Source organism: Myxococcales bacterium (assembly GCA_022563535.1).
Classification (GTDB): domain Bacteria; phylum Myxococcota_A; class UBA9160; order UBA9160; family UBA4427; genus DUBZ01.
The window spans coordinates 1-52,091 of record JADFNE010000031.1 but is presented as its reverse complement, the minus strand read 5'-3'; the positions used below and the strand labels follow the sequence as shown (position 1 = coordinate 52,091).

The following is a 52,091-nucleotide window of genomic DNA, read 5'->3' as shown; positions in this document are numbered from 1 at the left end:
CACCGAAGACGGCTCTTGTAGCCTAGACGCGTGACAGATTTCGACGTAGTGATCGTAGGCGCTGGTGTCGCCGGGATGTCGGCAGCTCGGGCCCTGCAGGACAACGGCCTTAGCGTGCAGATTCTCGAGTCCAAAGACAGAATCGGCGGCCGCGCCTATACCGACAGCCACACCTTCGCGGTGCCCTTCGATCATGGTTGTGCCTGGATGTCCGGCGGGCCCTACAACCCGCTCGTCCAGATCGCCGACAAGTGCGGCTTCGAAAGCGTCGAGCGGTTCTTCCCACGGCTCGAGCACAAGACGTTCGTTGGCACGGCGGCTGGCGGCTGGGTGAACGACGACGAAGCGCGAGCGCGAGACCGCTACGTCCAGGACTGCTACAGCGCGATCGATGCGGCCGCCCTGCAAGGCGGCGACGTCTCGATCGCGGATGTCATCGACACGACGTCGGTTTGGGCCCCCCACCTGGAAAACTATCTCAGAGCGCTTCAGGGCGGAGACCTCGCTGAAATTTCCGCACTGGACTTCGCGAAGGACGAGGCGGACGGCGACGAGCTTTATCTTCCCCGCGGATACGGAGCCCTCATTCACGAGTTCGGCAAGGATCTACCCGTTGACCTCGGCGCAGCGGTGAAGAGCATCGCCTGGAGCGGCGACGGAGTGGAGAGCCGGACTTCCAAGGGAACCATTTCGAGCAAGGTCGCGATCGTTACGGTGTCGACCGGTGTTCTCGCCGCCAATCGCATTCGCTTCGAACCCGGCTTGCCCGACACAACTCGCGCGGCCATTGCCGCGTTGCCCATGGGGAGACTCGCCAAGGTCGCAATTCAATTCGACCGGAACATCTATGGGTCGTACACCGACGACTGTTTCGTTTATTACGACAGCCCGCATGCGTCGATGTGCATCATCACGGGTTACGGAGATTCCACCATGGCGGTCGCATATGCTGGGGGCCCACTGGCCGATGAACTCGAAGCGCTCGGTGTGGAGGGTGCTGCGGACTACCTGCTCGACCGACTCGAGAAGGTATTCGACTCGAAACTACGGCAATACGTTACCGCGACGGATTGCACGCAGTGGGGAAGCGATCCCAACGTCGGTGGAAGTTATACGATTGCGCTCGTGGGGCACGCCGGGGCCCGAGTCGCACTCGCAGAGCCCATCGAGAATCGGTTGTTCTTCGCGGGCGAGGCCACCTCGGAACACCATTATGGGTATGCCCACGGAGCATTTCTCGAGGGTCGAGCGGCTGCTGAAAAAGTCGTTGCGCTACTGCGTTGATGCGCGGGACCGGTCCTACGGCACAGCGCTCTGCGCGCGCCGCAACATCAACTCCACACTGCGGCGCTCCTCTCCGTACGACAGCTCGAGCGCTCGCTCGAGTGGCGCGATGGCCCCGGCAGCATCTCCCGAGGTGAGCCTCACCTTGCCGAGTTCATGGAGCGCAGTGCGGTGATCGGGTTCAATCGCGATCGCCTGGGTGAGCGCCTCCTCGGCGCTTGCCCACTCCCTCTGTCGCGATCGCACCTGGCCAAGTGCAGTCCATGCCAGCGCCGAAGGTCGCAAATCGATGCTCCTCTCCAGCGCGGCAGCGGCCTCGGAGAGTTCACCGGCCTGCGCGAGGGCGATGCCGAGTCTCGCGCTCACCATCGGACTCGGCAGGCGGACCTGCGCGAGGCGTCGCTCGGCCGTACCAAGGCGTTTGGCATCGTCGCCAGCGCGAATGACTCCGAACTCCTTCTCCTCCGTGTTCACGACGAACTGGACCATGTAGAGGCTGGCGACAACCACCACCGCGATGCGTCGCCAGGGCAGCCCGCTGCGCTCCGGGACCACTCGATTAGACGGCTCGACGGGGCGCAGCAGAATCCGGGCAATGGCGCCGTCGCGCAGCTTCCAGATTGCGCCGTCGAGGATGAAGTGGTGGAGATTGACGGCCGTGTTGACGAGCAGGAACAGGCCGGCGTCGTGAGGCACAGGAGAAAGACCCGTACACGTAAAGAGCAGCACCGGCAGGCCGAAGACGGCAAAGCCCGCGAATGTCGCGCGGGTGAAGTAGTGGTGACCAGCACCGCCGGAGCGGGCAAAGTAACGGGTCACCCAGAGGTACTGGACCGAGTGTGCGAAGGCGATCCACCAAAAGGAGTACTGCGCATCGACCAGGTTGAAGGCGACGGTGTCGATGCCAATGCCTTCGCTCCTGGCAATGATCGGGACGGTGAACCACAGCGCCTGGGAGAGGACCAGCAGCGCCGTCGGCGTAATGTCCGCGAGGGACGCGCGGCGGAGCAAGCCTACGGCGGCCACGCCGAGGCAAGCGACGTACATGACCAGGACTAGCCCGGCGACCCTGCCCGCCACCGCCGCGGGGAGGCCGAGCGCGTAGAAGTGGAAGTCGCCGAAGGCGCTCATGGGAGTCGGGGCATAGGTCGCCCCGGTCGAATCGCCGATGTGCATCGCCAGGAACGAGAGCGCGAAGGAGAGCAAGAAGGAGGCGCGCAGCGCGCGCCTTGTCCAGGGCGTGATCTCGATGCCGCGCCGGCGCAGGAACATCGAGGCGAGTCCGTAGTTCTGGCCCGCGTAATGCCACGGGCTCCATGTGAGGTAGACCGTGTACATCGCGGAACCCACGGTCGGTTGAAATAGACCCACCGTGAAGAGGCCCCAGACGAGGATCGTCAGATGGACCGTGAAGAAGCTGTATTTCTGGCGGTCTTCCCGCCGCTCGTAAACCCGGAGCAAGGTGGCGCCGTAGTGGGGAATGGAAAGCACGATGCTGCCGAACGGCAGCAGACCGAGGGGAATGAGGGCCTGCAGTTGGGGACCGGCGAGCACCAGCATGATCAGGACGGGGAAGTAGGCCAACCCGCAGCCCCAGAGCAGATCCGACACCGGGCCCGCCAGCCAGCGGCGATCGACGTTCGACATGAATTCGATCCTAGCCCATCGCGAATTGGTTGTTCTTCACGGGTGCTGCCGCCTCGGGACACCATTATGGGCATGTGCATGGACCCCTCGAGGGGCGAGGGATCGCGGCAAGAGTCGTCGCGCTGCTTCATCGACCCGGTTGAGAAAAATTACGTCCGATGTGGGTATTAGAGAATTAGCTGCATACGCAACGCAGCCCATTCCTGGCAGTCTCTGCACTTCACTCGGCGCCTCGAGATCTGCTTGCCAACCCAAACTGCTCGCATTTTGATAATTCTTCTAAAAGGGAGCAATTATGTCGTATTGTGCCGGAATAAGGAGAAGCGCTCGAGTCACACTCCCGTGCCTATGTAGAATCTCTCCACCAGGTTGTTGCTGCTATGGATGCTCCCAGGTACCGCGCTTCGCGGCGTCGCTGCGCTGTTGAATCTCTTCAGAAGTCTCTTGCGATCGGATTGCTGCTCGCGCTGACCTCGCTCCCCACACCTTCGAGCGCAGGCCAACACAGCGAGTCCGCACCCACGGTCACCCGTAGCAACGGTCTCGTCGAAATCTCGGGGGGCAAGATCGGGTTCCGCCAGGTTGGGCGTCAAGACGCCGGACACCGCAATCAAAACTCGCAAGGGAGCACCCCGTCCAGCACCGACACCGGCGGGACGGTGTTCGCGCAGGGCGGTGGACCCGTAACGTCGACGGATCACGATGTCGTGATCGTCGGAGCCGGAGCGGCGGGCCTTTACGCCGCAGTCGTGCTTGACGGTCTCGGCTACGACGTGTTGGTCGTGGAGGCGAGCGATCGACACGGGGGTCGCGTCTGGTCCGACACCATGGGCGATATAGGGATCGAACTGGGTGCAGAGGAACTCTATGGCACCAATAACAACTTCATCTTCAACGACATCAAGGCAATGTACGGCAACGGTGCCCAAATCGAGATCTTCAGGGAAAACAACTCCCAGGATACACTGATATCAATGGATGGAGGAAACACCTGCTGGGTGGTCACCGGCAACTGCCAAGACGACCCCGATATCTACGACTACTGGGACTTCTACTACGACTATGGCAGCCACGCCAACGACCCCACTGACATTACGGTTGCCGAACACATGGATACCGTGCTCGGTGTCGACTCGAGCCACCGAGCCTATCACCTGTACGAGGCCCTCACTCCGGCCGGCGAGTATGGGACTACCGTCGAGCGACTCGGTCTGCGAAGCCTCTCGCGCCAGGGCGCCTTATGGACCCTGTCGTCGAAGGTCTACGGTCTCGCTCCCACCGGCTACCTGGACGCACTGAACGCCCTCTACTTCGACCCGATCCTGGGCAAGGTGACGCTCAACAGCCCCGTGACGAAGATCGACACGAGTGGTGTCAAGCCGGTCGCCATCGACGCGAATGACGTCTACCACTATGCCGACGCCATCATCGTCACGGTATCCCTCGGTGTTCTTCAGGCCGGACTGATCGAATTCGTGCCGGCCCTTCCCGTCGCCAAGCAGAACGCCATCGACACCCTCGGTATGGGCAAGGGGATGAAGATCAGCCTGCGTTTCACGAGCCAGTTCTGGGAAGACAAGATGATGGACGCGATCACCGAGGGCCCTACCGCAGAGTGCTGGGCCCCCAAGAAATATCAGCCCGGGGCGGCGGATCATGTGCTGACGTGCTTCATCATGGGCATAAACGGGGAGATCATGAGCGCTCTCCCGGACGACACCGCCCGCATCAATCAGGCCCTGAGCGATCTGGATGAGATGTTCAGCAACGCAGCAACTCCGGCTTATATGTCTGCCGTGGTCCAGGACTGGTCGAATGAGCCTTATGTCCTCGGGAGCTACTCGTATCCGACTGTGGGCTCCTTTCCCGGTGGTACCAGCATGCGCGAGGTGTTGGCGCAGCCGGTGGGAACCACGCTGTTCTTTGCCGGCGAAGCCACCAACAACGGCAATTCGGCCACCGTTCCCGGAGCCATGCATACGGGTGAGCGAGCCGCGAGTGAACACCATACAGCGATCGGCGGCCCTCCCGCCCCGGGCACTCCGACGGCGGACTTCTCGGCATTGGTGACCTCCGGCCCAGCGCCTCTCGATGTTTCGTTCACTGACCTCTCGAACCAGCTACCGACGGGATGGTCGTGGAACTTCGGCGACTCCGGCAGCTCGAGCGTGCAGCATCCCAATCACCTGTACACAACACCTGGGGACTACACCGTCAGCCTCACGGCGACGAACCCCAACGGCTCCCACACCCGAGTCATGCCTTTGATGATCTCGGTTCCAGAGCCCTCCGTTAGCGCTACCCTGGTGAGTGGGGTCTTCATGTTGATGCTAATGCAATCGCGAAGAAGGCAGCTGGCTACGCGGCGGAGGTGAGATCACACGCATCTCGCTTCTTCCCTGTCTGGCTTGTCGTCTATCTGCTCCTGCTCGGGCTTTTTTTAAGCTTCAGCTGTGAGCAGAACAGCGGAAATGATGAGGGGCCTGCTCCATCGATCGGCTCCACTCTGGCAGAGGCGAGCGAAGCCGAACTGATCGAGCAGTTGAGCGCCATCGGTTATCTCGCGGCTACCAAGCAAGCGGGCGATGTCCAGGGCATCACGGTGCACGATCCCCAGCGAACCGCGCCGGGGCTGAACTTGATCACTTCGGGCCACGGCCCCGTTGCCCTGTTGATGGGTATGGACGGCGAGGTCCTTCACGAGTGGCGGGCTGAGTTCGCGCAGGTGTTCTCCGATCACCCGAGGCTTTCGGGCGCGGAGGAACCTCGCCGGAACTTCTGGCGCGACGCGCTGCTATTCCCGAATGGCGACCTTCTCGTCATTTGGGAATTGTTCGGGCTCTTCAAGCTAGACCGCAATTCAAAGCTGCTTTGGGCCGTGTCGGAGCCCGCCCATCACGATCTTCAGCTCAACGAAGCGGGAGAAATCGTGCACCTCCAGGCAAAGCGGATGATGATTTCGGGAATCTCCGAAAAACTCGCAATCGAAGATTTCATCGTGACGCGCGACAGCGGCGGAAAGGAACTGCGGAGACTCGCGATCTCTGACGCACTGCGCAATGTCAACTGGCTTCGATTGCGCAAGGCGTTCTGGACTCGCGGCAAAGAACGCGGCTACAGACTCAACGTGACGAATATCTTCGACCCCTTTCACACCAATTCTCTTTGGTTGCTGACTACCGCCGAGGCGGCTCTACTGGGAAGCCCGTTTCGGGCCGGAGACGCACTGGTTTCGATGGCCATGCTCGACACGGTCGCAATCATCGACATGGAGAAAGGAGTGACTCGCTGGTCCCAGCAGGGCCCCTTCGGCATGCAGCATTCTCCACGTATTGCACCCGACGGCGGCATCGTCGTTTTCAACAATTTCCTCACGGCCGATCGATCGAGCGTCCTTACGCTGGATCCCCGGGCGCGTCGCGTGATGCGGGAGTTCACCGGGTCGAAGTCCGAGCCGCTATATTCGAGACGATCGGGCCGCATCCAGGTGCTGCCGAACGGGAACACATTGGTGGTCGAGACCGAGGGCGGGCGGGCAATGGAACTGACGCAAGACGGCGAAGTCGTCTGGGAGTTCCGCAGCCCCTATCGGGTGGGCGATAGGGGAGACAAGATCGCGAATCTCTATTCGCTGAAACGGGTAGACGCAAGGCAGACGTCCTGGTTGACCACCACGAAGCACAGCGTCTCTCAGCAATAATCGGGAAACGGAATCGGTGAATAGACCTTCAGACTTCTACGTTGTGGCAAAGGAACCCGGAGCCGAACACCCGGCCCTGCCCACCTGGGCCAATGAAAACGCAAATCCGGTCGGGTTGGACGAAGACGCCCGAGCCGAGCTTTCACGGGTCGAAGTAGCGGGTGTCCCCGGAACCTTTCAACTGCTGAACGTATTGTCCCGCGACGAGTGCGCTCGCTTCATCGAACTCACCGATGCCCTGGGCTATCTCCCGGACGCGGCAGTCTCACTCCCGAGGAGCGTGCGCCACAACTACAACGTCACCTGGGTCGTGGACGAACAGACCGACGGCATCATCTGGCAGCGCTGCGCAGACTTCACCTCCGACGATCAGGGCATCTTTGGCGGCAAGAAGACTCTGGGGCTCAACGCCAGGTTTCGCTTCTATCGCTACCAAGCAGGCGACTTCTTCAAGCCCCACACGGACGGCGCCTGGCCGGGTAGCCGCGTGATCGAGAGACAGCTCGTGCCCAACGCCTATCCGGACCGATTCAGCCAGATGTCGGTCTTGTTCTTCTTGAGCGACGACTTCGAAGGCGGCGAGACGCAGTTCTGTGTGAACAAGGACGATGCATCTCTACCCGCGCGCAACCAGGACGAAGTGGGGTGGGTCAATGTAAAGACACCGGCGGGTGGCGCGCTCTGCTTCCCACACGGAGCCCATCCCCTGCACTGCCTGCACAGCTCCGAAGAAGTCGTTTCGGGCCTGAAGTACATCATCCGAACCGACCTGCTCTTCGAGTTGTAACCGGCACAGCAACCACACTCGTAACTGCCACAGCGAGCAGACCCAAAGACAGCAGGCCGCGCAGCGGCCCCTTAGCCCATGATCTCCTGCGCTTCCGTGATGGCCTGGCGGAGGATGCGCACAATCTCTTTGAACTCTTCGGGGCCCGCAACCAGGGGAGGGGCGAGCTGAATGACGGGCTCGGCCTTGTCCTCGGTTCGGCAGATCAGACCCAACTCGAAGGTCCGGGGCGAGAGGATCTCGCCGAGCAGCCGCTTGCACTCCGCATCCGAGAAGTGTTGCTGCGTTGCGGAATCCTTGACGAGTTCGATGCCGTAGAAGTAGCCAGCGCCGCGGATGTCACCGACGAACTTCAGGTCGTAGAGCGTCTCGAGTTCGCGCCGGAACTCGTCCTCGTACTGAAGCACCCAGCCGGTCAGGTCATCGCGTTCTATCAATTCGATGTTCGCCAGCGCGACCGCGCAGCTGACGGGATGGCCTCCGTAAGTAATTCCGTGCATGAAGGTTTCGTTCGAATCCACGAACGGCTCGGCGAGACGATCACTCACGATCGTGGCGCCGAGCGGTGCGTATCCCGACGTCAAGCCCTTGGCACAGGTGATGATGTCCGGCTGATAGTCGTAGCGGTTGCAGGCGAACATGTGACCGAGTCGACCGAAGGCGCAGATGGTCTCGTCGGATACGAGCAATACGCCATAGCGGTCGCAGATCTCCCGCACGCGCTGGAAATACGTGGGCGGGGGCACCAAGCAACCGCCCGCGTTCTGGATCGGCTCGAGAAAAACGGCCGCGACGGTTTCCGGTCCTTCCTGCAAGATGATGCGCTCGATGTCGTTGGCACAGGCTTCGGCCAACTCCTCGCCTTGTTCCTTTTCCAGGTACGCATGGGTGTTGCGGGCGTGGAAGGTGCCGGGAACCAGCGGCTTGTAGGGATCGCGGATCTCGGGAACACCAGTGATGGAGAGCGCGCCGAGGGTTGTTCCGTGGTAGGCGATGTTGCGGGCGATGACCTTGTAGCGGTCGGGTTGGCCCTTCACGCGGAAGTACTGTTTGATGAGCTTCCACGCGGTTTCGACCGCATCGCCACCGCCGCTGCCAAAGAAGACGCGATTGAGATCGCCGGGAGCCAGGGATGCGAGCTTCGCCGCCAGCTGAATGGCTGCGGGATGCATGAAGGTCCAGAGCGGAAAGAAATGAAGCTTGTTCGCCTGCTCGAAAGCGGCGTCGGCGAGTTCCGTGCGGCCGTGTCCGACGTTTGTCAGAAAGAGACCGGCCAGGCCGTCGAGGTATCGCTTGCCGTCGTCGTCGAAGACATAGCAGCCCTCTCCACGCACGATGAGCGGGAGGTTGTCCGTCTCGCTGAGGGGTGTAAAGCACGGCCACAGGTGCCTGCGCGCAAGTTGTTCGAGTTCTGCTTTGGAAATCTGCTCTGCCATTTCGTTCCTCATCATCGTTTTGCGCGCGCCGTCATTGCGCGGGCATTCAGAATCGCGGGAGTTTACCGGGGATGCGCGATCTGTCAGCCGACGGGCCGAACCCTCGGCCATTGCGGTCGAGCTTCTGCCGGTCAGATGCACCTGTCATCGGAAATTGACTCCAAAAACGGGATCAAAAAACGTCCAACCGCCCGAAAGCCCGGATTCGACGCCATCCGGGGGGATTTGGTCGGGCGATTCCAGGACTTTGTGGTTCTCGCACGGCCCCTGTGCTTCTCTATCCGCCCACGATGTTGGATCCAAAAACCCTGACGGAGCGCCGCGACGAGATCGCGGAGAGCTGTCGCAAACGCGGACTGGTCGTCGATCTCGACGCGATCCTCGCCGCCCAGCATGACTACAATGCCCTGCTGACCCAGTTGGGCGAGACGAATCGCCTACGCAACGAGCACCAGAAGTCCGGCAAACGCAAGCTGGATCCCGCAGAGCGAGAGGCCCACAATGCCGCCGGGCGCGGCTTCAAGGAACAGGTTTCGGAGATCGAAGATCGATTGCGTGATTCTGAGGCCGACTTGATCGTGGCGATGCGCGAGTTGCCCAACTTCGTGCATCCTGAAAGTCCGGTGGGGGGTGAAGACAAGTTTCGCCAGATCAGTACCTCCGGTGAAATTCCAAAGTTCGACTTCGAACCCAAGGACCATCTTCAATTGTGCGACGAACTGGATCTGGTCGATTTTGAAAGTGCGGCCACCGTCGCGGGTTCGAAGTGGTACTACCTCAAAAACGAAGCTTGCCTGCTCGAACTGGCGCTGCAGAGATTCGCGCTCGACATCGTCATGGACGAGGGCTTCACCCCGATCACGACCCCGGACGTCGCACGACCCGATATCATCGAAGCGCTCGGCTTCAGTCCACGCGGCGAGGAGAGCCAGATCTATTCGATCGAAGGGCACGACCTGTGCCTGATCGGGACCGCGGAGATCACCATCGGGGGAATGTACGCGGACACGATCTTCGATGAAGCCGATCTCCCGCTGAAGGTTGCGGGGGTCTCCCATTGTTTCCGCACCGAGGCGGGTGCCGCGGGTAGAGAGAGCAAGGGGCTGTACCGGGTTCATCAGTTTTCAAAAACCGAGATGTTCGTATTCACGACCCCCGAAGATTCCGAAGCCCAACATCAAGAGTTGTTGCGGATCGAACAACGCATCTTCGATGCTCTCGAGATCCCGTACCGAGTGATCGAAATCGCAACGGGCGATCTCGGCGCCCCGGCCTATCGCAAGTTCGACCTCGAGGCCTGGATGCCCGGCCGCGGGGATGGTGGCGACTGGGGAGAGATCACGAGCACCTCGAACTGCACAGACTTTCAGTCGCGCAGACTCAAGATTCGCTTCCGACGACAGGGCGCCAAAAAGAACGAGATGGTCCACACCCTGAACGGGACGGCAATCTCGAATGCCCGGGCGATCCTCGCCCTGCTCGAAATTCATCAGCGCTCGGACGGCAGCGTTGCAATCCCCAAGGTTCTGCGACCCTACATGGGGCGAGATTCCATTGGGCCGCGCTGACGAGGAGCGCGATCCATCGCAGCCTGCGTCGCTGGTGCTCGGGACTGCAGGCCACATTGATCATGGCAAGACCAGCCTGGTTCGCGCACTCACCGGTGTGGACACCGACCGACTTCCCGAAGAAAAAGCGCGCGGGATCACCATCGAACTCGGCTTCGCGCTCCTCGAGCTCGACCACGGACTCAAGGTCGCTGTCGTGGACGTCCCGGGCCATGAGAAGCTCGTACGCACCATGGTGTCGGGCGCGGCCGGCATCGACCTCGTCTTGCTGGTGGTGGCCGCCGACGAGGGCGTAATGCCCCAGACCCGGGAACACGTGGCGATTTGTGATCTGCTCGCGATCAAAAGCGGCGTCGTTGCCCTCACCAAGAGCGATCTCGCCGATGAAGAAGTGATCGAACTCGCGAGCGAAGAGGTGCGGGACCTGCTCGCTCCGACGGCACTTGCCCGAGCACCCATCGTCCCCGTCTCTTCTGAAACAGGCGCCGGACTCGACGAATTGCGCAGCACCCTCGCATCATTGATTCGCAGCACACCTCCCCGCACCCCCCGCGTGGGGCCGAGCCGCCTTTCGGTCGACCGCGCATTCGCGATGAAGGGTTTCGGAACCGTGGTCACGGGAACCTTGCAGGGTGGCTCCTTCCACACCGGCGATACGATGGAGATTCATCCAAAGGGAACCAAGGCGCGCATTCGAGGCTTGCAGAGCCACGGTCAAGCGCGAGACAGCGTAGGGCCGGGTGCGCGTTGCGCGGTGAACCTCCAGAACATCGAAGTTTCGGAGCTGTCCCGGGGCGACATGATCGCCAAGTCCGGCGCGATCATCTCCACCCAGACTGCAGACGTTCAAATCGGTTGGCTCTCGAGTGCGCCCGAAACAGAAGGAACGCTGTCGATCGAATTTCTCTCGGGTACCGCTGAGCGCCGGGCACGGTTGTCACCCATCGGCTGCGAGGGCTTTGCGCCGGGAGAGAATGCGTTCGCCCGCCTCCACATCGACGGCGATCCGGTACCCCTGGTGCTGGGAGATCGCTTCATCGCCCGGGGTTTTGCACGTAGCGAAGGAACCGGAGGAACCCTGGGCGGAGGCGTAATACTCGATGTCGCACCACCCCATCGCCGACGCAGCGATCCGAATCTCGCGCGCGAGCTCGAGATTTTCGCCGAAGGGAACACCGATGCGGGGATCCGCGAGCGTATTTTGCGAACAGGAATGACCGGAGCGGTCGAGCCCGAGCTGGCCGTCGAAATGGGGTTGTCCCCGAGTGATCTCAGCGATCGCCTCGCGAAGCTCGAAGCCGATGGCACCCTCGTACGTGCGGGAGGAAAGCGCTGGATCGGAAGCGAGATCATCGCGCGCATGGAGCAGCGGTTGATCGAGGTACTCGAGGCCTACCATCGAGCGGAACCCCTGCGCCCGGGCATGAGCCGCGGAACCCTGCGCGGACAGTTGCCCGAAAACGTGCGGCCGGAAGCGGCAGAGCTAGCCCTCAATCGACTCGAGGAACGCGCCGAGATCTGTATCGGTGGAGAGTTTGCCTGGCGGCGGGGCTACACCCCGACCCTCGATGCGGAGGCCGAGGTTGCCATCGCAAAGATTCGCGAAGACTCAAAGAGCGCGGGCCTCGAACCCGTCTCGGTAAAGGATTGGTCGGTGCGATTGGCAATTAGCCAAGATCTCTTTCGGGACCTCGTCGCATTCCTCGAGCGGAACGAAGAAATCGTACGTGCGCCCGGCGACTTGTTCTTCGATCGGAGCGCAATCGACGCGCTAAAGGAAAGGGTCGTCCAATACCTCACCGAGCATCAAGAGATCGACACCAAAACCTACAAGGAAGTCATCGGCACCAGTCGGCGGACCGCGATGCCGCTGATGGAACTACTCGACGACCTTCACGTCACCCGGCGCATGGGCGACGTGCGGGTGCTTCGCGGCAGCTGAGTTTCGCTTACTTGAGCAACGTGGTGATGTATCGATACAGGCCCGAGCTCGTCACCGGATCTCTGTTGCAAACAATTTGAACGTCGATCGCAGCTGCGGTGCTGCCGACGAACCCCGACAGATCGACCGGGAGACCAGCGCCCACGCACAGGGACGCCAGGGCCAAGAACGCATCCCCAGCACCGATCCGATCCACCACCTTGGTTGAAAGCGCCGGAACGTGGACGTGTTCACCCGTTTGCCGGTCGAAAATTCGCATGCCCGCGGTTCCCATCGTGACCGCGACCGCTTTGGCGTCGACACGTTCTCCGATGATCTCGGCCAGGTGATCGACGGAGTTGACCCGGTCGTGCGCCGCCAGGCGCAACTCCGGTTCGTTGAGCGAAACCAGGTCGGCCCGTCGGTAGCGGTTGATCACGTGAAAGCCGCGATTGCCGCTGTTGATCTGGGTATTGACCGCAAGAAAGCGCGCCTGCTCGCACAGAGTCTCGACCATGTTCTCCGAGATGAATCCGTTGCCAAAATCCGGAACCACCACGATATCGAACTGCGATAGTTGCAACCCGAGCCAGCGATTGGCAGCGGCGCCCACTTCGGGGTCGTAGTCTTCACCCTCGCGCAGATAGATTTCGAACAACCGATCGAAGTCTGCGGAGACGAAGCGTCGCTTGATCAGCGTCGTCGACTCTGCGGAACGAAAGAAGACAGGCTCTACGGTCTTGACCAGGTGCGAACGAATGAAATGCTCGCTGCCATCTCCCTGCCCGATTCCGGTCGCGAGAGTGACGTCGTCACAGAATTCTCCGAGATGGTTTGCAACTGCGATCGCGCCCCCAGCAAACTGTTCGGCGGATTCGAACGAAACCGCCAATCCCCCGCCCTTGCCCGGTCGCCCCAGCGGTGTGGTGTAGTGATACTCATCGATGATCGCATCTCCGACGACCAGGATCTTGAGCCCACGCAGAGAGCGCAGGGTCGCGATGATGAGGCGATCGGAATAGCGCTGTCTAAATTCTCGCAGGTACTTTCGGACGGCCTCCGGAAAAACGTCGAAGTGTTCGTTGAGCAGGCTCGAGGAACTGAAGGTGATCTCTTCTGTGAAGTAGACACGTCCCCCGAGTGACTCGACCGCAGAGTACTCGGGCTTTTTGATCGACACCCCTCCTGTTTCGAGTGATGCGGGGTTGAGTCCCTCTACGTATACGTCCGGCTTGATCGCCTTGATGACATCGACACCCGTCGAACCCTCATATATTGCGACACCATCAACGCAGGCCAGCGCCGCGAGAGCCTCGGCCCGCAAGTCCTCGCCGAACACGGGACGATCGGGTCCCTTGTTGACGAAGCGGTCGGCCGTCACCGTTACATAGAGCAAGTCCGCTTGACGCCGGGCGCGCTGGAGATGTCGAATGTGTCCCATGTGGAGGAGATCGAAGGCGCCGTGACACAACGCGATGGTCTTGCCTTGCGAACGTTTTCGATTCGCTGAGGCGGCGAGTTGTTCGAGACCGATGATCGGCTGGCCGTTCATCTCCTGCTCCCTGACTTCTTTCCCGGCTACCGAGGGATTCGTGTGGAGTGGCAACGCTACTCGCAACTCTTCGGAATATTCCGTTCATACTTGAGCAAGGAAACTCGCAACTGCGCGGCGCAGTGGTGAGATTCGAATCGCTCGCGATATAAGCTTTGACTCTCGCGAAGGTCGGCTACGAGAATCCCATGCGATCTCGCAACGAACGGAAGCGGACATGTTGCGATTGGGAAGCGAGGAAAATATTCAATTCCAGCCCCCTGAGTTCCGCTCTAGTTGCTCAAGCATTTGCGAATTTTTCCGATTAGCTGCGAACCCCCAGTGCATCGCGGAACTTGGAGAAGGCATGACTTTGACGGCGCGCTATTGGGATTTCTACGATCGCTACGTGGTGTGCGTCCGGCGCGATCCCGAGTACCCGATCAATCGCTATTACGCGCATCTCGTCGACCCCTTCTTTACCAAATGGGCCTACGACCTCAAGCTATCCCCAAACGCGGTGACGACCCTGGCGCTGATCTCCGGCGTCGCCACTGGACTGTGTCTGCTCACAGGGGCAAACCTGAGCGCAGCGATCTTGCTGCAACTCCACCACTTTCTCGATGGTGCCGACGGAAACCTGGCCCGCCTGACCGATCGCTGTACTCCCGGCGGCGCTCGATACGACCAGATCAGTGACCGGCTCGTGCGCGTTGTCGTGTTCTCGTCGGTTGCATGGATGGCCGATGTCGCGTGGGGTTGGCGCATTGCCTTTCTAGGAGTATTGATTCTCGATCACCTGGTGGTGCAGAACTACATTGTCCCGCTGATGGCGCGGGTGGAACTCGACCGGGCGCGCTGGAAGGCCTGGTTTCTGGAACGCGGGATCATTCCGGGTTTCGATCACTTCACACTCTTCTTTCTCATCAGCGTGTGTGCGGCCTTGGGACGACTCGACGCGCTCATCTACGTCGGAACCACACTCAAGCTGCTCGACCTCGGCTATCGCCTCTGGGAATGTGCAAAGTCTCAACCGATCTTTTCGGACCTGGACGAGATCGAGGGCGTGGCAAAGCAAGTCGACTTCTGGACAGTGGCTTTCGATTACTGGTTCTCGCTGCGCATCGTTTCGTACTTACGACACCGACGCGTGAGTCCAGACCAGATCACGTTCGCCTCGTTTGGTAGCGCGATTGCGGGCGCAGGCGTGATCGCTGGATTTCCAGGACAGTGGCCAGCGATGATCGCCGCAGCCCTGTTGTTCCAACTGTCGTACATCTTCGACTGCGCCGATGGGCAACTGGCTCGTATCCGCAGCCAGTATTCTCGCCACGGTTGGCGCCTCGATCTATACAGCGACCGATTGACCGAAACCATCATCCTCGTCAGTGTCACTTATTCACTGGCTGCACAGACGGCATCACCCACGGCTGCGTACTGGTTGCTCGGAATGAGTGTGCTCGGCGCAACCACGCTCTTGCAATACAGCCGTGTCCACGAACTGCTCCACGCCGCGACGTTTGCATCCCAACCCGCCGGGCGATTGGCGGATGAAAGCGAGAACCGACAGTTCGTCGTCCTGCGCCGTGCGATCCTTCGCTTCGAAAACGTGCGCCGAAAACACCGACTGGGGTTCATGAATGTCGGAAACTTCTATTTTTTGAACTTCGTCTTTCTCGTAGCGGGTCGAGCGGATCTGTTTCTCTGGTCCGTGCTCGTGATCGCGATCGCCGCGACGGCCTTCCACGTCGGCCACAGTGCGATCAAGCAAGCGGACACCGAAGCAGGGCTGCAGCGCGTCGTCATGGACGGCAAGAAGGCGGTCTTGTTTGGCGCCGGAGAGGGTGCGGCTCAATTCGTGGCCGGGTTTCGCAAGCGCGAAATCGAGATCGCTTATGTTTGCGACAACAACTCGGATCGCTGGGGCACGAGGTTCCACGGCGCTGCGATCGTCGACCCGAAGATGATCGCGGACGACGTCGAAGGCGTTGTCGTGTTCATCGCCTCGGAGTGGGCTTCAGAAATTCATACGCAGCTCACAGGATACGGTCTGCCGGCCGATCGCATCGTGTCGCTCTATTGATACGCAACATCTGCGAACGAGGGCCGAGTCGACTCCGCCGGAGCCTTCAACGCGCGAAGATAGCTGCGGTACTCCGCTTCGAGCTGGGTGGTGCTCAGCTGATCGAGAATGGTAAAACGCGGACCGCGAATCGTTCGAGCCGCGTCGATCAACGCCCCAAAAGACTGTCGCTTCCCCGCTAGTTTGAGGAAGTCGAGTTCGAATCCGACCGATCGTGCAAGCGGGAGCAGGGTTCGATCCGATCGCTGGTGCAGCCAGACGATGTAGGGCGCAATCGATCCGACGAGAAAGCCATGGCCAAAGCTCGCCGGGCGATCGCGGCTGATCACGTGTGCAATCAGATGCTCGGCACCACTGCAGGGCCGGCTATTCCCGCTGATGTACATCGCGAGCCCCGAGAGCACGATGGCATTGATGTAGCGCTCGAGAAACGCCAGATCCCGCATGGAAGGTGCCGGGGCCAATATGCTCTGAACCGCGCTTCGGGACATGATCCTCGCCAGGGCACTAGGTTCGGCCCGCCCCCGGCGAACCGCCAGATCCCAGTCCATCACCGCCGAATGGTTCGAGAGCACGTCACCGAGACCGTTGGTGAGTGCCCAGAGCGGCGCCTCTACGAGGATCGTCGGGTCGATCACGATCCCGATGGGAGGGGTCGTGGAGTAGCTCCTGGCGTGACCGCGGTCGTCGGCAAGAATCGCTATGGGTGAGGCGATCCCGTCGTTTGAGATCACTGTGGGAATGGCGAAATAGGGCTGTTCGAGACTGGACGCGTGGTACTTGGCAAAATCGAGCACTGCGCCCCCACCGATTCCAACGACCAGGGTAACGCTTCGCTGCAGCGGCGAACTCCTGCAGATGCGCTCGTGAAACGACAGAGAGTTTTCAGCGGAGTGAATGACTTCCACCGGCAGACTGCGAATGCGCCCTGCGAAGTCATTGCCGATGCGTCGCGAGAATTTCTTGCCCGTGATGATCCTGATTCGTGCTGGCGTAAGACCGCTGCGCGTCAGGAAATCTTCGAAATCCAATGTCTCGAGATCGACCATCTCCAACAAGAACGGAAATGTAGATCCCTGGCGATTCACGGGGACTCCTGAATCGCTCGAATGATCGAACTCGTGCTCACGCCGGGGTAGTAGGGAATGAATTGCAATCGAATGCGATGTCGTTCGAGAAAGTCCGAATCTACCTTGATCTGATTCATGTATGAGTCGGGCTGCCAATCGTTGCCATGGACGATGATGTCGACTCCGTGGCGAATGAGCTCCTGCCGGTTGTCGTACTCTTCGATCACGAATGCGCGATCGACGCAGCGCAGTGCGCTCACGATCGCGAGTCGGTCCGTCTCGTCATTCACCGGCCTTCGTTTGTAGGTGCTGACCATCTCGTCGCCGTTGATGGCTACGACGAGGCGATCTCCCAGGGATCGAGAGGCTTCGAGAAATTCGAGGTGACCTCGATGAAAGAGGTCGAAGACCCCGATGACGTAGACCGTCGTGCCCACCCTTGGGCTCTGGAGGAAGGATTTCCAACCCCCACTCGAGACATCCTTCACCGACAATCAGACAAAGCCCAGATTATCTTGATCTGCTTCCAGATAATCGAGAATCAGGCGGTTCTTTGGGTTGGCCACGCAATGGTTGTTGCAGTGGATCGAAGGATTGATTTTGAAGAAACGCTCCTTGTTGTCGAACCAGAAATCGCGAAAGCGCTGATCCTTGATCGATCCGAGGCATCCGTTGTCGAGGTTGTAGGCTTTGTCCTGACAAGCGTAGACGTTCAGATCCGCCCCGATCACCATCAGCATCTGCAGATACGGACACCAGGTGTAGTCCTTCTCGAATTTGTTATCGAGAAAGTGATACGCGTCGTTGATCTCGAATGAATCGCTCGCGAGTTCGGACTGCGCCCTGGCGATCTCGACCTTGGCGGCATCGTAGAACTCGGCGTGATAGCGGTTCGACTCCGCGCCACTGTTGCTCGTGATGCAGGGTGACATCTTGACGCTCCTCACGCCGATATCGCGCATGCGTCGGGTGAAGTCAAAGATGTGAGCGGCGTTCTTCTTGTCGATGATGTAGCTGACGCCCAGCACGCACTTGCCCCCCAGTTTCTGAAACGCCTCCATGTTGCCCACGACCTTGCCGAATTCGGTTTCCTTGACGCCTCGATACTCGGAGTAACTCTTGGCGTCCCATCCATCGATCGAGATTCGCAACCAGGTCGCGGACTCAGAGAAGATTGCGGCGATGTCACCGTTCAGCCTCGCCCCATTGGTAAGGGAAGCGAAGCTCATTTTGCTCGCCGCCAATGCCTTCGCGGCGTCCAGCAGATATTTGTAGTGGAAGGGGTCGCCTCCGCCGCTGAACGTGACAGCACGAACCCCCATCTCGTCGAGATCGTCGATGATCTCCAGGATCTTTTCGAGCGGGATGCTGTCTCGCGTCACCATGTCCTGGCCCAACTGCAGGTTGTCGACCTTGTAAGCGCAGTACCAGCACGAATGTGCGCAAACGTTGGTCGGCTTGATCCGGACGTGGATGGGAGCGCGTATCTCCCCCGTCTCCAGCGGCAGCGAGTCGATCTTGTCTTTGTAATGGAAGGCCTTCATTTTCGTGTACTTCAAGCCCATGATGAAAATCCTTTATGCGGAGGTCACGATTCGAAATAGATGAATTCAAAGTCGCCGGAGTATCCGAACTCGCGGAACATCCAGGTCCATTCTTCCGGGCGATAAAACGACTCACAGGTCAGCGCCCAACACTGCAGGTTGAAGAGTTCTTCCTCGTTTCGGTAACTCTCCACCAGCAGGTACTTTTTCTTTCCCACTCGCTCGATCTCCAGAAGTGAAGCCTTTAGATCCGGCAGCGTGAGGTTGTGGAGCGTGCCGATGCTGAGCACGAGATCGAAGGCGTCGTCTTCGAAGGGATACGTGTCCTGGGCCCGTTGCCGAAACAGGGCGTGCCTGATCTCCGCCGGCGCCTCGGCGATCGCATGGGACGAGATGTCGCAACCCACGAGCTCAGGGTTGTCCAGAAGCTTGCTGAACTCGTAGAGCAGGTGGGCTTTGCCGCACCCCATGTCCAACAAGCTGGCTCCCGATTGTGGCAAATCGAATTTGTCAATCAGCTCCTCCGCGACCGTCTTCCAACGGCCGTCGTACCGATAGCCCCCGTAGCCGTAGCGCCGGTCGCCATCCCAGTAGTCCGCCTCGAACTTCCGGGCGATTTTCATGCATGCGACCTTGTCGTCGCTCATCCGGCCTAGACAATCCCGGGTTGTCCTCGTGTGTAGGGGGGTGATGATGTTTTGGAGTTGTCCCATTTTATTCCTCCCTGGTTTCGCGCTCTCGCGTGGACTTGTGGCCGATGACGGCGGGTCGCGAGACTTTCGACAGTCTCGGCCACACCCAGTGGAGTGATGCCAAAGTGTTCGAGTTGACTGGCTTGCGATCCGTATTGATGCGGGTAGGCGTCGGGAACTCCGATTCGCCGGAATCGCTTGGGTACATCGAAGGACGCCTCAGCGATCAGTTCCGCAATGGCGCTTCCGAGCCCGCCGATAATCGAGTGCTCTTCGACACTCACCACCACCGACACACCCTCGACACGCGAGATCAATGCATCGACGTCCAGCGGCTTGATCGTCGGAAGATGCAGCACACCCACGTCGATATGCCTGGCGGCTAGAGCTTCGGCTGCTTCCAGGCAGATTCTCAAGCCGATGCCAGTCGTCACCAACAGGGCATCGGTCCCTTCGCGCATCGATACGGCCGCGCCAATCTCGAAGTCATTCGATGAATCGGTGACGATCGGGTCGTAGCCCTTCGCCAGTCGGATATAGATCGGTCCATCGTGGTCTACGCTCACGCGCATGAAGCGTCGCATTTCGTCGGCATCAGCCGGGGCGACGATCGTCATGTTGGGCAAGGCGCGCATGATCGCGATGTCGTCGATGGCTTCGTGGGTGGGGCCTAAGGGCGCGTACACCAGCCCGCCTCCGTTTCCGATCAGGCGAACGGGCAGGTTGGCGTGGCACACGTCCATCGCGACCTGTTCGTAGCAGCGTCTCGTCAGGAAGGTCGCGATCGTATTCACGTAGGGGACGCTTCCCTCCATCGCGAAACCCGCCGCAAGTCCGACGACATTCATCTCGCTGATCCCTTCCATCAGGAAGCGATCGGGAAGCGTCTGGCGAAACTCATCAAGGGTTCCGTGGCCGAGGTCTGAACCCACGAAGAGAACGCGCTCGTCCCGCTTTGCGAGCTCGAAGACCATGTCGAGGCAGGCCTTTCTCATGGATAGTCTCCGAGTGCACGGCGATAGGCTGAGAGATCGTCGTCCGAAATCTGACTCTTGTGGTGGTAGGCAGAGTTGAACTCGGCAACCGGGATTCCCTTCCCCTTGACCGTGTGGCAAATGATCGCGTTGGGCTTACCGCTTTCGAAGGGCAGGCTCTTGAACACCGAACGCAGATCTATCACGTCGTGACCGTCTACTTCTCGCACAGCGCAGCCGAAGCTTTCCCATTTCTCGGCGAAGGGTTCGAGGTCCTGCACCTCATGCGTAGCGCCATAGGACTGGCATTTGTTGTAGTCCACGATGAAGGTGAGGTTGCTGAGTTTGTGTTTGCCCGCACACATCGCGGCTTCCCAGACTGAGCCTTCATTGCACTCGCCATCGCCCAGCGCGACCAGGACGCGATGCTTCGATCCGACCCGCCGGGCATGCAGCGCCATGCCGACGCCGATCGATGCGCCGTGGCCCAGGCTTCCCGTCGACGCTTCGACCCCCGGAACCTTCAGGTGGTCGGGATGGCCGCCCAGCATTCCACCGTCGGCACAGAACTCCATGAGCCGTTCGCGGGGAAAGAATCCCTTGTCGGCCAGAAGAACGTAAAGAGCGAGACAACCGTGGCCTTTGCTCAAGATGAAGCGATCGCGACCCGGCCAGTCGGGACGCTTCGAATCAAAGCGGAGAATATCGTCATACAGGACTCGAATGATTTCGATCAACGAAAAGGTGGAACCGAGATGTCCACGCCGGCTTGTGGCAAGAATTTCGAGGACCGTCTCGCGCAATTCCTTGCTGCGTGCGTCGAGGGGCGTTGCGAGTCCCAGCCAATCCGCGTGGAGAGCAAGGGCCTTGGGTTGGCTCTCTACGGTTGAACTATGCGGCATAGGGAAACTCCCCTCGTTCTTCGGTTGCGGATTCCAACAGGGATTTGGCCTTGGCGAGCTGCTCGAGGAGCACCGCCTCGGAGTCTCCCTTGCGATGCAACGCAAAGGCTCGCCTTTGCCGCTGTTCTGGAACGAACTCGTTCAACAGGATCGTGCACCACTTGATGGCGTAGAGCGGGAACACGCGAGGAACGCGCCAATCGAGCTCGGTACATGCGGGATGGCGGGCGATGGCTGATTGCATGAACTGCCGGCGCAAATCGACCGAGAGTGGAAGGGCTGGATGGAGCAGGAAGTCACTCACCATCTTTGCGGGATCGTCCCAGCCAAAATGTTCGAAGTCGACGAAGACCAGCGATCCATCTGGGCGCCGCAACGCGTTGTGAAAGCCGAAATCCGACGGGCTCAAGGTGCGGCTCTCGCGCGCAAGCACACTGTCGATTTCGAGACCGCGCTCGCGCTGCAAAGCAGCAGCCGATTCGAACGCTCGTGCGAGAACCGGTCGGATCGAGCCGGCCAGAAAGAGTTGAAGCCGTTCGTGTGCACGCGTGTCGGCCAGCTCGGCCGCGACTTGCAGAGGTGCGAGACGAGCGCGAATGGATTCGGCGAGGGCGTCCAGGGAGAAGCAGGCCTCCGAAGCAGCCCCGAGTGCGAAACTGGCTGTTTGCAGCTTGAGGCGATCGAGCTGGATGAGGAATTCGACCAGCGCTTCGACGTCGCGCTGCTTGACATCGTCCCGGGTCAAGGGCGTACCTTCTACGAATCGCAGGATCGACAGGGACTGCTCGGGAAAGGTTGCGATGGGCTCGGGAATACAGCGGACATCGTTGTTCCAGAGAAAGCGAAGGGCGGCGAACTCGCGGCCGCGTCGATCGCAAGTCGACTTGGGGTCCGTGTCGGAATAGATCTTGGCCACATAGACCTCTGCATCGTTGCGATCGCTGCGATCGACTCGATACACGCGACTGTTCCGGCCGCCACCCAATGGCTGCAACGAGAGAGGTCCCGAACCAGCGACTTCGTTCAGCGCGGGGCCGACCAGAGCGCAATCAAACTCGCTCGCTTCTGTCAGTGCGACGCTCACCGGGCGTTGATCTCCTGCATTCTTTTGATGTTGTAGTAACGATCGTTGGTCATGGGATCGACAATGCGGCCATCCCGGTAGGCATCCACAAGACTTCGTACTGCATCCTCGACCTTGTGGATGGGCCGGAAACCCAAGGCGGCGCGAATCTTGTCCGAGTTGATGTGGTACGAACGATTGTCGTCACTGGACACACGTTCGAGTTCGATGCCAGGGTCACCCACGGTGTCCCGAACCAGACGAGCAATTTCTTCGACTGGAAGATTTTGATACCCGACATTGAACGCTTGACCGTCGACTTGATCGGGGCTCGCGTTCAGTATGGCTTGGTAGGCGCGCACCATGTCGGCAATATGAATATTTGGGCGCAGTTGCTCGCCGCCGAGGATGCGAATCTTTCTGTTGGTGAGCGCGTGGGCGGTCAAGATGTTCACCACCACGTCCAGGCGAAGTCTCGGGGCGTAGCCGCAAACCGTTGCCGGTCGCAAAATGACGCGCTCCATTTGGCCGGCGTCGGAATAGTCGAGCAACATTTTTTCGCAGGCCAACTTGAACCTTGAATAGTCGGTGAGCGGACGGGGTTCCGTGTCCTCCTTGACCTCCGGATGATCCTGAACCCCGTAGATGCTCGAGGAACTCGCATAAATGAATCGGCGAACCCCCTGTTCGACGGCGGCCTGGACCAGGGGCAAAAATGCGTCGAGATTGATACTCGTTCCCAGCGCTGGCGCGAGATCGAAGCTCGGATCATTGGAGATACACGCCAGGTGGATCACGGCATCCTGTCCGGCGAGTTCCTCGCGCATTCGCCGGGCTTCGCGGATGTCGAGTTCGACCAGATTCAAATTGGGATGCCCAGCAACTTCCGCGAAGACTTCGCGCCCGTACCAGAACAGATCAATCACCTTGACCCGGTAGCCTTCTCTCAGAAGCTCCGGCACAAGAGAACTTCCCACGTATCCCGCCCCGCCGGTCACGAGCACGGTGCGGTAGCCATTGGGGTTGTTGATGGAGTTCTTGGTGAGATTGTTGTTCGATGCCTCGGTCATGAGTCCAACTTCCGTGCCGCCTGATCGACGCTGGTCCATAGCTCGGGAATCGTGCTTCCGTGGTGGCCACGCACGTAGTGTCCACGACCCCGGTCGGAGACAGCGCGCACCAGGAGTGTCTTCCACGGGCGGAAGTAGTACGCGGGATTGTCCAACGAGGGTTCGTGACTTACATCGTTGGGAAGCGGCAAAAGATCGCAGACCAGAGAATCGAAGTTGCCAACCCGGCGCCCGTCCGCAAGCGCGACATTGCGCGCCATCGCGAGAGACTTGAGGAACACCTCGGGAGCCATCACCGCGCAACCAAAGGTCGCCACGACCCCCCCTTCGAGCGCTTCAACGACCTTGGCGTAGCGTAAGAAATCGCAGTAGCTCGCGGCTCCCCACGCAGCGCCGTCACAATTTGGATGTTCGTAGACGATGTCGTAGCCGATGCCAACGTGGACTGTGACGGGTACTCCGGTGCGGTAGCCCGCCGCGAGAATGCTCGCATGCTTGTGAGGAAAGTCGCCTTCCTCGATCATGCGCCCCGCCATGTGACCCAGGCCGGTTTTCTCGCGATATGCCGCGGAGGCGATTTCGTTGATCGCCCCGGTTTCCCGCCAAAGTCCGAACTGACCTGTATCCAGGTAGGTTTCGACATCCTCGGTTGTGGCACCGATCAGCGACAACTCGTAATCGTGAATCAAGCCGGATCCATTGAGCGCGATGCACGAGATGAAGCCGCGTTCCATCAGGTCGATCAGATAGGGCTGCACTCCGGCCCGAATGACATGCCCTCCCAGCATCATGATCACCGCCGCTTGCCGAGATCTCGCGCGCGCAATCGCGCGTCCCACTTCGGAGAGCGCCGGGTGGGTCGTTTCGACCTTCACGAGCTTGCGCACGGACGACAAGTCCAACTTGTGTTGTCGCTCGCTGAGCGGGCGGATGTTCAGCCTGCTGCGATCGAACACATCACTGCTCGTGTTCTCGAATGTCGAACTTTCGGTCAAAACTTTTGCTCTCCCGGGCTTCGCTGTCGGCTACTTGAGAAGTGAATCGATGTGTCGGTAGATCAACCGTGGCTCGAGGGGGTGACCGGATCCGGCCGTCGTCGTCGCCGCAGCGGCCGCGAGATTCCCAATGAAACCGATTGCGGCCGGGTCGAGTCCCCGGGCACTGCACGACGCGGTCAGTGCAAAGAGCGCCTCCCGAGTACCCAGTGGATCCACCCGATTTACCGGATTGACTGGAAACGCCGGTACGTCGGTACAGGACTTTGCCTCTGCGTCGTAGACGACAGTGGCGGATTCTGCTGAACCGTGGGCTTCATCGCCGATCATCAGCACGACTTCGCAGTCGTGCTGCTCAGCCAGGCGTCCGGCCATGGCGTTGTCCGCTTGCCCAGCGGCGATGCTCTGCAGGATGAAATTTGCCCCGCACTCGGGCAGGTCGAGACTTGCTTGGGAAACCGGATTGCGAATGTCGATCGCAAAGAAGGACGCGCGCGCGCGAATCATCGCTCGAGCACTCTGCGAGACCCATCCAGTACCCCAATCTGACATCAGCACGTTGTCGTATCGATCCAGCAGGCGGTCGAGTGATCCCTCGACGCCACCCGACGACAGGTCAGCTGCGTCCACAATTTCGAGATCGACTCCCGGGGCGGCGTTCTTGCTCAAGAACCCCGGCGAAACTTCGTCTCCAATCCCGGCAGTGAGAAGCGCTACACGATCGCTGAAGCGCGACAGTGCGTTCGCAACCGCCATCGCTCCACCGGCGTAACGTTCGCTCGTGCGATCCTCAGTCGAGATTGCGAAAGGCTGCTCTTCGATACCAAGTGCACCAAGAACACTCCGAACGTCTTCGCTTCGTCCGGCGCCGAACTCAACGAATGATTCGCCCACGACCAGCGTTCGCAGATGCTTGAACTGCGAAAGCTCCGCCACCAGCTGCTCGGCAGAGTGAAGTGCTCGAAACTTCTGCAGAAAATCCTTCAGCTGGGGCGAGAAGATGTCGGTATGGCGGTTGATCAATGCCGACGCGCTGTTGAGTTCGGTATCGGTGAGAACCAACTTCCCCCCGGCGCTCTCAATCGCCTCGCGTTCGAGATCGATCGCATTGTTGCGATCTCTCGGCCCCGTACCCTGCACAGCCCCTTTCAGGAACACGTCCGGTCGAAGCATGCGGATGGCTTCGACCGCTGTCGGCCACTCGTTGATGCAGACGAAATCGACGCATTCCAGCGCGGCGAGTGCTTCGGCACGCAAGTCGTCGCTGAAGGCCGGTCGGTGGGGGCCCTTGTTGACGAACCGATCGGGTGTGATGGTGACCACGAGGCAATCGCCGAGCTGCCGCGCCTCTTGCAAGTGTCGGATGTGCCCGATGTGGAGCAGGTCGAATACACCGTGGCACTGCACGACCTTGGCCCGACCTGCGGCGGGTTTGTCGAGTTCGTCTGCGACTTCGCGAAGTGATCTACGCTTCTGCATCGAGAGCGAGTAATCCCCATTCATTGCCGGCTCGTGAGAACCTGCTGGGAACCTGTAACGACATCATCCATGCGCAACTTGAGTGTGGCTGGACGAATCTCGGCAGACTGGAATTGGCGGGCCGCGCTTCAGCACTGAGAAACCGGAGCGTTGCGCTCGAGGAATACTCTCGGGAGGTGCTGGACCAAGGGGCCCGTGTTCAGCTGTGAGAATGACTTCTCAAATGCGCTTGGGACCTGCGGCGACCGACCAAAGGTAGTGCGACATCGGTCCGAATCCGGTGTGGAGCACCTCATCGTTCATGCCGAACATGAAAACGTTTTCGAAGTATCGCTCCATCAACTCTCGGAGTGATTCAAAACTCTTGAGGTTGATATGGTGAATCTTGCTCTGAGGCGAGGCGTACTCCGCCGCGGTGATGTTCGGAGTGCCGGTGATCAGCACGCCGCCGGGCTTCAGACATGCGACGAGGTTCTCGACAAAGCTGGCTTCCTTGGCCGGTTCGAGGTGCTCGATGACATCCACCGTGTAGGCGGCATCCACGCGAGTCGCTAGCGGCGATTCGTTGAGATCATGCAAGACATAGCTGACGTTCTCGATATGCGAGAGTCGCTCGGCGTTTCCGCGCAACTGACGGGGGTCCCAGTCTACGGCGTGCAAATGTCCAACGGCCTGGGCGACGATCGGCAGTCCGAGGGCGTCCCCGCAGCCAACCTCGAGCACCTCTTGCTTCCCCGTCAACATCTTCGCGCAAAACTTGTAGCGAGCCATGACGAACGCCAGGTGCTTTGGATCGTTTATCAGATCATCCGAGGCCCACGGACCCAGTACAACTCCCGGGGTGTTGATCCGCGATCCCATCGCAGCTTCATAGGCTTCGCGTGCATTTTGCATGGGCCCCTCGCTCATCGCCATCTCGTCCTCCGGTTGATCCGTTCTTTCAATTCGATGAAGTCATCGCGGGTTCATACACCGGCACCGGATCGGCAACGGTCAGATGGATCTGTAGGGAAGAGCGTCGTGATCTACGAACTTACGGGTGCGACTGAGACATTCACGTACCTGATCCCAATGTGTGATTACGGGAATTGATTCGTGCAACTTGTCGAGGCTGTTCGGATCGAACAAAAAACGCTGGACACCGGTGGGAAACTCGGGGTGGAGCAGAAATTCTCGCAGATCATCTATAAAGTGCGTGCAGCCAAGGGATTGAATTCTCGCTCGCTTGTCTCGCTGCGAGTTTTCGAAAAAAACCTGAGCACGGCCGATGCCCGTCGCCTCGAGATCCATGATACGGTGGATTCTCAGCCAATCTAGCGCCGACTGACGAAGATCGAAGCGGGGGCCCCGCGCCGGGAATCGGGTCTTGTGGCTTACGATTCGAAGCTCGCATCCCCGTTGATGGAGAGCGCGAAGCGCCTCGATGGCAAATTCAAACGGAGGGGCGTGCAAGAGCCGCTCTCCATACGCCAGCCCCTGAAGTTCGGTCCACTCCCGATCACGCCCCTGCTCCCGGAGTGCGCTTCGCACAGCCAGCTTGGTCGCCGGGGTACCGGGATGGATGAGTCCTCGTTCGATAGCGAGGGAATGAAATAGTTCGTCGTAGCGCGCCAGGGTGTTGTCGAAGTCAATTCCCAGAACAATCCTGCGCCCGTCCAGGCCGGACTTCGCGAAGACGCTCGGACTTCGCGGGTTGGATCTCAAATCGGAGAGCCTTGATTCATCGATGATGACGACCACTTCTTGCGCACTCGCCGCTCTGGTTGCGTGCTCGACGTCTCGATGGTCCCAACCTGCGCCTGCAAGGTTTCGCAGTATTCGCGAAACGCATCGCGCCACGGTCGAAGCGAAGTGACTTTCTCGGACTTCATGGTGGTGAAGACGTTCTTTCGGCCGAAAGAAGGAAAGCGTTTGTGACTCACCGGCTCGACCGTAACCGCCAGCCTGAGATTCGCGACGAGAAGCTCGATCATTTCGAACAATGATCCTCGACCCTCGTTGGTCAGGTGATACAGATCTGGCGGCAAGTCTGACGCGAGGATTCGATGCATTTCCTCGGCGATGTCGCGGCTATAGGACGGCGTAGTAATGATATCTGAAGAAATTTGCAATCGACGCTCGCCCGCTTGCACTCGGGACAACATTTTTTCGACAAACTGATCTCGCTTGCTCGACTCGCCAAATAAAACCGGAAGCCGGAACAGGTAAGAACGCCTTGCGATCGACTGAACGAAGTAGTCACCGCCGTACTTCGTCAGGCCGTAGACGTTGAAGGGCTTGACCGGATCGGATTCAACGCAGTACTTATCGAGCGCATCGCCAAATACAGCGTCCGTGCTGAGGTGAGCGAACACGAAACCACGATCTCGCGAGAGTTCCGCCAGACGCTTTGGGAGCAGCGTGTTGAGTTGTATCGCTCGATCCGCCTCGCTTTCGCAAGCATCGATCCCCAGAAATGCGACCGCGTTGATCACCAGATCGGGTCTTTCGGCAGCCACCACCGCAGAGACCTGATCGAGATTCTCACAATCGAGGTGATTGCGGTTCATGCCGATGATCTCGTGGTCGTCACCGAAGACACGCGAGATTGCAGAGCCCATTTTCCCAGTGGCTCCAAAGAGGAGTAGTTTGCGCATATCGCGAGCGATCGGAAGATCGTGCTCAGGCTTGAGCAATAACTGCCGCAGGTATCGAGATTCCGGACGGATTCTCGATCGGTGGGGTTTTGATCCAGGCCGCTGGGGAGAGTTCGGAGGGCAAAATCAGTCCTTCTATCTATAGAGCAGTTTCAACGGTCGGCCGAATGGCACTACGGCTTGTCGCAACTCCTGCGCAAGATTGCTCCGGATACTGAGGTAGCGCAATGGTTTCAAACAAACGAGACAACCTCCAGAAGAACCTGCTGAGACTCCGGCGAAAAAACTCCGCCATGGCCAAGCGGGTCGAGGACGCGAGCAGCGAGGACTGCAAAATTGTCGAGGGTCGCAGTGGAGACGCGACGGTCATCTACAAGGGGATTCAACTCGGATCATCCTACGATCCCCGGCGCGAGGGTGCGACGATCGCCGCGGAGATCGTAGATTCCGAAGCGGACATCGTGATCGCGATCGGCTTTGGGCTGGGTCACCACCTCGAAGCCTTGCGTGCCAACAGCCCCGCGCGGTTGATCGTGTATGAGCCCTCGGCCGAAAGAATGAAAGCGGCACTCACCGCAAGACAGAGCCTCACCTTTCTTTCAGACAAGTTTGTCGACTTTGCAGACACTCTTGCACAACTCTTTAGCCTGGTCGATGCTCGTTACATCACGGGGCTTAAGCTGCAGGTCTATGTCCACCCCCCAACCATGAAACTGACGCCCCTCGAAGTTCACGAAGCAGTGGCAATCGTTTCCCGCGCAAAGGACTTCATTGACATTACGATCGGAACCCGGGTCCGCGAGCTCGAAACCTGGGGCAAGATCACCATGTGCAATGTCGGTCCAATCAGCAAGAACCCCAGTTTCCGGGAGCTCTTTGGTCGCTTCAAAGATGTTCCGACAGTTGTCGTGTCAGCCGGTCCTTCTCTTGACAAGCAATTGCCCAAACTGATCGAGTACCGAGATCGAGTCTTGATCGTCTGTATTGGTCAGGCACTCGGTTCACTTCGGTCCGTGGGAATCGAACCCGATCTGGTTCATGTTCTCGAGAGCAAACGGGTCGAGGATCAGTTGAGTCGAGTGGGTTCGAGCGACACGACAAATCTCGTCCTCACCAACGATGTCACCGGTGGATTCTTCGACCTCCCTGTTCGGAGTCGATTCATCGCGACTCCGGCGGCAGACAAAGTCGGGCGTTGGATCGCCGGAGTGCTCGACCGAAAGGGCTGGACCTTTGGCGGCAGCACCGTCGCCCATGGAGCAGTCTCATTGGCCGCCGCGCTCGGCGCCAATCCGATCATGCTGATCGGCCAGGACCTGGCCTATACGGATGGGCGACACTACGCGAAGGGGTCGGCCTACGACCAGGTCACGATCAAATTTGGTGATGACGGCTATTCGACGATCGACTCTTCTTCGCGCATGGAAATGCTCAAATCGACCAAGAGCAGAGAACCCAAACGCATTCGGGTGCTCTACGTAGACGGATGGTACGGAGAAAAAGTAGCGACATCACCGAGCTACGCTGGATTCATCGATAGCTACAGGGGCCTTGCGCAAATATGCGGTGACCGCGGTTCCGAGGTGCTGAACTGCACCGAAGGAGGCGCGCGAATTCACGGCCTTCCCCATCTGCCGTTCTCCGAGGCACTCGAGCAGCATGCGAGCGAAGTGGTCGACGCCCATCGGATCATCACCGATGTATACGACCAGTGGACACCATCCAATTTCGACAAGTTCTTGCAGGAAATTGCGCGGGTCCAAAAGCTGTTGAACAAACTGGATCGGAACGGACGGAAGGGCGAGGAGCGCTGCGAAGCTGCCGCACGGGAACTTCCGCGCACAAACTCTCCTCAGCGTCAGATCGACCTGCTGCGGCGCATCGGTCATATGGAAAAGGAAGTGCGGGCACTCCTCCTGAGTATTCCGTGGATCGACTCTGTCGTGCAGCCTGAGATCGCCTCCTCGTTGGCCGAAGTAAGGCGGAGCGAGAACCATCACGCGACACCCATGCAAGCGGTAAGCGAGGCTCAGTTTCTCTTCGAAGCAACTCAGCACGGAGTCGTACGCGCCCGCGAGCTGCTCAGGTTGTGTTCTGAATCAGTCGAGAGCTCGATGGCCAAAGAGGCGGCAGAAGAAGCAGCTTCGTCGGGGACTCAGAGCGCCGACCGCAGGGTTAGAAACTCAAGCTCCCCGAAAGCCCACTCCAACGCGAGCGCAGGCTCCGCCGGCGCCCAGCAAGGGCCCGCTGGATGATCTCGTCGACTTCGCTGTAGCGTTTTCTGCTCGAGTGCTCCGACAGGGTTCGCATGCGTCCCGCTGCGGCAATCTCTCGTCGCTCGTCTTCGTGATTCAGCAGATAGTCAACCTTCTCGACGCAATCTTCCACGCAGTCGTAGGTCAGAACCTCGGTTCCGTCTTTGAACAGCTCGCCAAGATTGGCCCCCCGATCGGTAATCGTGCAGGCCCCGACACCGGTCGCCTGGAATAACTTTTGATTGCCCACACCTCCTCGGGCAAGATCGCCGTGGGCGTTGAAGGTGATGCGCGAGCGCTGCAACACCTTGTAGTAGTCGAGTCCGTATACCGGGCCATGATTCTTCGTCGAATTGGAAACGGGTAATGGCGCCGATTGCGGAGACGACCAGATTTCGAGCGGAGTCTGGTGCATCAATCCTTTGAGTTGCGCGTTGCGATTTCGATTATTCGCAGCGGGGCCTGATTCCATGACGTACGTAAAATCAAACAGCTGCGCTTCGGCAACCTTGGACGGCGCCGGAAGCTGCGAGAGAATCCCGGGATCAAAACATGAGTAGACAAGATGAGGAGAGAGTCCGACTTCGCGACATCTGCGGTACAGCGGTGCAGAACTCACAAGCAGCAGGTCAGCCGTTGAAAGTTCGCGAATCACTTTGGGAGATGGAACGATCGATTGCTGATGAATGACGAGCAGTTCGATGAACGGGAAGCGAGCCTTGAGGTCGCGCCGTGATTCGTAGGGAAGCACGTCGTGGTCTTGCAAGAAAAGGACTTCCGGTTTTGACTCGGCGATCTGGTGCAAGACCAACTGGGTGCGCCAATTTTTCTCGTCTACTTCGATACCGCGCTCCCAGGCCCAGGTACGCTGCAGGTTTTCCATGTCACAGATGATTTCTTCGGCCTCGTGCCCCATCGACTTCATGGCCCGGGCAAGTGCGTCACCGTGATGAATCTTTTCAGCCAGCCACGAGCGGCGTTGTTCGGCGAAGGAACAGCAGCGAAGACTGGGGTCGTTGCGGTAGAGAACTTCCGCCGCGTCCGGATCTCCGAGGGACGAGATCCGCATGATTCGATAGTTCCGATGTCTTACAGGCGTGTCGCTCATTGGCGATCTCCCCCGCGTAGTTCGTGAGCTTCCGGGCTTCTGCTGTTCAAGATGCGCCGCGCAGCCGCAACCGGGCTCAACCACGGGAGATCTCTCGACCTCGGCTCAACCGGCCCGACCTGGGGCTGGGTGTCGTCGAGGAAATCTTCGAGCACGCGACAACACCAATGGGTCTTGAACAAAGGGAGCATGATCGCGCTGCGGCGAACTTCGAACTCTGGGTGGGACAGGCCGGAGAAAACCTTGCTGCGAAACAGTTCGAGGTGACGGGCCTCTCCGGCAAGTGATGGCTGGAAGAAGAAATCCCCTACCAGCCGAGCTGGATCATCCCAACCCGCGCCCTCGAGATTGAGAAAGCGAAGGGTGCCGTTTCGCGTACGCAACACGTTGTTCAAGCCGAAATTGGCGGGAGAAAGAATTCGCCTGTCGTTCGCAAGGCGGGCGCCAGGATCAATTCCGAGCTTGCTGCATTCCTTTCGGACCGATTCTTCGGCTCGCTTCCACGCGATCGACAGCTCGCGGCGCGCGAAGCGCAGGGCTTCGTTCTGGTTGGAGTTGATCGGATCGATGCCGTTGAGCCGCTGCACGCGTCGATCGATCTGGCCGATGTGTGCTGCGATCGAGAACGCCGCCTCGTGGGCCTTGGTCAGTGCGCGTGCATCGGGTCGCCGACGATGCATGTTGATCTCGCGAACAAAGTCGATCACGGATTCGATCTCTCGGTCCCCGATCTCTCCGCGACGCAACGGTCGGCCGTCGATGAACTCGTAGAGCGCCAGACCCTCGCGCTCGTCCCAGGCAATTGGCTCGGGTGCCTGCCTTATGCCCGATCGGTGGAGGAACTGACAGAATTTGAATTCGGCCGCGAGCCAATCCCGAGGTTCAGAGACACGTCGGAAGTACTGCTTCAGGAGAAAACGACCCGCTCCTGTTCTCACCCGGTACTGGCGATGGCCACGACCGCCGACCAACGGCATGATCTTGTAGGGCGGCGAAATCTCGTGTCGATCGAGAAATTCTTCGGCAGTAATCAGGAGTCGAGGGTTGGGGATTGAATGAATCACCCTTGGCAAGTCGGTGCAGGCGACGTGCAGCTTTAGTGCAGGAATGCGCTCTGGTGGGATTCGAGCGTGGAACCATTGAAAGACCCGGTCGAATTCTCGTGGTTGGCCCCCACTGGTGTTCTCAAAGCCAACGACATCTTCCGCTCCATCAGTTGACGAAGTGGTCCGACGCGTGCCGAATGAGTCTCAAACCGGCTCGGCTGCGCACAAAGGGATGCGAGTTGAGGTTCTCGCCGCTGGCTTCTAGAAGGAACCAGTAAAAGCTCTCGAGGCCGGCTTCGTCGCTCAACGTCGAAGCTCCGCCGAAGCGCGCATTGCATTCGAGCATCCGAAACTCACCCGAGGGTAGCTCGATCGCTTGTAAAGTTGCATGACCCCAGAATGCGAGAGCTCGAACGACCTGCTCACAAAGATCCGCGAGTACGGGCGATTCGACCAGAGTCGTGATCTGGGACTCTCCCCCGACAACGCTGTCCCGAGTGCGGCAAACAACTCCGTGGACACAACCCTTGCGATCGCGATACAGGTCGACACTGAACTCGCGACCTTGCAAGAACGGTTGAAAGATCGGAGACTCGAGATGCTTGGACAAGCCAAGGGCTTCTTCTGGTGAAACGTTGCAATGGAGGTTCTTCGAACCACCTCCGAAGCGCTCTTTCACCACCAGCGATGGATGGTCCCGCACGGAATCGAAGTCTTCGGTAGTGGGAATCGCGGGCAACCGCGACACTTCGAGAAGTTTTGCAAAGCGAAGCTTGTCCACGCAGTTGGCAACGCTCGAGGGTGAGCCCACCAACACTTCAATTCCGGCCTCGGCGAGCGCTGGTCGATACTCCGCAAACACGGGCAACTCGGCATCTCGCGTCGGAACGACGAAACTTATGCCGTGACGCAGACAGTATTCGAGCAGCCCTTGGAAACTCAACTCATCGAGCCGCGGGCACTGCCAGAACGCATCCACGAAATGAACCCCGAGAGCATCCGCATCGCAGTCCGCTCCGTAGACGAGGGCTCCGGGGTCGAACTTTGCCAATGCCCGCCTCACACTCCTGATCAAGGGGATCTTCTTGGCGATACTCGTGATCAGAACGTTCTGGCCCCGGGGCGTACGAGAGGATCGAGACTGCCAGCGAATCTGTGGCGTACGAGTCGCGTACGTCGCAGCCTGTTTGTGTTCGTAAGCGATGATCTCCGCAATGCCTTCTTCGATCCTCGTCTGCGGCGACCATCCAGTCTCGTCTAGCAGCCGCGTCACGTCCGCCGCTGCGGTTTCGTACGCAATGTCTGTCGGTAGTGAGCGGGTCTCCATCGAGGGGAAATGATCCAGGAGAATCGCCAGTACCTCCGAAACCCGTCGCGAGGACCCGGTCGCGAGATTCACCACTCCCTTGGCTTCACTCATCGCCAGGGCGAGTAGACCTCGTGCGACGTCACGCGCAAAGATGTAGTCAAAGGATCCTTCGACCCCGTAGACCTCGAGTACTTCCTTTGCCAACAGGCTCCGAACCCATCGCGAAATGACGTCGCGCGAGCCGCAGCCATAGCTGCGAAAGATGCGGGCACTGACGCTCGTGAAAGCGACGTCCGGACATTCGGACAAGAACTCGAGTTCGAGTTCGTGATGGTGCTTCGCCGAACCACACAGGTTTCGCGGGCGGATGGTCGCTGTTTCATCGAGCACGGCAGCCTCGGCCTGCGGTCGATCCGTGGTGTAGAGCGCCGGATCGTAAATCAGATAGCTCGAAGCAAAGACGACCCGCCCCAGGCTCGACAGCTTTGCCATGCAGCCGATCAGGTGATGGCTCAGCGCAATGTTGTGCCGATGCCCCTCGTCAAAGAAACCCGGAGTTTCGACGGAACGCTCGAAGGTTGCGGCGAGATGGAAGAACACCTCCGGGCTAAATGCCCTGAGTTCCCGCTCGGTGATTCGGTTCAGGTCACCTCGGCGGTAGGCCACTTTCTTTGGGAAGTCCGGCGGGCGGGGTTCTAGATCTCCGACCAGAACCTCGGCGCCGGCGTCTATCAGCATCGGGACGAGTTCACGCCCGATGACGCCCGCACCGCCGCTGACAAAAATGCGCTGGCCCGCGAGGTTCCGAACCCCTGCCCGGGAAACGGCTGGTGGATCGAGTAGTTTCACCGAGCGAAGCTCTCCCGAAAACTCCGCACCGGCCTGAGGCCATCTGTCGGATCGGCGCGCCAGTTGCGCTCTTCTCGCTCCCTCGCGGCCGGAATCTTGCGACCGTCTCCATCGGAACGAAACGCGATTCGAGTATCGCGAATCAAATGCGAGATCGGATCCGGTTTCCAGCAATGACCGACAGCATACTCTTCGCCCTTTCCGTCGAGATCAAAATGAAACTCGATCATCTGGGCACCGTAGCGGTGAATGGCGCGATGGAGCACACCCGGTTCGACGGTGTGATCCGACCAGCCAACATCGAGGTCCAACGATTGGAAGTTTCGGGACAGGTCGCGCAGGGTGACGAGGGCCGAGAGGTTCGCCTCGTAGGGCTTGGCGGGGTACCCCGACACGCAATGCAGAAGCGTGAGTCTCCGGCAGCCCGCGTTGAACAAGGTTTCGACCGCATCTCGCACTTCCTGAAGATTGGCCATTCCAGTGGACAGAACGATCGGCTTCCCCGTGGCGCCACACGCCCGCAATAGATCGTTCCAGATGAGTTCGTATGAGGCGATTTTCAGAAAATCAACATGGGGCTCGAGGACGTCGACTGCCTCGAGATAGAATGGAGTGCAGCCAAACTGAATTGCCCGTTCGCGTGCCCGCGCTGCAAGTTCCGGAATGAACTCGAGAGGTAGTTCCCAGGCGACCCGAGCGCGGTGGTCGTGACTCTTGGCGAGAATCTCGGGTGCAAACAACTGAGTGATCTTGAAGAGCTGAAACTTGACGCCATCACAGCCGATGTCGGCAGCGCGATCGATGAAAGCCAAAGACCGCTGGAGGTCGGCACCGTGATTGCTAGAAACTTCCGCGATGAACCTGGGCGCGCTTCCCATATTCCCTCCTGGAGCCGGGCCCGGAAGATTGTTCCGCCTCGGCCTTCAAGTTGCACGATTGGAATGCAGCTTGAAACGCCACAGCCCGATATCGCGCTTGCAATGGCCTTACATTGCAAGACCAATGCAAGACCAATGCAAGACACATGCCCGTCGCTTGAAGTTGGGAACCGGCCCGTCAGGGTTGCACAGCTCGCTGCACGATTTCGAGAATGTCGAACGGAATTGGACCTCGACCCGGGAACAGGCCGAAGTAGAGCGTCGCGAGCGCGCAAATTGAAAGTGCGAACACCGCCGGAAGTGAGAGATCCTCAGACTCGCCGCGGTTGGCCTTTCCCATGTACATTGCCGTAGGCACGCGCAGATACCCCGCGAACAAGACCACACTGGTGATCGCCATCAAGAGTGTGAGCAGGATTTGACCGTCTCCGATCGCAACCGACATCACCGCCAGGCGACTCACGAAGCCCGAAGTTCCGGGCAATCCCGCAAGCGCGAGCAGGAAGAGCGTCATTGCGGCTGCGAGAATCGGCCGATGCTCCGCAAGGCCCGTGTAGTCCGAAAGGGATTCCCACTCTTCTCCCCGCCGCGCCATGGCCGCAATTGCACCCAGTGCACCGACTTGCATGAAGAGAAACACGGTGATGTGAAGCAGTGCTGCGCTGCGAGCCTCGGGGGTTGGCACAATCAGCGCGGCCATGAAAAAGCCGGCGTGGGCAACGCCCCCGTACGCGAGCATGCGCTTTACGTTGGATTGGATTGCCGCCATCAGGCTTCCGACCACCATGCTGATCCCTGCCAGGAATGAAAACAGCGCAGTAAATCCGGGGAGGGCGGCGGGTGCGATCAAATCGAAAATGCGAATCAGTGCGAACGCCGCTGCGGTCGCAATGGTGGCGGGGAGACAGATCGCAACGACGGCGGGAGCGCCCTCGCTCAGGTCGGGTGCCCACTGGTGAAACGGTGCAAAGCTCTGTCGGCTGAGAATGCCGACAAGCAGCAATACCATTCCTCCGAGGGCCAGGGGAGAGGCTCCGCCCATTGCGCCGTGAATGCCCGGGTAGTCGTAGTGACCGGTTGCGCCGTAGATCAGCGCGATGCCGTAGAGTGAAATTGCGCTCGCAAAGACTCCCGTCAGCAGTGCGCTCATACCAGCTTCACCGCTACCGCGCTTGTCCCGATCAAATGCCACCATCACGTATACGGGAAGCGTCATCAGTTCGATTGCGACGAACAGGATGATGAGGTTTCCCGCGCAGACCACGGCGATTGCCCCCGCAACGGATAGGAGCAGCAGGGGATAGTACTCGCCGTGATGAACCCCCCGGGCCGGGAGATAGGCGAGCGAAAGCCACAGCGTCAGCAAGCCTCCGCTACACAACAGTACGATCGCGAAGCTCGCAGTCAGATCGACGACGAACATCGAATTCGCCAACGCGATCACACCGTTTGTGTTTTCAAAGTTCAAACCCGCGAACGCCATCGAGGAGAGCAAAAAAACCGCCGCGGCGGTCGCAAGAAGAGAACCCTTGAAGAAACCCAACTCGCGTTCTCTGGCCTGCTTTCCCTCACGCATGAAGACTGCATCCGTCAGCACGAGCACCAACGGGGCAAGCGCAATGATCCCCAGTGGCGCCAACGCTTGTAGTTGCCAATAGGATGTGGTCACGGCCGCACTTCCATTGCCGGAACAGGTTCCTTATCCATTTCCTCGAGAATGTCCTGAACCTTTTCCTGAAAAACGTCCTGATTGATTTTCTCATCAATCTTCTCATCAATCTTCTCAACTACGCGATCCACGGGTTTGACATCCGGCACGGGGGCGGGCGCATCAGCGACCGCGCGCGCCATTCCGTTGAGCAGCAAGCTCACCGGAGGTTCTATTCGTCTCAAAATGGGATTGGGGTACAGGCCGACCCACAGGATCGGGACGATCAGCGACAGCGCGACCAGTCGCTCGCGCAAATTCAAATCGATCAGGCCGCGATTTTCCGGTTGCTCGATCGGGCCGAGCATCATCCTGCCAGCGGCGCCCATCAACCCACAGGCGACCAAGGCCATCCCCGCGAGTGCCAGAAGGGTCGTGAACCCTCCGATCGGGAAACTCCCCAGGAAGACGAGAAAACTGCCCACGAAACCGCTGGTGCCCGGTACTCCGACCTGGCCGAGGATCGCGATCGCGAACAACGCTGCGCAGATCGGCATCGGTCTCGCCAGCCCACCAAATTGCGACAGCTCCCGGGTCGACCTGCGCTCAACGATAAAGCCGATCAAGATGAACAGCACGGAGATGCACAATCCATGGCTGAGCATGTGGACAACAGCGCCCACAACCGCATGATGTTCGAGACTGCATATCCCGAGCACAATGAAGCTCATATGCGCAAGGGATATGTATCCCAGCAGACGTTTGACATCTCGCTGCGCGAGTGCGAACACGCCGCTGATGGCGATACCCGCGAGAGCAAGGCCGCACAGCCACGGCGCAGATTCCATCGCTGCATGGGGAAAGAGCGGGAGCGCGATGCGAAGAAACGCGAAGATTCCGAGCTTGAGTACCAGGGCGGATACGATGACCGAACCCGAAGTCGGGCCTTGGCACTGGGCGTCGTTGTACCAGCCGTGAAATGGGACCAGCGGAATTTTGACCGCAAAGGCCAGGACAAAGGCGAAGAACAGCCACGACTGCGTCTGCCACCAATCGATTCCAGCATCGCCGGTGACTCCGGCCGCGGCACCGATCGGGACACGCGTGTCGAGAAATCCAGGAGACGCCACGTCGATCCATCTCACAAGATCAAAATTTCCCGCGCCGCCTTGCTCGAGATTGAGTCTATAGACGACCAGAGTCGCGGCCAGCATCAAGAAAAATCCCGCAGCACCCAAGACCAGGTACTTCACCGCCGCGCGCAGACCGTCGGCTCCACCCCAGCGACCCAAGATGAAGAAACTCGAGATCAGGGTGAGTTCCCAGAAAAAATAGAGTTGAATAGCATTGAGCGAGACCAATGCCCCAATGATCCCCGTCTCCAGCAAGAGCAAAAACACCGAATAGCTTCTCAGCCACTGATCGACTTCTTTCCATGAACCCACGATCGCAATCGGAAACACGAAGGTTGTGAGCATGACCAGCACCAGGCTGATGCCGTCGACTCCGACGAAGTAGTTGAGCCCCAACGAGGGCATCCAGCCGATGCGCTCCATCATTTGATAGTCGGTGATTTCCGGATCGAATCCCTGCCAGAGTCCCACAAACGCCAGCACGAAAGTGATCGTGGAACTCAGCAGTGCGATCGCACGCCAGGACCAACTCGGCAGGCCGTCCAGGTTGAAGATCGACGAAGCGATGACGCGCGCCCCCAGGAGTGAAAGCGCTGTGAACATCGGAAGAAATACGACCCAACTCACGATGTTGGAATCTACGGGAGTCACCATGTCGGCAACCTCCCATCCCAGTTCAGGCCGACGTTCATTGGGCAACCCAGGCGAGCATGATCAGCGCGCCTCCAAGTACGACCAGGAAGGACACCTGGGTGATTCGAATGCTCGTTGCGTGTGCGTCGGAAGCTGGATTGCCCCGCAGCGCGCGCGCCATATCTCCCAGCCGCATTCGCTCAGCGAGGCTCTGGAAAGCGGACGTCCCTTCGAACAGCGTTCGCGAAAGCGCGATCAGTGGCGACGAAATCCGGCGTTCCAACAGCCCCCACGCATTGTTTCCGGCGAGCACGCGCTGCACCGGCGCCAGTTTTTCATTCAGCTCGATGCGGATATTCGGAAAGCGAATGTAGAGGAGATAGGTGATGCCAAACCCGAGTACCGTCGCGAGCAGCGCGCCAGCGACCATCCGCCAACGCAACCCCACGTCGATCGCTTCGCCAGCCCTGGCAGCGAGGGCACTGTCGAGGAAGAGACCGAGACTGTCAGAACCCTCGACACCTCCCGGCAGTAGATCGCCCCAGATTTGCGCGGGATTGAGCGCGACCCCAAGCACCGAGAGAAAAGCCAACCCGTACATTGGGATCATGAGCCCCAGTCGTGGATCGTTGAATTCGTCGCGAAAGCCGAGAGGAGTCCGGATCGAACCCCAAAAAACTCCGATCAGGTATCTGGAGAGCGCCCAACTGACGAGCAGCGCGGCAATCAACGTGAAGCCATACAGCACCCCGGCACCGGGCACGTGTTGGGTCTCGAATACTGAGGCGATGGCTTGTTCTCGAGAAAGGAATGCCGCCGGCGAGAGCACGCCGATGACAACCATCAGGTGAGTCAAGACCAGTCGAGCGCTCAGCCCCCCCATGCGACGAATGTCGCGCTCCCCTTCGAGGCAGTGGATGACCGATCCCGCGGAGAAGATCATCAATGTGGAGACGACAGCGACCATCGCGAGATGAAAGATCGCTGCGCTGTAGGCACCACATCCGACCGCCAGAAAGGCAATGCCAAACTGGCTAATCGCAGTCGCGATCAGTATCGAGACCAGGTCGCGCTGGACGAGTGCAAACACCGCAGCAATTACCGCGGTCAGTGCTCCGGCCCAGGCGATGGCAGAGGATGCAGCGTCGGTAGCAGCAAACAGGAACGAGAATCGGCAGCATAGATAGACACCCATCGACGCGGTGAGCACCGAGAGAGCCGCCGCTGGCGCCGGGGATCGAGAGACACCGGAGAGCGCGAAGGTAAAGGGCAGCTGTGCCGATCTACCACACGCCGCGAGCCCGATTCCCAGCCCCAGCAGGGTCAGGGCCCGCACCTCGACTCCAAACGGCAGAGTCACCAGCAATTCGCCCAGGGCCGAGAGCCCGACTTCGACGTCGCTGAGACTTGAAGTATGGGCGCCGATCGTGGTGAGCGACCAGAACAATCCCACGAAGGAGCCGATCAGCATCGCATCAACCGCAACACTGAAAGTGATGCTGCGAATCGTCGCGCGGCCACCGCCGCGATCTGAATACCAGAACCCGATCAACGCAGCCGTGCCGAGTCCTGTCCCCATCCAACCCGCCAGAATGACCAGCAGATTGTCACCGAGCACGAACACCAACATCGACGAAAGAACGAAGCTCATGTACGTGAAAAATCGCTGGTATCCCGCGTCGGGTCGCGTGTCGCCCTCCATGAACCCGAGCGCATAGAGCCAAACCAATAGACTCACGATGATGATCAAGAGAGCGGTGGCGCCGGAGAGCGCGTCAAAGCGGAAGGCGAGGTCTGCGTTGAAGGTTTCGTCCCCGACCCCGAGTCCGATCCAACTCCAGAGGGAATCGATTTGCACTCGGGTTCCCGGTGGTAGATTGATGAGTTCGGCAAAAGCCGCGCAGGTAAACAGAAACGAAAGGACGAGCGGAACTACCGACATGGCAACGACCCAGGTCCTTGCCACGGGTCTGCGCAGCAGAAACAACATCGACGCCTGAACGGCCGCCCCGGCCAACGGGAACAGGGGTATCCAGCGAATCAAGTCGGAGGACGTCGTACCGTTCAGCATGGCGAGCTGCCCGCAGCTTGGGGCTGACTTGTCCTGCGTTCGCGCCGCGCGGCGATCAAGAGGCCCAGGCCGACGGTGACTTGTGCGGTTGCGACGGAAAGAACCAGCACTCCGAACCCCTGCCCCGCAGCCTGCCCGACACTGGAAACGGTGTGGTCGAATGAAACCTGTGCGAGTACCGATGCTGCGAGCATCAACTGGAGACTGAGGAGCACCGAGATGGTGCTGCGATGCACAAAGACCCCCAGAATTCCCAGACCAAAGAGGGCGGCCGAAAGCGCGATCGATGCGTTGGGATCGATCATTTATTCGAGACCTCTGCGCACGAGGTAACCGGCCCCTATCAATGCGCCAAACAACAACAGGCCAACGCAGAGCACTGCAACCCCCTGGTCGACCAGCACCGTATGACCAACGGTTTCGAAAGATCTCGCACTGAGCAGCGCCGCGTGTTGCGGCGTTCCAGCCAGGTTGCCCGGCATGAGACTGGAAAGAAAAGTCCACATCAGGCTCACGCCCGCGACACCCAACGTGATGATGAGCCAATGCCACGATCTGGGCATCCAGTTGTTGTGGGTGTTCGGCTGGACATCGGAGTCCGCAGAATCGTCAATCGCAAAGAAGCAGACGAGTCCGAGTCCGGCGCAGAAGAGCAATTGCGCGATCGCAATCACGTGGGCACTGAGCAGAATGAAGACTCCCGCGAGTGCACTCATGCTGAGCAAAAACCATGCGACACTGGTTCGTGTCCCGCGCCGAGAAAGAATCCCGGCGACTGCCGCCCCGAGGATCACTACGCAGAGCAGCGAAAAAATCATCGGCGGCCAGGTCATTGCGATGCCCCGCGCGCTAGCAAAAAGTTGGCCGTCACAAGAAGATTCAGCAGGGACAGCGGGACGACGACCTTCCAACACAATTTCAGTGACGCCTCGAACGAAAGCCCGATCAAACGCCTGCGAATGGGATCGATCATGGCGACCACCAGAATGACTTTGGCGAAGAACACCGAAGTATGGACAACCATGCACAACAAGGTCGCGAACCCGGTGCCCAGGTAGGCGCCGATTGCCTCTACGATTGTGCTTCCCGAGACATACGGCAGGGCACCGCCTCCAAGAAAGAGAGCGACGATGACACTCGCGACCAACAACGCATCGAGATGTCCCGACGTCCTGACGAGAAAATATTGCGCTCCGGTCAAACGGCTCCCGGGTTCATCGGAGGAATCGGCCGCCGTCAGCTGCAACACACCCAGGGCACAGACACTGTATAGAAGCATCGAAAAGGGTTGAAGAAACATTCCCCATCCCGGAACCAGCAGTCGTTGGACCTCGAGGGCGTTGGAGCCAGAGAATTTGCCGATCGAAAAGCTCTGGTCCTGGGCAATGGCGATCTCGGTCGGGTTCAGGCTGCCGAACACCATGGCGAGGGCGGCCAGGGCGAATCCGGCTCCGGCCGCCCACGAGATTTTGACCACGCCGCAACGCACTCGATCTCCAACATTGGGGACCAGCCCGATCGAACCGTAAATTGAAAGCATTGCGGCGCCCAACAACCAGACAATGCCCCAGTCGAGATTCGCAACGACGAGATCAATCTCGTGCCCGCCGATGGAATAACGCGATCCAAACGGAATCACGGCGAAGGCCGACAGGGGGGCGACAAATACCGCGGCGGCGGCGATGTTCGAGTTTCTTCTCGCGGCGGCAGTCACTCTCGCTTCGATCGCGATGAGATCGAGGAGATGAGCCAGGGGGCCAATCAAACCAATGACTGCATGGCTCGAAAACGGTCCGCCCTGAAACGCTGGCTGGGCACTGCGGCCGACCAGCATCCGCACTCGGGCCGGGACCAGAACTCCCAGTAGCACGGTAGCGATCAGGATCACCTTGAACCCAATGCCCAACAGCATTCGAGCCCGCCCCCTTTCCGAGTGTTACGTGCTCGGCTTTGCTGAATCGATCTGGGCTTCGTCTTCGGATTCGGTTGCGTAGGAAACCGCCCCCCGAGCCCACGCATAGAACACACCCATCATCAGACACATACCAAAGCCGAGCATGACCATCAGACCCGTGAGACCGGCTTTGCGAATCGTGGCTCCCCACAAGTAGAAGTAGAAGGACCCTGCGTGGAGCATCAACCCAACGATTGCAATGAAGAAGTAACGCGCGGTCGAGCGGCCGACTGGGATACCGGGTTCCTCGCTTACGGGATCGAGGGCGGAACCGTCCAAGCCCGCTGCTCGGGCGCGCCTTTTGCGAAGGCCACTCGCAAGGGTGTAAAGAAAAAACACCGTGCCGAGCCCAACCGCCAACAGTCCAATCAGACCCAGGTATTCGACAAGCATGAGCACCCCCTTCACTCGATTCGCCGACCAGCGCGAGACTCGCCGGTGATGATGCACATTCAAATGCGCATGCCGCACCCCAACGCAGCGCAATTGCGCATTTGGCCTGGGGGGCGAAGAACTTTTTCGGGGACTTTCTTCGGAGCTTGTTTTCGCGTCTTCAGGATCTGCGTAGAAGTGGGGCCGGTTCGGGCGACGGACCGATCTCCCAATGCCAACTTTCCCGGACAAAAATACTTGGGCTGCGAGGTCAACGCAACACACTTGACCGTGTTCGAGCCCATCGATCGCACGATCTCCGCAGCCCGACAGCCACAGACTCAGCCCTCGCCTCCGCTACAATCGGGCAATGTCGATACCGGTAGGCGTGATCGGCGGCGGAAGCTTCGGCACCTGCCTCGCCATCCTCTGCGAAGGCTACGGCGACGTCACGCTTTGGACGCGCAGCCAGGCCACCGCAGATGCGATCAATCGTGACCACCGGAACCCTCACTATCTCAGCGACACCACCATTCCAGCGGGCGTTCGCGCGACCAGCGATCTGGCCGAAGCCGTCGCAAAAAAGGAACTGGTGATCTGTGCGGTGCCGAGTCACGCCGTACGCGAAGTCATGGGGCAAGCGGCCCCACACCTTGCACAGGGGGCGATTCTGCTTTCCGCCGTCAAGGGAATCGAGTTCGATACGGGCATGACGATGAACCAGGTTCTGCGCGACGTATTGCCCGCATCACATCACGCGCGAATCGCCTGTTTGTCGGGTCCGTCGTTTGCGGCGGAGATCGCCAATCACAAGCCCACGGTGGTCACCATTGCCTGTCAGGACGAGACGTACGCAATTTCCGTACAAGCGACTCTCTCTTGTCCCTGGTTTCGTTGCTACACGAGCACGGATGTCATGGGAGTCGAACTCGGTGGATCGCTCAAGAATGTAATTGCAATCGCGGTCGGGATGGGAGACGGGCAAAACCAGGGACACAACTCGAGAGCTGCGATCATGACCCGGGGACTCGCCGAAATCACCCGGCTGGGAATCCGATTGGGGGCAGACCCCACCACATTCCTCGGACTCTCGGGAATGGGTGATCTGATTCTGACCTGCACCGGGGATCTGTCACGCAATCGCCGGGTTGGACTCGCGCTCGGTCAGGGTCGTGGGCTCGACGAAATCCTGGAAGAGATGGGCGAAGTTGCAGAAGGCGTAAATACAACCCGCGCTGTTTGCAAACTCGCAGATCGGCTCAACGTGGACATGCCGATGGCCCAGCTGGTGCGCGAAGTATTGGATAGGGAACGGACGCCCCTGGAGGCGGGGAAGTCGTTGATGATGCGACAGCTCAAGAGTGAGTTTGGGTAGGGTGGCGGGGTCTTTTGGAGGCAAGTTGGGGGAGTGTTGTTGTGGGAGAATTGTGGTCTCTCTTTAGTGGGGACGAGGAAGTGAGGAACTGCCTTGGGTTCAGGGCGGCGGCGCACATTCGTGCTTGTGCAGGTCGGGTGCAAAAAACGTAAACGGCCCCGCAAGGGGCGTATTGTGTTGATATTTCGTACTTTTGCGTGCTTCAATGAACGTCCGTCCAGTTCCTCAACGCACCCAATCGTGCCCAAAACGAAGAGATTGATTCCATGATTATTCTGCTCGAAATCGCGTCCGTCGCCCTGCTCGCCATTCTTGTCTCGCGTTTTGCGCCCGACAATCTGCGAGGGCGCATCCTCAACGTTTTGAAAGCATGGGTCACCGTTCGCGCGTTCTGGTTGCTCCTGTCTCACCCCGTGAAACTCGAAGACGGGGAATACGTCATTGCATGGAAGTTGATTCAGCAAACTCTCCAGAACATAGACGCGGGAACCTTCTGGTTGTTCGTTTCGATGGCGACGGGAATCAAGTTCGTCGGGATTCTGGCGTCGATGCGTCGCTGGATCATCCTGTTGCGCGGGCAGGGAATTCAACTTCCCTTCAAGCACATCTTTGGTTCGTTCTTGATTGGACGCTTCATCGGAACCTTCTTGCCCAGCACCGCGGGTCTCGATGGCTACAAACTCTATGACGCTTCGCGCTTCAGTGGTCGCACGGTCGAGACCACCGCGGCAACGTTCCTCGAGAAGGTTTTGGGCGTCACGGGAATCTTTCTGACATACCTCGTCTCTCTTCCGTTTGGTGTCGAGATTCTCCGCGTTCACCTTGGCGACCAGACCTATACCTTTGCGGCGATCTCCGTTGCCCTGGTCGGGGGCATCATCGGCAGCCTGCTCACCATTCTATTTTTCCCGGGTCTCGTGCAGTGGGTGCTCGAAAACGTGCCGATCCCCGGCAAGCAGCGACTCGAAGGCATCGTACTGCGACTTTCCAACGCAGCCGCGGCCTACCGGAACCAGAAGATGCTGGTCATCCAGGCCCTGTTTCTGAGCTTTGTCGTCCACTTCACGACCGCAGCGATGTACTTCTTTACCGCACTCGCGATCGGCGTAGCCAGCGCAAATTTCTGGGAGGTGACGTTCGGCTCATCGATCCAGATCCTCGCCACGGTGCTCAGCCCCTTTACCATTGCGGGAGAAGGAATTCGCGAAGCCGCGCAGTATTTGTTGCTGAGCGAGCGGCTGGGTGCGGGAAACGCAATCGTTTCGGCAGCCCTCGGGTTCTGGGCGGCGGAAGCCCTCACGCTGATCGGCGGCGTTTTCTGGTGGATCCGCCCGAAGGACTACACCCCCAGTTCCTGCCTGGTAGACGGCCAACAAGTCGATTACGCAGAAGCCGCCAAAGCAGCGGGCTCGATCGAAACCGACGAGGAGAAGGCCAAGCACGACGCCGTGTCGGGCCATGCACTTCCCCCGATGGGCGCGCGGATCGCGCACTCGGCCGGGCTGGGTCTCGGCGGCGGCATCCTCGCGGGCATCTTGATCGGCCTGATCGAAACGGCCGTGATCGCCCAGGGTGGTTTCGGCGAAGAAGCCCAGGTTTTCTGGTACGGATTCCTCGCCTACTCGACGATCCTTGGTGGATTGGGAATGGTGGGCGGCGCCTTCCTCGGCGTGCTGCCCATGGATCGCGAAGACGCCCAGGGTTGGGTGCCCAGTCTCGCGATGATTGCGACCCTGGTTCCCTTTGGTCTGGCCATCACCGTCTTCAGATTGCGCCGAGATGTCTACCTCGAACAAATGCCACCGACACCCGTTCTCCTGGGAGTGCTGGCCGCGGGAGGCGCCATCGCGCTCTTCTTCTTCTTCATGGGACCGCGGTTGTTCCGGGGCAGTATCGGACGCCTGGCACAACCGTCCGGCGCATTCGGCGCCCTCGCAGTCGCGTTGGTCATGGGCTTTATCACCATGTTGGTCGCGGGCCCGAGCGGCAAGGCGGACACGCACCACGGAGGCATTCCCGCTGCGCTGGCGAATCAGCCCAACGTGATCCTGATCATGGTCGACACCCTGCGCGCAGATCATCTCTCCTGTTATGGCGGAAGTCTCGAAACCCCGAACATCTGCAGCCTGATGGAAGAAGGCGGCAGCCGGTTCCAAGGCTTCTCTGCTGCGTCCTGGACCAAGCCCGCAACGGCATCGCTGCTTACGTCGCTGCTGCCCTCGAGCCACAATGCCATGTCGAAGCCCTCTACTTTGTCTCCCGACGTCGAGTTGATCTCGGAGGTACTCAAGGAGCGCGGCTACACCACGGGCGGGATCGCGAGCAACATCAACCTGGCCGGAAGCTTTGGCTTCGATCAGGGGTACGACGAGTACATCTACCTCGGGCCCGACTATCTCGCAGGAGCTCGGGAATCTTCGTCCAAGCTGATCATCTATTCGATCGTTCGGGCCGTCTGGTTCAAGATCAACAAGGGCCTGCGCTTCGGTGATTTCTACCAGGACAGCAACGTGGTCAACGAGACCGCTTTCGACTGGCTCGAACGCCACGCAGCGGATCGCTTCTTTCTATTCCTTCATTATATGGACCCCCACGATCCCTACTTCGAACACGAAGCCGATGGGAGCTACACGGGAATCGCGATTGCGCGGGTTTCGAATCAGCACCCGGACGAGAGCCTGGCCAAGGAGATGCACCGGCTCTACAACGGCGAAATCGAATATCTCGACCGCAACGTGGGTCACCTGCTTGCCCAACTCAAGAAACTAGGCCTGTACGACAATTCGGTAATCGCACTGGTCGCCGATCACGGCGAAGAGTTCTACGAGCACGGTGGATGGTGGCACGGGCTCACGTTGTACGACGAGCAAATCCATGTTCCGCTGCTGATTAAGTGGGCCAAGGGTATGCCGGCGGCCCCCGCCAGCAGCTTGGCCGAGATGGCTCGAACGATCGACGTGGCGCCGACGCTGATTGCCGCGACGGGGACCCGGGTGCCGGATGCAATGCAGGGCATCGACCTGATGAGCGAAGGTTCTTCACGCTCCGCCAAGGATCTCGAGGTGTACTCCGAAGAGGACCACGAGGGCAATGTGATCTGGAGCCTGCGGACCAAGACGATGAAAATGATCCAGGCGAACCCGGGCAATCCGCGCGGTCTCGAAGAGACGGAACTCTATGACATGAGTTCCGATCCTCATGAGACAAAGAATCTCGCGAGCTCGGGCTTCGACTCGGAGATGACCACGCTGGCCTCTCATGCTGAGTTGCAATTGAAATATGCTCTAGGAGAAGCGGTCGAAGCTGGCGGTGATGTCGCAATGACCAAAGAGGATTGTTTGCAGCTGATGAATCTTGGTTATGTGCAGAGTTGTGATCATATTCAGTAGGTAGGTTTTGCGGGCACGCCAGAATCGGCGAGGGGTGGGCGCAGGTGAATGGCTTCCATGCTCAACCCCGCCAAGCGTTTTGCTTGGCGGGGTTGTTGATTTTGAGGTGTCCGAGTGACTCGTCGGCCGGGCGAAGGCGCGGCGCTCAACCTCCGGAGGTATCCGTCCTGGGGAATGGAGGAGCCGGCGTGTCGATTTCTGGCAGACGACGGGTACGCACAATCACCGAAGGCCTGCCGCTCGTGTCCGTGATCGGGTTGCGAAAATCCCAGACGGTCTCGCCCTCGGGCGTCACCTCGAATACGCGTCCCCACTTTGAGTTCGTGATGAGGGTATTGCCGTTGGGCAGGCGCTGGGAGGCACCACGGGTTCCCGTATACAGGCTTTCGCGATCGGCTGCGTGGTACTCCCATACGATCTCCCGACGCAGCGGGTCGACTTCGACGACCCGCGACCAATGCCGGTCGAGACCGTTGTCAAAGACGAGGATGTTTCCGCTGGGCAGAAGCGTGCCATCGTGGGGCCCGGAGATCTCCCCCTGCCCCCAAGCCCAGACGATTTTCTTTTCAGCCCAGTTGAAGATCGCGACGATGTCTTGATGGCGGAAAGTCACGAGAAGATTTGAGAGTGCGTAGATCGGATCGCGGCGGGCGAGCTCCTCCGATTGCATCCACTCGATGGCATTCGAGTGCAGGAAATCGACTTCCATGAAACCGTCTCGATCGGAAGGCCGGATCTTCTGGGGCGTGAAGACGGAGAGGTCGGAATGGAGCAGTTTCGTGAGCGATGCTTCCTCGAGCAGATTTCCTTCGGCGTCCAGCAGCGTAATGTAGTGGTTCCGAACGGGGATCTCCGGGTGGATCTCCTCGATGATCTCGTGACGATAGGTGAGTGTTGCAATCCGACCGTCCGGCAGCACGTCCATGTCGTGATGCACGGGGAGCTTGCGTTTCCAGGCGACCTCGCCGTTCCAACCCACGCGAAGCAGATGATATGACTCGAAGACCGATGCTTGATCGTCCAGATCTGCCGGTTCTCGATGAATAGCCAAAACATCGCCACTGGGGAGCAGGACCGTGTTTCCCCAGCGATAGCAGGGCTCATGGTGCCAACTGTGGACGACCTCGCCGTCTGGGCGCATCAACTGTGAAGAGCAGCCAAAGGCATTGGTGAAGTAGATCAGGCCCGCTTGCTCTTTGTCGGGTGACTGTTGCAAGACACCCAGGGTCGTCGCGCCATTGTGTTCCTCGACGACGCTCACGTAGCCAATCGCGCGAAGTTGATCGAGTTCTTCGCGACTCATCGTCTCGTCGGCCTGCGGCGCCTGCGGTTCTGTCCCGCCGTCCTCACAGGCTGCGGTCTGCAACAATGGCACAAGCAGTGTAACGACGAGCAAAAAGCGAGAGGGCAAACCCCTATTCCGCATAGCCCAGGGCCTTGAGATTCTCGAGCAACTCTTCGTTGATCATCACCGGGTCGATCAGCTCGAGGGGGTGTTCTTCAAGCAGGCGGGAAAGCTCGGCGTCGAGCTGACGGAACGCTTCGCTGCTCCAATCGGATACCCGCTCGTCTTGTCCGTGAGGTTTTGCCCGCTTGTAGAACTCCAGCTGGTCCTGGCCGGTTCGAATCAGCTTTCCGCCGCTGCCGACGATCCCAACGCGTTCGGTTGCAACCAAACTGGCTTCGACCGCGTGTCCCGCAACCGTCTTGATGACCGCGCGTCGGCTAGGCCGACCGGCGGCGAGCTTCGGGTGATAGAAGGGATATTGGATGAGGACGTATCGGTCGTCCCTTTGCGCTGCATCTTGCAGCGCAAGCCCGGAATAGGAACTCGGAACTTCGATACCCGCCGCCACGAGAACACTCGGAGCGACGTCGATGATGGACACCTGGGCATCGACGCGTTTTCCGGCCGGAAACATCGGTGGGTAATTCACGATCATGGGAATCCGAATGGCGCCGTCGTACAACGAATCCGAGTGCTCGAAGTAGACCCCGTTCTCGAAGGGCTCGCCGTGATCGGCCGTCAGTACCGTGATGGTGTTCGAGCGAAGACCGCGCTTTTCAAGACCGTCGAGCAGCTCGCCCAACAAGCGATCGACATTCTCGATTTCCGCTCGATACAAGGCTTTGGCGTATTCGAAGACCTCACTCGGAATGTCGCCGTCGTTCTCTCGAGCCACGTCGTATAGCTGCAACCAGTTGATGGACGGATAGCGCGCGAAGAGATCCGGATCGATTGCGCGCCCGGGCCCTTCCCCTGGCGCATAGGGCAGGTGGGGCTCGAAGAGGTGTACCCAGAGAAAGAAGGGTGCGCCGGGTTTCAGGCCGTCTGCCCACTTTAATGCGTCGTGAATCGTCTCTTCCGCGCGCCGCTCTCGCGGCTCCGTCGGATGACGGTACGCATCGAAGCCTTGCGCCGCACCCGAAGCCTTGTCGAGCAGGGCAACCGACACGAAGGCACCCGTCTGGTAGCCGTGAGATGAAAAGATCTCTGCCAAGGTCAGTGCAGTGTCGGGTAGCTGGATTCGGTTGTTGAGGACACCGTGCTCGCGCGGATAGCGGGACGTCATCATCGAAAAGTGCGACGGAAGCGTCAGCGGCATCGGTGCGGCGGCGTTTTCGAAGACGGTGCTCGACTTGGCGAGTTGGTCGATCCTGGGGGTTCGCGTGTGTTTGTCGCCATAGGCCCCTAGGTAGTCTGCCCGGAGCGTGTCCACAGTGATGATGACAACGTTGGGACCCTGCTTGGGGCCCTGCGGCGCTCCGCACGAGCAGAGCAGAAGCATGATGATTCCGATCGAAACGCACCGCATCTCGGTGAGACTAGTCTAACGACGACTCGTCTTCAATTCAGTTGTAGGTACGGTGGATGCCTGTCGGGTTTGGCGGCGCAGTCTGCGTGGTCGTGACGGGGGTTGCACTGTAAGCTGCACCCGTGACTGTGACCACGCAGCCCGAGTCCGATACCCAGGAGGAGCGCGGTTTCCGCCTCGCTGCGCTTTGGCCTGCCCCTGGCGGCCGTTGGAACTCTGCTGCTTCATTTCGGGAGCTTCAATCTCTTCAAAGCCCCGGTTACCACGGACATCCGCTACTTCCTCTACTTCGCCTGGCGAACGGCGGAGGGCGAGACGCCCCATCTCGACCTCTTCGACCCCAAGTCTCCGCTTGCGAGTTTGGTCGGCGCCGTGTTTTGGTCATCGGGCGAGGCGCTGGGAATCGACCCGATCATTGCTGTGCGGATTGGCTACGTAGGGTGGGCCGCTGCTTGTGGACTGCTCTGCTTCTATGCGTTTCGCGCGCTCGGAAAGGGGCACGCGGCGTGTGCTGCCCTACGAGTGGCTCTGGAGAGTTGCATCGGCTCTCCGATTGCCGGACTGTACCTGTCTGTCCTCAAAATAGATCCGCAGTGTCAGATCAGTTCATGAATCCGAGCGGCCTGAGTTTCCTACGCGGCTTCCTTCCACACGTATCTATGGTGAAGACCGCCGACACGTGGTAGCCCCACAACTTTCGCCCCGAAGACAGGGGTGGCTCTCTCACTTCAGGTTTGACATAAGCCGGGTAGATTCAACAGGTCAACGCAACATACTCGCCTCAAGCACTTGAAAGTTGGAGGAGGCGAAAATGGCTCGAACGGGGCGTCGTGGTTTTTCGGATTTTGAGCAAGCGGAGATTTGGCGAGGTTG

At 59.4% G+C, this 52,091-nt stretch carries 39 protein-coding genes; 10 read left to right on the top strand and 29 right to left on the bottom strand.

All coding sequences use genetic code 11. From position 1 onward, the window contains the following. Window positions 1–30: 30 nt before the first annotated feature. Entirely contained in the window at window positions 31–1,284 is a 1,254-nt protein-coding gene (locus IH881_11440; GenBank protein MCH7868301.1) for an FAD-dependent oxidoreductase, read from the top strand. Window positions 1,285–1,299: 15 nt separating this feature from the next. Here IH881_11440 and IH881_11435 read toward each other — a convergent pair whose 3' ends face one another. After that, the gene (locus IH881_11435) at window positions 1,300–2,931 is read right to left on the bottom strand and encodes a tetratricopeptide repeat protein (GenBank protein MCH7868300.1); all 1,632 of its coding nucleotides are present in this window, start codon (window positions 2,929–2,931) and stop codon (window positions 1,300–1,302) included. Window positions 2,932–3,311: 380 nt separating this feature from the next. Here IH881_11435 and IH881_11430 point away from each other — a divergent pair, with 380 nt between their 5' ends. The 3 genes from IH881_11430 to IH881_11420 are packed head-to-tail and all read left to right on the top strand — an operon-like array spanning window position 3,312 to window position 7,418. Beyond that, window positions 3,312–5,306: an FAD-dependent oxidoreductase gene (locus IH881_11430; GenBank protein ID MCH7868299.1), complete on the top strand. Its 1,995-nt coding sequence runs from the start codon at window positions 3,312–3,314 to the stop codon at window positions 5,304–5,306. Next, window positions 5,303–6,631 carry a hypothetical protein gene (locus IH881_11425; protein ID MCH7868298.1) on the top strand — a complete coding sequence of 443 codons (1,329 nt, stop codon included), beginning with the start codon at window positions 5,303–5,305 and terminating at the stop codon, window positions 6,629–6,631. Before IH881_11430 ends, IH881_11425 begins: the two co-directional genes overlap by 4 nt. A gap of 16 nt (window positions 6,632–6,647) precedes the next feature. Further along, window positions 6,648–7,418 (top strand): 2OG-Fe(II) oxygenase, encoded by a 771-nt coding sequence (locus IH881_11420; protein MCH7868297.1) that lies wholly within the window; start codon window positions 6,648–6,650, stop codon window positions 7,416–7,418. A gap of 71 nt (window positions 7,419–7,489) precedes the next feature. Here IH881_11420 and IH881_11415 read toward each other — a convergent pair whose 3' ends face one another. After that, window positions 7,490–8,854: an aspartate aminotransferase family protein gene (locus IH881_11415; GenBank protein MCH7868296.1), complete on the bottom strand. Its 1,365-nt coding sequence runs from the start codon at window positions 8,852–8,854 to the stop codon at window positions 7,490–7,492. A gap of 290 nt (window positions 8,855–9,144) precedes the next feature. On the opposite strand from IH881_11415, the gene serS reads away from it, so the two are divergent. Further along, a complete protein-coding gene (gene serS, locus IH881_11410) occupies window positions 9,145–10,422 on the top strand; it encodes a serine--tRNA ligase (protein MCH7868295.1) in 1,278 nt (425 codons plus the stop codon). Continuing rightward, a complete protein-coding gene (gene selB, locus IH881_11405) occupies window positions 10,409–12,364 on the top strand; it encodes a selenocysteine-specific translation elongation factor (protein MCH7868294.1) in 1,956 nt (651 codons plus the stop codon). Before serS ends, selB begins: the two co-directional genes overlap by 14 nt. Window positions 12,365–12,371: 7 nt before the next feature. Here selB and IH881_11400 read toward each other — a convergent pair whose 3' ends face one another. Continuing rightward, complete coding sequence (locus IH881_11400; protein MCH7868293.1) at window positions 12,372–13,895, bottom strand: adenylyltransferase/cytidyltransferase family protein; 1,524 nt, start codon at window positions 13,893–13,895, stop codon at window positions 12,372–12,374. 346 nt (window positions 13,896–14,241) lie between these two features. Here IH881_11400 and IH881_11395 point away from each other — a divergent pair, with 346 nt between their 5' ends. Continuing rightward, window positions 14,242–15,957 (top strand): CDP-alcohol phosphatidyltransferase family protein, encoded by a 1,716-nt coding sequence (locus IH881_11395; protein MCH7868292.1) that lies wholly within the window; start codon window positions 14,242–14,244, stop codon window positions 15,955–15,957. Here the strand turns inward: IH881_11395 and IH881_11390 are convergent. The 13 genes from IH881_11390 to IH881_11330 all read right to left on the bottom strand — a co-directional run bounded on the left by IH881_11390 (window position 15,951) and on the right by IH881_11330 (window position 28,346). After that, window positions 15,951–17,045 carry an iron-containing alcohol dehydrogenase gene (locus IH881_11390; protein MCH7868291.1) on the bottom strand — a complete coding sequence of 365 codons (1,095 nt, stop codon included), beginning with the start codon at window positions 17,043–17,045 and terminating at the stop codon, window positions 15,951–15,953. The two genes, IH881_11395 and IH881_11390, sit on opposite strands and share 7 nt — an antisense overlap. Continuing rightward, the gene (locus IH881_11385) at window positions 17,042–17,464 is read right to left on the bottom strand and encodes an adenylyltransferase/cytidyltransferase family protein (GenBank protein ID MCH7868290.1); all 423 of its coding nucleotides are present in this window, start codon (window positions 17,462–17,464) and stop codon (window positions 17,042–17,044) included. Before IH881_11385 ends, IH881_11390 begins: the two co-directional genes overlap by 4 nt. Before the next feature lie 57 nt (window positions 17,465–17,521). Beyond that, on the bottom strand, window positions 17,522–18,592 hold the full coding sequence (locus IH881_11380; protein MCH7868289.1) for a radical SAM protein: 1,071 nt from the start codon (window positions 18,590–18,592) through the stop codon (window positions 17,522–17,524). Between the two features lie 23 nt (window positions 18,593–18,615). Further along, window positions 18,616–19,284, bottom strand: coding sequence for a class I SAM-dependent methyltransferase (locus tag IH881_11375; protein ID MCH7868288.1), 669 nt, complete (start codon window positions 19,282–19,284; stop codon window positions 18,616–18,618). Continuing rightward, complete coding sequence (locus tag IH881_11370; GenBank protein MCH7868287.1) at window positions 19,224–20,258, bottom strand: transketolase; 1,035 nt, start codon at window positions 20,256–20,258, stop codon at window positions 19,224–19,226. The genes IH881_11375 and IH881_11370 overlap by 61 nt, the downstream gene beginning before the upstream one ends. Then, window positions 20,255–21,139: a transketolase gene (locus IH881_11365; protein MCH7868286.1), complete on the bottom strand. Its 885-nt coding sequence runs from the start codon at window positions 21,137–21,139 to the stop codon at window positions 20,255–20,257. Before IH881_11365 ends, IH881_11370 begins: the two co-directional genes overlap by 4 nt. Further along, window positions 21,129–22,223: an aminoglycoside phosphotransferase family protein gene (locus tag IH881_11360; protein MCH7868285.1), complete on the bottom strand. Its 1,095-nt coding sequence runs from the start codon at window positions 22,221–22,223 to the stop codon at window positions 21,129–21,131. The genes IH881_11365 and IH881_11360 overlap by 11 nt, the downstream gene beginning before the upstream one ends. After that, window positions 22,220–23,272: an NAD-dependent epimerase/dehydratase family protein gene (locus tag IH881_11355; protein ID MCH7868284.1), complete on the bottom strand. Its 1,053-nt coding sequence runs from the start codon at window positions 23,270–23,272 to the stop codon at window positions 22,220–22,222. Before IH881_11355 ends, IH881_11360 begins: the two co-directional genes overlap by 4 nt. Continuing rightward, the gene (locus IH881_11350; protein ID MCH7868283.1) at window positions 23,269–24,228 is read right to left on the bottom strand and encodes a hypothetical protein; all 960 of its coding nucleotides are present in this window, start codon (window positions 24,226–24,228) and stop codon (window positions 23,269–23,271) included. The genes IH881_11355 and IH881_11350 overlap by 4 nt, the downstream gene beginning before the upstream one ends. 69 nt (window positions 24,229–24,297) lie before the next feature. Next, window positions 24,298–25,746, bottom strand: coding sequence for an adenylyltransferase/cytidyltransferase family protein (locus tag IH881_11345; GenBank protein MCH7868282.1), 1,449 nt, complete (start codon window positions 25,744–25,746; stop codon window positions 24,298–24,300). 219 nt (window positions 25,747–25,965) lie between these two features. After that, on the bottom strand, window positions 25,966–26,655 hold the full coding sequence (locus tag IH881_11340) for a class I SAM-dependent methyltransferase (protein ID MCH7868281.1): 690 nt from the start codon (window positions 26,653–26,655) through the stop codon (window positions 25,966–25,968). 84 nt (window positions 26,656–26,739) lie between these two features. After that, entirely contained in the window at window positions 26,740–27,486 is a 747-nt protein-coding gene (locus IH881_11335) for a haloacid dehalogenase-like hydrolase (GenBank protein ID MCH7868280.1), read from the bottom strand. Beyond that, complete coding sequence (locus IH881_11330) at window positions 27,447–28,346, bottom strand: NAD(P)-dependent oxidoreductase (protein ID MCH7868279.1); 900 nt, start codon at window positions 28,344–28,346, stop codon at window positions 27,447–27,449. Before IH881_11330 ends, IH881_11335 begins: the two co-directional genes overlap by 40 nt. 263 nt (window positions 28,347–28,609) lie before the next feature. Here IH881_11330 and IH881_11325 point away from each other — a divergent pair, with 263 nt between their 5' ends. Beyond that, the gene (locus tag IH881_11325; GenBank protein ID MCH7868278.1) at window positions 28,610–30,637 is read left to right on the top strand and encodes a motility associated factor glycosyltransferase family protein; all 2,028 of its coding nucleotides are present in this window, start codon (window positions 28,610–28,612) and stop codon (window positions 30,635–30,637) included. Here the strand turns inward: IH881_11325 and IH881_11320 are convergent. The 11 genes from IH881_11320 to ndhC all read right to left on the bottom strand — a co-directional run bounded on the left by IH881_11320 (window position 30,558) and on the right by ndhC (window position 43,674). After that, window positions 30,558–31,745 (bottom strand): glycosyltransferase, encoded by a 1,188-nt coding sequence (locus tag IH881_11320; protein MCH7868277.1) that lies wholly within the window; start codon window positions 31,743–31,745, stop codon window positions 30,558–30,560. The two genes, IH881_11325 and IH881_11320, sit on opposite strands and share 80 nt — an antisense overlap. After that, window positions 31,742–32,809, bottom strand: coding sequence for an aminoglycoside phosphotransferase family protein (locus IH881_11315; GenBank protein ID MCH7868276.1), 1,068 nt, complete (start codon window positions 32,807–32,809; stop codon window positions 31,742–31,744). The genes IH881_11320 and IH881_11315 overlap by 4 nt, the downstream gene beginning before the upstream one ends. A gap of 148 nt (window positions 32,810–32,957) precedes the next feature. Then, window positions 32,958–34,949: an ATP-grasp domain-containing protein gene (locus tag IH881_11310; protein MCH7868275.1), complete on the bottom strand. Its 1,992-nt coding sequence runs from the start codon at window positions 34,947–34,949 to the stop codon at window positions 32,958–32,960. Continuing rightward, window positions 34,946–35,827, bottom strand: coding sequence for an N-acetylneuraminate synthase family protein (locus IH881_11305; protein MCH7868274.1), 882 nt, complete (start codon window positions 35,825–35,827; stop codon window positions 34,946–34,948). The genes IH881_11310 and IH881_11305 overlap by 4 nt, the downstream gene beginning before the upstream one ends. Before the next feature lie 178 nt (window positions 35,828–36,005). Further along, window positions 36,006–37,496 carry an NADH-quinone oxidoreductase subunit N gene (locus IH881_11300; GenBank protein ID MCH7868273.1) on the bottom strand — a complete coding sequence of 497 codons (1,491 nt, stop codon included), beginning with the start codon at window positions 37,494–37,496 and terminating at the stop codon, window positions 36,006–36,008. Further along, a complete protein-coding gene (locus IH881_11295) occupies window positions 37,493–39,262 on the bottom strand; it encodes an NADH-quinone oxidoreductase subunit M (protein MCH7868272.1) in 1,770 nt (589 codons plus the stop codon). Before IH881_11295 ends, IH881_11300 begins: the two co-directional genes overlap by 4 nt. Window positions 39,263–39,296: 34 nt before the next feature. Continuing rightward, a complete protein-coding gene (locus tag IH881_11290) occupies window positions 39,297–41,312 on the bottom strand; it encodes a hypothetical protein (GenBank protein ID MCH7868271.1) in 2,016 nt (671 codons plus the stop codon). After that, complete coding sequence (gene nuoK, locus IH881_11285) at window positions 41,306–41,617, bottom strand: NADH-quinone oxidoreductase subunit NuoK (protein ID MCH7868270.1); 312 nt, start codon at window positions 41,615–41,617, stop codon at window positions 41,306–41,308. The genes IH881_11290 and nuoK overlap by 7 nt, the downstream gene beginning before the upstream one ends. Further along, window positions 41,618–42,145 (bottom strand): NADH-quinone oxidoreductase subunit J, encoded by a 528-nt coding sequence (locus tag IH881_11280; GenBank protein MCH7868269.1) that lies wholly within the window; start codon window positions 42,143–42,145, stop codon window positions 41,618–41,620. Beyond that, entirely contained in the window at window positions 42,142–43,224 is a 1,083-nt protein-coding gene (locus tag IH881_11275; protein ID MCH7868268.1) for an NADH-quinone oxidoreductase subunit H, read from the bottom strand. Before IH881_11275 ends, IH881_11280 begins: the two co-directional genes overlap by 4 nt. A gap of 24 nt (window positions 43,225–43,248) precedes the next feature. Then, complete coding sequence (ndhC, locus tag IH881_11270; GenBank protein ID MCH7868267.1) at window positions 43,249–43,674, bottom strand: NADH-quinone oxidoreductase subunit A; 426 nt, start codon at window positions 43,672–43,674, stop codon at window positions 43,249–43,251. A gap of 334 nt (window positions 43,675–44,008) precedes the next feature. Here ndhC and IH881_11265 point away from each other — a divergent pair, with 334 nt between their 5' ends. Further along, window positions 44,009–45,013, top strand: a complete 1,005-nt coding sequence (locus IH881_11265; GenBank protein MCH7868266.1) for an NAD(P)-dependent glycerol-3-phosphate dehydrogenase — start codon at window positions 44,009–44,011, stop codon at window positions 45,011–45,013. A 266-nt stretch (window positions 45,014–45,279) separates the two neighbouring features. After that, complete coding sequence (locus tag IH881_11260) at window positions 45,280–48,402, top strand: sulfatase-like hydrolase/transferase (protein MCH7868265.1); 3,123 nt, start codon at window positions 45,280–45,282, stop codon at window positions 48,400–48,402. A gap of 145 nt (window positions 48,403–48,547) precedes the next feature. Here IH881_11260 and IH881_11255 read toward each other — a convergent pair whose 3' ends face one another. Both IH881_11255 and IH881_11250 read right to left on the bottom strand, forming a co-directional pair. Further along, window positions 48,548–49,813 carry an aryl-sulfate sulfotransferase gene (locus IH881_11255; GenBank protein ID MCH7868264.1) on the bottom strand — a complete coding sequence of 422 codons (1,266 nt, stop codon included), beginning with the start codon at window positions 49,811–49,813 and terminating at the stop codon, window positions 48,548–48,550. A 4-nt stretch (window positions 49,814–49,817) separates the two neighbouring features. Further along, window positions 49,818–51,191, bottom strand: a complete 1,374-nt coding sequence (locus tag IH881_11250) for a sulfatase (GenBank protein ID MCH7868263.1) — start codon at window positions 51,189–51,191, stop codon at window positions 49,818–49,820. Between the last annotated feature and the right edge of the window lie 900 nt (window positions 51,192–52,091).

Excerpts from the sequence above, each read along its gene's own strand:
- nuoK (MCH7868270.1), bottom strand. The coding sequence starts at position 41,617 with ATGATCGATCCCAACGCATCGATCGCGCTTTCGGCCGCCCTCTTTGGT.
- IH881_11430 (MCH7868299.1), top strand. The coding sequence starts at position 3,312 with ATGGATGCTCCCAGGTACCGCGCTTCGCGGCGTCGCTGCGCTGTTGAA.
- IH881_11380 (MCH7868289.1), bottom strand. The coding sequence starts at position 18,592 with ATGGGCTTGAAGTACACGAAAATGAAGGCCTTCCATTACAAAGACAAG.
- IH881_11345 (MCH7868282.1), bottom strand. The coding sequence starts at position 25,746 with ATGCAGAAGCGTAGATCACTTCGCGAAGTCGCAGACGAACTCGACAAA.
- IH881_11415 (MCH7868296.1), bottom strand. The coding sequence starts at position 8,854 with ATGGCAGAGCAGATTTCCAAAGCAGAACTCGAACAACTTGCGCGCAGG.
- IH881_11320 (MCH7868277.1), bottom strand. The coding sequence starts at position 31,745 with ATGAGCGACACGCCTGTAAGACATCGGAACTATCGAATCATGCGGATC.
- IH881_11280 (MCH7868269.1), bottom strand. The coding sequence starts at position 42,145 with ATGACCTGGCCGCCGATGATTTTTTCGCTGCTCTGCGTAGTGATCCTC.
- serS (MCH7868295.1), top strand. The coding sequence starts at position 9,145 with ATGTTGGATCCAAAAACCCTGACGGAGCGCCGCGACGAGATCGCGGAG.
- IH881_11275 (MCH7868268.1), bottom strand. The coding sequence starts at position 43,224 with ATGCTGTTGGGCATTGGGTTCAAGGTGATCCTGATCGCTACCGTGCTA.
- IH881_11290 (MCH7868271.1), bottom strand. The coding sequence starts at position 41,312 with ATGCTGAACGGTACGACGTCCTCCGACTTGATTCGCTGGATACCCCTG.
- IH881_11355 (MCH7868284.1), bottom strand. The coding sequence starts at position 23,272 with ATGACCGAGGCATCGAACAACAATCTCACCAAGAACTCCATCAACAAC.
- IH881_11295 (MCH7868272.1), bottom strand. The coding sequence starts at position 39,262 with ATGGTGACTCCCGTAGATTCCAACATCGTGAGTTGGGTCGTATTTCTT.
- IH881_11400 (MCH7868293.1), bottom strand. The coding sequence starts at position 13,895 with ATGAACGGCCAGCCGATCATCGGTCTCGAACAACTCGCCGCCTCAGCG.
- IH881_11435 (MCH7868300.1), bottom strand. The coding sequence starts at position 2,931 with ATGTCGAACGTCGATCGCCGCTGGCTGGCGGGCCCGGTGTCGGATCTG.
- IH881_11260 (MCH7868265.1), top strand. The coding sequence starts at position 45,280 with ATGATTATTCTGCTCGAAATCGCGTCCGTCGCCCTGCTCGCCATTCTT.
- IH881_11250 (MCH7868263.1), bottom strand. The coding sequence starts at position 51,191 with ATGCTTCTGCTCTGCTCGTGCGGAGCGCCGCAGGGCCCCAAGCAGGGT.
- IH881_11265 (MCH7868266.1), top strand. The coding sequence starts at position 44,009 with ATGTCGATACCGGTAGGCGTGATCGGCGGCGGAAGCTTCGGCACCTGC.
- IH881_11330 (MCH7868279.1), bottom strand. The coding sequence starts at position 28,346 with ATGGGCTCTGCAATCTCGCGTGTCTTCGGTGACGACCACGAGATCATC.
- IH881_11365 (MCH7868286.1), bottom strand. The coding sequence starts at position 21,139 with ATGCCGCATAGTTCAACCGTAGAGAGCCAACCCAAGGCCCTTGCTCTC.
- IH881_11375 (MCH7868288.1), bottom strand. The coding sequence starts at position 19,284 with ATGGGACAACTCCAAAACATCATCACCCCCCTACACACGAGGACAACC.
- IH881_11395 (MCH7868292.1), top strand. The coding sequence starts at position 14,242 with ATGACTTTGACGGCGCGCTATTGGGATTTCTACGATCGCTACGTGGTG.
- IH881_11370 (MCH7868287.1), bottom strand. The coding sequence starts at position 20,258 with ATGAGAAAGGCCTGCCTCGACATGGTCTTCGAGCTCGCAAAGCGGGAC.
- IH881_11305 (MCH7868274.1), bottom strand. The coding sequence starts at position 35,827 with ATGGGAAGCGCGCCCAGGTTCATCGCGGAAGTTTCTAGCAATCACGGT.
- IH881_11340 (MCH7868281.1), bottom strand. The coding sequence starts at position 26,655 with ATGAGCGAGGGGCCCATGCAAAATGCACGCGAAGCCTATGAAGCTGCG.
- IH881_11325 (MCH7868278.1), top strand. The coding sequence starts at position 28,610 with ATGGTTTCAAACAAACGAGACAACCTCCAGAAGAACCTGCTGAGACTC.